55 protein-coding genes and 1 pseudogene (2 of these 56 cut by a window edge) are annotated in these 57,379 nt (G+C 64.7%); 24 read left to right on the top strand and 32 right to left on the bottom strand.

Annotated elements, in window-relative coordinates; all coding sequences use genetic code 11:
* Positions 1–342, top strand: partial view of a magnesium/cobalt transporter CorA gene (gene corA, locus J1M87_RS04725; RefSeq protein ID WP_206488259.1) — the end only. Its footprint begins 675 nt before the window's first position; only the last 342 of its 1,017 coding nucleotides appear in the window; its start codon lies off the left edge, out of view; its stop codon occupies positions 340–342.
* Positions 343–354: 12 nt separating this feature from the next.
* Here the strand turns inward: corA and J1M87_RS04720 are convergent, their stop codons facing one another.
* From J1M87_RS04720 to J1M87_RS29235, 3 genes are all read right to left on the bottom strand, one after another.
* A complete protein-coding gene (locus J1M87_RS04720; RefSeq protein ID WP_206488257.1) occupies positions 355–2,073 on the bottom strand; it encodes a metallophosphoesterase in 1,719 nt (572 codons plus the stop codon).
* A gap of 108 nt (positions 2,074–2,181) precedes the next feature.
* On the bottom strand, positions 2,182–2,826 hold the full coding sequence (locus J1M87_RS04715) for a response regulator transcription factor (protein ID WP_206488255.1): 645 nt from the start codon (positions 2,824–2,826) through the stop codon (positions 2,182–2,184).
* Positions 2,827–3,966 carry a sensor histidine kinase gene (locus tag J1M87_RS29235; protein WP_206488253.1) on the bottom strand — a complete coding sequence of 380 codons (1,140 nt, stop codon included), beginning with the start codon at positions 3,964–3,966 and terminating at the stop codon, positions 2,827–2,829.
* A 133-nt stretch (positions 3,967–4,099) separates the two neighbouring features.
* Between J1M87_RS29235 and J1M87_RS04705 the strand changes: the two genes are divergently transcribed.
* Both J1M87_RS04705 and J1M87_RS04700 read left to right on the top strand, forming a co-directional pair.
* Positions 4,100–4,774, top strand: coding sequence for a class I SAM-dependent methyltransferase (locus J1M87_RS04705; protein ID WP_206488252.1), 675 nt, complete (start codon positions 4,100–4,102; stop codon positions 4,772–4,774).
* The gene (locus J1M87_RS04700) at positions 4,771–5,391 is read left to right on the top strand and encodes a DedA family protein (protein WP_206488250.1); all 621 of its coding nucleotides are present in this window, start codon (positions 4,771–4,773) and stop codon (positions 5,389–5,391) included. The genes J1M87_RS04705 and J1M87_RS04700 overlap by 4 nt, the downstream gene beginning before the upstream one ends.
* Positions 5,392–5,421: 30 nt before the next feature.
* On the opposite strand, the gene J1M87_RS04695 is transcribed toward J1M87_RS04700, so the two are convergent.
* The 5 genes and pseudogenes from J1M87_RS04695 to mrf all read right to left on the bottom strand — a co-directional run bounded on the left by J1M87_RS04695 (position 5,422) and on the right by mrf (position 9,723).
* Entirely contained in the window at positions 5,422–6,603 is a 1,182-nt protein-coding gene (locus J1M87_RS04695; protein ID WP_206488248.1) for an RtcB family protein, read from the bottom strand.
* 320 nt (positions 6,604–6,923) lie between these two features.
* A complete protein-coding gene (locus J1M87_RS04690; protein WP_206488246.1) occupies positions 6,924–7,988 on the bottom strand; it encodes a VIT1/CCC1 family protein in 1,065 nt (354 codons plus the stop codon).
* A 75-nt stretch (positions 7,989–8,063) separates the two neighbouring features.
* Complete coding sequence (gene rpmF / locus J1M87_RS04685) at positions 8,064–8,231, bottom strand: 50S ribosomal protein L32 (protein WP_206488244.1); 168 nt, start codon at positions 8,229–8,231, stop codon at positions 8,064–8,066.
* Positions 8,232–8,234: 3 nt separating this feature from the next.
* Positions 8,235–8,495 carry a type B 50S ribosomal protein L31 gene (locus J1M87_RS04680; protein WP_121870664.1) on the bottom strand — a complete coding sequence of 87 codons (261 nt, stop codon included), beginning with the start codon at positions 8,493–8,495 and terminating at the stop codon, positions 8,235–8,237.
* Positions 8,492–9,723 (bottom strand): annotated as a pseudogene (gene mrf / locus J1M87_RS04675) (ribosome hibernation factor-recruiting GTPase MRF). Before mrf ends, J1M87_RS04680 begins: the two are co-directional and overlap by 4 nt.
* A 137-nt stretch (positions 9,724–9,860) precedes the next feature.
* Here mrf and rpmB point away from each other — a divergent pair.
* From rpmB to J1M87_RS04640, 7 genes are all read left to right on the top strand, one after another.
* Positions 9,861–10,097: a 50S ribosomal protein L28 gene (gene rpmB, locus J1M87_RS04670; RefSeq protein WP_206488242.1), complete on the top strand. Its 237-nt coding sequence runs from the start codon at positions 9,861–9,863 to the stop codon at positions 10,095–10,097.
* Positions 10,094–10,264 carry a 50S ribosomal protein L33 gene (rpmG, locus tag J1M87_RS04665; RefSeq protein WP_206488769.1) on the top strand — a complete coding sequence of 57 codons (171 nt, stop codon included), beginning with the start codon at positions 10,094–10,096 and terminating at the stop codon, positions 10,262–10,264. Before rpmB ends, rpmG begins: the two co-directional genes overlap by 4 nt.
* A gap of 3 nt (positions 10,265–10,267) precedes the next feature.
* Entirely contained in the window at positions 10,268–10,573 is a 306-nt protein-coding gene (rpsN, locus tag J1M87_RS04660; protein ID WP_206488240.1) for a 30S ribosomal protein S14, read from the top strand.
* A gap of 16 nt (positions 10,574–10,589) precedes the next feature.
* On the top strand, positions 10,590–10,844 hold the full coding sequence (gene rpsR / locus J1M87_RS04655) for a 30S ribosomal protein S18 (RefSeq protein WP_008719028.1): 255 nt from the start codon (positions 10,590–10,592) through the stop codon (positions 10,842–10,844).
* 80 nt (positions 10,845–10,924) lie between these two features.
* On the top strand, positions 10,925–11,851 hold the full coding sequence (locus J1M87_RS04650) for an AEC family transporter (protein ID WP_206488238.1): 927 nt from the start codon (positions 10,925–10,927) through the stop codon (positions 11,849–11,851).
* Positions 11,852–11,897: 46 nt separating this feature from the next.
* The gene (locus tag J1M87_RS04645) at positions 11,898–12,362 is read left to right on the top strand and encodes a hypothetical protein (RefSeq protein ID WP_206488236.1); all 465 of its coding nucleotides are present in this window, start codon (positions 11,898–11,900) and stop codon (positions 12,360–12,362) included.
* Positions 12,363–12,387: 25 nt separating this feature from the next.
* A complete protein-coding gene (locus J1M87_RS04640; RefSeq protein ID WP_307830730.1) occupies positions 12,388–12,960 on the top strand; it encodes a DUF1707 domain-containing protein in 573 nt (190 codons plus the stop codon).
* Here the strand turns inward: J1M87_RS04640 and J1M87_RS04635 are convergent, their stop codons facing one another.
* Positions 12,961–14,907: a VWA domain-containing protein gene (locus J1M87_RS04635; RefSeq protein WP_206488232.1), complete on the bottom strand. Its 1,947-nt coding sequence runs from the start codon at positions 14,905–14,907 to the stop codon at positions 12,961–12,963.
* A complete protein-coding gene (locus J1M87_RS04630) occupies positions 14,907–16,292 on the bottom strand; it encodes a sigma 54-interacting transcriptional regulator (protein ID WP_206488230.1) in 1,386 nt (461 codons plus the stop codon). Before J1M87_RS04630 ends, J1M87_RS04635 begins: the two co-directional genes overlap by 1 nt.
* A 226-nt stretch (positions 16,293–16,518) precedes the next feature.
* Here J1M87_RS04630 and J1M87_RS04625 point away from each other — a divergent pair, with 226 nt between their 5' ends.
* Positions 16,519–17,382, top strand: coding sequence for an endonuclease domain-containing protein (locus tag J1M87_RS04625; RefSeq protein ID WP_206488228.1), 864 nt, complete (start codon positions 16,519–16,521; stop codon positions 17,380–17,382).
* Positions 17,383–17,449: 67 nt separating this feature from the next.
* On the opposite strand, the gene purH is transcribed toward J1M87_RS04625, so the two are convergent.
* From purH to J1M87_RS04580, 9 genes are all read right to left on the bottom strand, one after another.
* Positions 17,450–19,000, bottom strand: coding sequence for a bifunctional phosphoribosylaminoimidazolecarboxamide formyltransferase/IMP cyclohydrolase (gene purH / locus J1M87_RS04620; RefSeq protein ID WP_206488227.1), 1,551 nt, complete (start codon positions 18,998–19,000; stop codon positions 17,450–17,452).
* Positions 18,997–19,611 (bottom strand): phosphoribosylglycinamide formyltransferase, encoded by a 615-nt coding sequence (gene purN, locus J1M87_RS04615; RefSeq protein WP_206488225.1) that lies wholly within the window; start codon positions 19,609–19,611, stop codon positions 18,997–18,999. Before purN ends, purH begins: the two co-directional genes overlap by 4 nt.
* An 80-nt stretch (positions 19,612–19,691) precedes the next feature.
* A complete protein-coding gene (locus J1M87_RS04610) occupies positions 19,692–21,215 on the bottom strand; it encodes a DUF6350 family protein (RefSeq protein WP_206488223.1) in 1,524 nt (507 codons plus the stop codon).
* A 71-nt stretch (positions 21,216–21,286) separates the two neighbouring features.
* On the bottom strand, positions 21,287–22,306 hold the full coding sequence (locus J1M87_RS04605) for a DUF5336 domain-containing protein (RefSeq protein ID WP_206488221.1): 1,020 nt from the start codon (positions 22,304–22,306) through the stop codon (positions 21,287–21,289).
* A 338-nt stretch (positions 22,307–22,644) separates the two neighbouring features.
* The gene (sfnG, locus tag J1M87_RS04600; protein ID WP_206488219.1) at positions 22,645–23,769 is read right to left on the bottom strand and encodes a dimethylsulfone monooxygenase SfnG; all 1,125 of its coding nucleotides are present in this window, start codon (positions 23,767–23,769) and stop codon (positions 22,645–22,647) included.
* A 599-nt stretch (positions 23,770–24,368) separates the two neighbouring features.
* Positions 24,369–24,710 carry a DUF2200 domain-containing protein gene (locus tag J1M87_RS04595; RefSeq protein ID WP_206488217.1) on the bottom strand — a complete coding sequence of 114 codons (342 nt, stop codon included), beginning with the start codon at positions 24,708–24,710 and terminating at the stop codon, positions 24,369–24,371.
* A 169-nt stretch (positions 24,711–24,879) separates the two neighbouring features.
* Positions 24,880–25,791 (bottom strand): succinate--CoA ligase subunit alpha, encoded by a 912-nt coding sequence (gene sucD / locus J1M87_RS04590; protein WP_206488215.1) that lies wholly within the window; start codon positions 25,789–25,791, stop codon positions 24,880–24,882.
* Positions 25,792–25,799: 8 nt separating this feature from the next.
* Positions 25,800–26,963, bottom strand: a complete 1,164-nt coding sequence (gene sucC, locus J1M87_RS04585; protein WP_206488213.1) for an ADP-forming succinate--CoA ligase subunit beta — start codon at positions 26,961–26,963, stop codon at positions 25,800–25,802.
* Positions 26,964–27,109: 146 nt separating this feature from the next.
* Positions 27,110–28,975 (bottom strand): hypothetical protein, encoded by a 1,866-nt coding sequence (locus J1M87_RS04580; RefSeq protein WP_206488211.1) that lies wholly within the window; start codon positions 28,973–28,975, stop codon positions 27,110–27,112.
* Between the two features lie 267 nt (positions 28,976–29,242).
* Between J1M87_RS04580 and J1M87_RS04575 the strand changes: the two genes are divergently transcribed.
* Positions 29,243–30,394, top strand: a complete 1,152-nt coding sequence (locus tag J1M87_RS04575; protein WP_206488209.1) for a M23 family metallopeptidase — start codon at positions 29,243–29,245, stop codon at positions 30,392–30,394.
* A 79-nt stretch (positions 30,395–30,473) separates the two neighbouring features.
* Here the strand turns inward: J1M87_RS04575 and pcrA are convergent, their stop codons facing one another.
* Entirely contained in the window at positions 30,474–32,951 is a 2,478-nt protein-coding gene (gene pcrA, locus J1M87_RS04570) for a DNA helicase PcrA (protein WP_206488207.1), read from the bottom strand.
* Between the two features lie 332 nt (positions 32,952–33,283).
* Here pcrA and J1M87_RS04565 point away from each other — a divergent pair, with 332 nt between their 5' ends.
* Complete coding sequence (locus J1M87_RS04565; protein ID WP_206488205.1) at positions 33,284–33,574, top strand: chorismate mutase; 291 nt, start codon at positions 33,284–33,286, stop codon at positions 33,572–33,574.
* Between the two features lie 48 nt (positions 33,575–33,622).
* On the opposite strand, the gene J1M87_RS04560 is transcribed toward J1M87_RS04565, so the two are convergent.
* Positions 33,623–35,074 (bottom strand): NAD-dependent succinate-semialdehyde dehydrogenase, encoded by a 1,452-nt coding sequence (locus tag J1M87_RS04560; protein WP_206488203.1) that lies wholly within the window; start codon positions 35,072–35,074, stop codon positions 33,623–33,625.
* 82 nt (positions 35,075–35,156) lie between these two features.
* Here J1M87_RS04560 and pgi point away from each other — a divergent pair, with 82 nt between their 5' ends.
* Entirely contained in the window at positions 35,157–36,806 is a 1,650-nt protein-coding gene (gene pgi / locus J1M87_RS04555; RefSeq protein WP_206488201.1) for a glucose-6-phosphate isomerase, read from the top strand.
* 26 nt (positions 36,807–36,832) lie between these two features.
* On the opposite strand, the gene J1M87_RS04550 is transcribed toward pgi, so the two are convergent.
* Both J1M87_RS04550 and J1M87_RS04545 read right to left on the bottom strand, forming a co-directional pair.
* A complete protein-coding gene (locus tag J1M87_RS04550) occupies positions 36,833–38,449 on the bottom strand; it encodes an acyl-CoA dehydrogenase family protein (RefSeq protein ID WP_206488199.1) in 1,617 nt (538 codons plus the stop codon).
* Positions 38,436–39,038, bottom strand: coding sequence for a TetR/AcrR family transcriptional regulator (locus J1M87_RS04545; protein WP_206488197.1), 603 nt, complete (start codon positions 39,036–39,038; stop codon positions 38,436–38,438). The genes J1M87_RS04550 and J1M87_RS04545 overlap by 14 nt, the downstream gene beginning before the upstream one ends.
* Positions 39,039–39,097: 59 nt before the next feature.
* Here J1M87_RS04545 and J1M87_RS04540 point away from each other — a divergent pair, with 59 nt between their 5' ends.
* Both J1M87_RS04540 and J1M87_RS04535 read left to right on the top strand, forming a co-directional pair.
* Positions 39,098–39,862 carry a crotonase/enoyl-CoA hydratase family protein gene (locus J1M87_RS04540; protein ID WP_206488195.1) on the top strand — a complete coding sequence of 255 codons (765 nt, stop codon included), beginning with the start codon at positions 39,098–39,100 and terminating at the stop codon, positions 39,860–39,862.
* Positions 39,859–41,109: a hypothetical protein gene (locus J1M87_RS04535; RefSeq protein ID WP_206488193.1), complete on the top strand. Its 1,251-nt coding sequence runs from the start codon at positions 39,859–39,861 to the stop codon at positions 41,107–41,109. Before J1M87_RS04540 ends, J1M87_RS04535 begins: the two co-directional genes overlap by 4 nt.
* Positions 41,110–41,124: 15 nt before the next feature.
* Here the strand turns inward: J1M87_RS04535 and J1M87_RS04530 are convergent, their stop codons facing one another.
* The gene (locus J1M87_RS04530; protein WP_206488192.1) at positions 41,125–41,883 is read right to left on the bottom strand and encodes an SDR family oxidoreductase; all 759 of its coding nucleotides are present in this window, start codon (positions 41,881–41,883) and stop codon (positions 41,125–41,127) included.
* Between the two features lie 29 nt (positions 41,884–41,912).
* Between J1M87_RS04530 and J1M87_RS04525 the strand changes: the two genes are divergently transcribed.
* Complete coding sequence (locus tag J1M87_RS04525; RefSeq protein WP_206488190.1) at positions 41,913–43,355, top strand: NAD(P)/FAD-dependent oxidoreductase; 1,443 nt, start codon at positions 41,913–41,915, stop codon at positions 43,353–43,355.
* Here J1M87_RS04525 and J1M87_RS04520 read toward each other — a convergent pair.
* Positions 43,349–44,755, bottom strand: a complete 1,407-nt coding sequence (locus J1M87_RS04520) for an APC family permease (protein ID WP_206488188.1) — start codon at positions 44,753–44,755, stop codon at positions 43,349–43,351. The two genes, J1M87_RS04525 and J1M87_RS04520, sit on opposite strands and share 7 nt — an antisense overlap.
* 38 nt (positions 44,756–44,793) lie before the next feature.
* Between J1M87_RS04520 and J1M87_RS04515 the strand changes: the two genes are divergently transcribed.
* Positions 44,794–45,387, top strand: a complete 594-nt coding sequence (locus J1M87_RS04515; protein WP_206488186.1) for a TMEM175 family protein — start codon at positions 44,794–44,796, stop codon at positions 45,385–45,387.
* Positions 45,388–45,399: 12 nt separating this feature from the next.
* On the opposite strand, the gene J1M87_RS04510 is transcribed toward J1M87_RS04515, so the two are convergent.
* The 4 genes from J1M87_RS04510 to J1M87_RS04495 form a co-directional block, all read right to left on the bottom strand.
* Positions 45,400–46,398, bottom strand: a complete 999-nt coding sequence (locus J1M87_RS04510) for a D-glycerate dehydrogenase (protein ID WP_206488184.1) — start codon at positions 46,396–46,398, stop codon at positions 45,400–45,402.
* A complete protein-coding gene (locus tag J1M87_RS04505; RefSeq protein ID WP_206488182.1) occupies positions 46,395–47,318 on the bottom strand; it encodes a hydroxymethylglutaryl-CoA lyase in 924 nt (307 codons plus the stop codon). Before J1M87_RS04505 ends, J1M87_RS04510 begins: the two co-directional genes overlap by 4 nt.
* A gap of 4 nt (positions 47,319–47,322) precedes the next feature.
* On the bottom strand, positions 47,323–48,540 hold the full coding sequence (locus J1M87_RS04500; RefSeq protein ID WP_206488180.1) for a CaiB/BaiF CoA-transferase family protein: 1,218 nt from the start codon (positions 48,538–48,540) through the stop codon (positions 47,323–47,325).
* A 97-nt stretch (positions 48,541–48,637) separates the two neighbouring features.
* Positions 48,638–49,198 carry an MOSC domain-containing protein gene (locus J1M87_RS04495; protein ID WP_206488178.1) on the bottom strand — a complete coding sequence of 187 codons (561 nt, stop codon included), beginning with the start codon at positions 49,196–49,198 and terminating at the stop codon, positions 48,638–48,640.
* A 75-nt stretch (positions 49,199–49,273) separates the two neighbouring features.
* Here J1M87_RS04495 and J1M87_RS04490 point away from each other — a divergent pair, with 75 nt between their 5' ends.
* On the top strand, positions 49,274–50,818 hold the full coding sequence (locus J1M87_RS04490; RefSeq protein ID WP_206488176.1) for a carboxylesterase/lipase family protein: 1,545 nt from the start codon (positions 49,274–49,276) through the stop codon (positions 50,816–50,818).
* Here J1M87_RS04490 and J1M87_RS04485 read toward each other — a convergent pair.
* On the bottom strand, positions 50,811–51,677 hold the full coding sequence (locus J1M87_RS04485; protein ID WP_206488174.1) for an Fpg/Nei family DNA glycosylase: 867 nt from the start codon (positions 51,675–51,677) through the stop codon (positions 50,811–50,813). The two genes, J1M87_RS04490 and J1M87_RS04485, sit on opposite strands and share 8 nt — an antisense overlap.
* Before the next feature lie 29 nt (positions 51,678–51,706).
* Between J1M87_RS04485 and J1M87_RS04480 the strand changes: the two genes are divergently transcribed.
* The 3 genes from J1M87_RS04480 to J1M87_RS04470 are packed head-to-tail and all read left to right on the top strand — an operon-like array spanning position 51,707 to position 53,390.
* Positions 51,707–52,507, top strand: a complete 801-nt coding sequence (locus tag J1M87_RS04480; RefSeq protein WP_307830729.1) for a thymidylate synthase — start codon at positions 51,707–51,709, stop codon at positions 52,505–52,507.
* Positions 52,504–53,010 (top strand): dihydrofolate reductase, encoded by a 507-nt coding sequence (locus J1M87_RS04475; protein ID WP_206488170.1) that lies wholly within the window; start codon positions 52,504–52,506, stop codon positions 53,008–53,010. The genes J1M87_RS04480 and J1M87_RS04475 overlap by 4 nt, the downstream gene beginning before the upstream one ends.
* 53 nt (positions 53,011–53,063) lie before the next feature.
* Positions 53,064–53,390 carry a cupin domain-containing protein gene (locus J1M87_RS04470; RefSeq protein WP_206488168.1) on the top strand — a complete coding sequence of 109 codons (327 nt, stop codon included), beginning with the start codon at positions 53,064–53,066 and terminating at the stop codon, positions 53,388–53,390.
* On the opposite strand, the gene J1M87_RS04465 is transcribed toward J1M87_RS04470, so the two are convergent.
* Together J1M87_RS04465 and J1M87_RS04460 are read right to left on the bottom strand one after the other, a co-directional pair.
* Positions 53,383–54,243, bottom strand: a complete 861-nt coding sequence (locus tag J1M87_RS04465; protein WP_206488166.1) for a universal stress protein — start codon at positions 54,241–54,243, stop codon at positions 53,383–53,385. The genes J1M87_RS04470 and J1M87_RS04465 overlap by 8 nt on opposite strands.
* Positions 54,244–54,338: 95 nt before the next feature.
* Complete coding sequence (locus J1M87_RS04460) at positions 54,339–55,244, bottom strand: acyl-ACP desaturase (protein WP_206488164.1); 906 nt, start codon at positions 55,242–55,244, stop codon at positions 54,339–54,341.
* 364 nt (positions 55,245–55,608) lie between these two features.
* Between J1M87_RS04460 and J1M87_RS04455 the strand changes: the two genes are divergently transcribed.
* A complete protein-coding gene (locus J1M87_RS04455; protein WP_241256318.1) occupies positions 55,609–56,808 on the top strand; it encodes a CdaR family transcriptional regulator in 1,200 nt (399 codons plus the stop codon).
* A gap of 85 nt (positions 56,809–56,893) precedes the next feature.
* Positions 56,894–57,379, top strand: partial view of an ABC transporter ATP-binding protein gene (locus J1M87_RS04450; RefSeq protein WP_241256423.1) — the 5' portion only. The gene runs 216 nt beyond the window's last position; only the first 486 of its 702 coding nucleotides appear in the window; it begins with the start codon at positions 56,894–56,896; the stop codon falls past the right edge of the window.

The raw sequence follows: 57,379 nt of genomic DNA, 5'->3' as shown, positions 1-57,379 counted from the left end.
GACGTGCTCGATCATGCGATCCGCGTCGCCGATCGCATCGAAGCGTTTCGGTCCAATCTCCAGAACGCGATGACCGTGCACTCCACCATCGTGGCGCAGCAGCAGAACGAGGAAATGCGCAACATGACACAGGTCAGCCTCGAACAGAACGAGCAGGTCAAACGCATCTCATCTTGGGGCGCAATCCTTTTCGCACCGTCGCTGATCGCCGCCATCTACGGAATGAACTTCCACGACATGCCCGAGTTGACGTGGCATCTAGGCTATCCACTCGCACTGATCGCCATGGTGATCTGCTCGAGTGTGCTGTACGTGGTGTTCAAACGTCAGAAGTGGTTGTAGTGCCTACGGCAGTCAGGACGAACCGAACCTCGGGCCGATCGGAATGTCCCGCTGGAAGGTCAGCCGATCGAATTCGTTGCCGTATTCGTCGATGGCCCCGATGATCATCCTGCTGGGCGTGATCCCCGGAATACCCGGTACCACATCGACTCTGACGAACGAGTAGTTCAAGAATCGCACTCGCGACCACGTGATGGACTCGGCCGACTTGGTGCCGTCGGGTGCCCAGACGTAGCTGTTCGGCACTGCGGTGTCGGGCAGTTCGTTGCCGCGGTAGCTCACACCCTCTCCGTCCTGGAACGTGTACCGGGGACGACCACCTCCGCCGACGGTGTAATACACGGTGCCGTCGGACTTTCCGTTGACCGTGGCATTGTCTCCGGCGACGCGGGTCGCGCGGTTCCCGCGGAGCGGGTCGGTGCGCTCGAAGACGTGATTGTGGGCCTGGAGCACCACATCCACCTCGTACCTGTCGAACAGCGCGACCCAGGCGTCGCGGACGCCACCGTCGCTGGCGTGCGTCGATGTGGTCGAGTAGGCGCAGTGATGGAAGAAGCAGACGATGAAGTCGATGTTCGGATCGGCGCGGTACTTCGCCAGGGTCTGCTCCACCCAGGTGTTCTGGGCTCCCCCGCTGTAGCCGGTGTTGGCCTTGATCTCGTAGCTGACGTCGTTCGCGTCGAGCGAGAGAATCGCAGTGTTGCCGTAGACGAACGAGTACACCGACGGGCATCCCGCGGGACCGTTGGTCGGCTGGTCGAGGCGGGCCGCGTGTCCGCCGTAACCGTTGGGACTGTACAGCGCTTCCATGTCGTGATTGCCGGTGGCGAACAACCACGGTGCAGTGGAGGCACTGGCTTCGATCGCCTGGAAGTAGCCGTCCCAGACGAAGGGGTTGAACTTGTCGAATCCCTTCGGCGGTGTCTGACCGTGCTTGGCGAACCGAGGCGGAAGGCCTGCACCGGACGGGTCGGCGTAGGCGATATCTCCTGCGAGGATGTGAAAGTCCGGGTGGGACGCCTCGATCTGCCGATTGATGTTGCGAGCGTGCTTGACCGAGGGTTCGTTGTCCGCCTTGTAGTACTGGTCGTCGTAGTCGCCGGCGTGCAGACCCGCAGGCTGCGAGGGTGTTTCGTCGACACCCTGATCGCCCATCATGGTGAACCTGAACGGTGCGATCCGGCCGGCTGGCAGAGCAGGCGAGGCACAGCGAACGTCGCTGACGAAGCCGTCTGCGGTGCGCCAGCGGTAGTAGTGCGGCAGCTTCGGTGTGAGATTGTCGACGGGGACGTGCACGTAGAACTGCTCGGCCGAGAGGATTCCGCCATCGATCTGCGGCACCTGGCTGATCAGATTGCGCACCTCCGCGGAGGTCGTCGCACCCAACGCAGGTGTGGGGCCGTGATCGAGAAACACGCCGGTGATCCCGGGATTGCGTGAGAGTTGCGCCGAGAACCGGAGCTGAGTCGCGGCATCGTTTCCGAATCCCATGTGCCGACCGGCCACCGCCAGCGGAGCGTCCTGGGCGTAGGCGGTGCGCGCGAACACCGAATTCCCGACGCCTACCGCGGCGGCAGTCGCAGCTGCTCCCACCAGGAAATTACGACGACTGACCGGGTGGCGACGAAGGAACGATCGGTGCCAGTCGTGCTGCTCGGCCATGGTCATGTTCTCGGCGAGCGTGCCCGGGATTCCGGTCGCGACGGTCTCGCCTGTGGGATTGAGCGTCATGAAACCTGATGCTGCCCCGGATGGGGATTTAGTTGATTGCAGCAACGAAACACGGAGGTGAACAACTGGCGAACCCCACCACACAACGGGACGAATCGGCCTGAACGATCAGTCTCGAGCATCCCGCGCAATGAGCGCGGCCTGAACGCGATTGGCCGCGTCCAACGCCGCCAAGATTCTGCTGACATGCGATTTGACCGTGCTCTCACGCATGCTCAATGCAGTAGCAATGTCAGCATTTGTGTCTCCTTCCGCCAAGAGAGCCAACACATCTCGTTCTCGTGGCGTCAATGCCTCTATCCGAGCGCGAGCAGCGGTGGCCGCCGAGCGGTCGGTGTGGTGGTAGCGATCGATCAGCGCCCGCGCCGCACTGGGATGCAACATCGCCGAACCCGACGCGACGACGTGCACCGCTCGAACGATCTCGCGCGGGGCGGTGTCCTTGAGGAGGAACCCGTCTGCACCCGCGGCGATGGCCTCGTAGACGTACTCCCCGAGATCGAACGTGGTCAGCGTGATCACCTTCGGCGGATGGGGCAGCTTCAGCAACTCTGCAATGGCGGCGATACCGTCCATTCGAGGCATCCGAATGTCGACCAGTGCAACATCGACCCGATGTGCTCTCGCTTGCTCGATCGCGTCGATACCGTCACCCGCCTGCGCGACGACCTCCATGCCCGGCTCGTCCGCGAGCAGGTCCGCCAGTCCCAACCTGACCAACGCATCGTCGTCGACGATCATCACCCGAATCATCTACTCGATGTCCTGTCGCTCGTGATGCTCTCGCTCCACTGCAGGGAAGACCGCCTCGACGCACCATCCACCCGATGCGTTCGCGCCGGCCTCGAAGGTTCCCCCGAGTGCCCGCACCCGTTCTCGCAAACCCACCAACCCGAAACCGGACTCGGTCCTACGCCCCAACGACTCTCCCGCTGAGTTCTCCACCGTGACCTTCGTGGTCGGTCTGCAATATTCGATCCGCACGGTCGTCGACGCTCCACCGGCATGCTTGCGCACATTCGTCAGGCCTTCCTGCACCACTCGTTGCACCGCCAACCCTTGAGCCGTCGGAACGTCGACGGCAGATCCGTCCACAGCGAATTCGACGTGCTGTCCCGACGCTCTGGCGTCGCCTATCAGCTCGGCGATGTCGATCACGACGGGGCGATGCGGGTCGTCGTCGGCAGTGTCGTGGAGCACGCCCAGCACATCACGCAAGTCGGTCAACGCGTCGGTAGACGCAGTTCGCAGCAGCCGGAGTCGATCTCCGATTGCATCGGGCAACCCATCGACCTTCGACTCCAGCACGCCGGTGTGCAGCGCTATCATGCTCAACCGATGCGCGAGCACGTCGTGCATCTCGGTTGCTATTCGCGCACGTTCACTCGCACGCGCACGTTCCTCGCCCACTCTGCGCTCGAGACGCAACCGCTCGACCTCTGCGTTCAACGACGCGATCCCCTCCCGCCGGCTCGCGATCAACATCCCGGCCGCGGTGACGAGCGCCAACGCGAACACCGAGCCGAATACCGACTGCGGCCCGAGCGGCGCAGGCGAGGGGATCACCGCCAATGCCGCGAACACCAGACCCGCAGAGAGAACGGCAATCATGGCGCGTTGACGAACCGCCAAGTCGAACAGGCACAGAGCGAACAGCGGCATCAGCAACGGTCCGAACACCACCGTGCACACCGCCACAACAGCGGGACCGACGAACCATGGAAGCCTGCGGATCGCCAGGACGACTCCGCATCCGAGCGCAACCACGATCGCGGGAGTTCCGAATCCGTCGGCCGCGAAAATTATGCTGTTCTGCACGGTCACTGCCGTCAGCACGACGACCGCCAGCAGCCAGGCCAGTGCTCTTGCTCGCTCCCGCGTCCACCACCTCACCTGATCGAGCGTAGTCGCCCTGACACCGACGACGCCTCGTACCAAAGGCACGGCACACCCCCAACTTTCGTAGGTGGTCACCGTCGCCGAACGGCCGATTCATACGGTTCGCATCGTCCATAGCTTTAAAGACATGGACACAGTCGGACCGAGTTTCACCCACCCACCACGACAGCACCACTCCCCGTCAGCATTCTTTCTGCGCGAGGCTCTGGGCAATTTTCGTGAGGTCGGAGCCGTCGCCCCCAGCAGTGCTGCTCTGGCGCGCGCACTGAGTGCACCCGTGGAACTGCATCGCACTCCACGCACCGTGCTCGAAGTGGGCGCGGGAACAGGCGCGGTGACCGCGGCACTGGTCGACCGCCTGGGCGCTGCTGATCGACTCGATATCGTGGAGTCCAATCCACGCTTTGCGGCAGAACTGCAGGCTGTCTACGCTCGTACGCACCTCGAGGGCGGGCCGCGCATCCGAGTGCGCTGTGCTCGAATCGAATTGCTGCACAGCACCTTCGCCTACGATCTGATCGTTTCCGGTCTCCCGTTCGCGAACTTCGAGCCGAATCTCGTCGAGACGATAGTCGACCGCTACCAGGATCTACTCACACCCGAGGGTTCGCTCACGTACTTCTCGTACCTCGGTACCCGCCGAATTCGCTCGCTCACGGCCTCCAGATCGGACGCTCTCAGGCACCGAGCCGTGGAAGAGGCGTTGGCCCGATACCGCCAAGGATTCGAAGCAACAAGGCGCACGGTCTGGGCGAACATGCCTGCCGCACACGTATGGCACCTGAGGGGCATCGAGTCATGATCGACATCGTGGGAATGCTCTCCCAAGTTCCTCCCGTCGGGGCCTATGCCTTGATCGCACTGCTGGTGTTGGCGGAATCAGTACTTCTGATCGGCGCATTCGTGCCCACCTTCACCGTGCTCGTCACTGCGGGCGCAATGGGTAGTGCCGGACTCGTGAATCCGGTGGTTGTCGTGATTGTCGCAGCGGCAGCCGTCGTCATCGGAGATTTCCTCGGGCACCGCACCGGCCACACCATCGGCGGACAACCACGGGTGCAGAAGCTGATGGGCAGAATCCCCGATGCCGTCAGACGGCGCGCAGAGAACGCAATTGCACAACACGGCGGTCGCGCCGTCTTTTTCGGTCGATTCATCCCGGTCGTACGGACCGTGACGCCCCACCTCACCGCCGTGGTGGGCGTCCCCTACGTGGGCATTGCACTGTACAGCGCAGCCGCCGCATTCGTCTGGGCGACAGCAGAAGTCACGCTCGGATACCTGGCGGCAGCATCTCTGCCCTACCTCATCAGCTACGGTGCTCTCGCGGTGGCAACGATCGTCGCCGCAATAGGTGCCCTTCTCCTCGGCAGCAAGCATGTGGCTCGCCGCACGGTCTATGTGCGTGGAACTTCGTGAGCTACGAAGTTCCACGCACGACGCGAGAGCTCAGGTTCCCTTGACGTTGAGGATCTGCCGCAGCTCGTGCTCGATGCTCACCAGGTCGCGGGCGTCCTCCATCACGACATCGATGGACTTGTAGGCATCGGGAATCTCGTCGATGAAGTCTGCACTGTCCCGGAACTCGATCCCCTTCATGCGCTCCTGCAGGTTCTCGTGGGTGAACCGCTTCCTGGCCTCGGTCCTCGAGAACTGCCGACCGGCACCGTGAGGAGCCGAGCACAGGCCGGCCTTGGAACCCTTGCCGACCACCACGTACGAGCGCGTTCCCATTGATCCGGGAATGATCGCCCTGACACCCTCATGTGCGTCCACTGCACCTTTACGGGTGAGCCACACGTCCTTGTGCGCGTGCGTTTCCTTCACCGTGTAATTGTGATGGCAATTGATCCGCTCGACCTCGCGATGGTCGTCGGATCCCATCCATCCGGCAAATACCGCGCCGAACCGGTCCATCATCTCGGCCCGGTTCAGGTAAGCGAAACGTTGGGCCCACTTCAGATCTCGGATGTATCGTCCGAATTCCGGTGCACTCTCGGGCAAGTAGGCCAAGTCCTTGTTCGGCAACGAGATCCACCACTGCGCACACAAACGCTGCGCAATTGCGATGTGTTTCTTGGCAATCTTGTTGCCCACGCCTCTCGACCCGCTGTGCAGAAACAGCCACACACGATCGGTCTCGTCCAGGCACAACTCGATAAAATGATTGCCGCCGCCTAATGAACCGAGCTGCTCGCGCCATTGCGGCGAATGCTTCAGATCGACGCCGTCCTTCGCCGCCAACTCCTCGAGTTCGACCAGCTTGGGCGTGGTGAACTGCCATCGATCGACACCTACGTTGTAGTTGCCGGGCGAGAGCGGGATACTGGCCTCGACTGCGACTCGAAGATCCTTCAGGTTCCGTCCGTCGATGTCGCCGAAAGTGAATTCCGTTCGGACGCCGATCATTCCGCAGCCGATATCGACACCGACGGCCGCCGGAATAACAGCGCCCAGCGTAGGAATCACTGTTCCTACGGCGCTTCCCATACCGCTGTGAGCGTCGGGCATCAGGGCGACGTGCGGATGCACGAACGGCATCGACGCTGTTTCGCGAGCCTGCTCGAGCGTCTTGTCCTCGAGCTGAGAAGCCCAATTGAGCAAATGCAAGCCCACCCTGTTCGGGGGCATGATGTTCCTTCCTGCCCCCTTACACAAGAGGGCGCTATTCGATGGGTCGATTCACGAGCGGAGCTTGTTTGCCGCAGAGAGGGGCACATCGCTCCGGTGAATACGCGCGCAGCACAAGGCTCATACCGGCTCTCGTGTCGAGAGCGGAACCAGACAGAACGGTTGCGTGCATGACGACGACCCTATCGATCGATGCATCGTCCACGCGAGCGAATTACTCGGAAAGCCGGGGATGGGACTGAATGCACATAGGTGGGCTGTGAGGACAAGATTCCGTCGATGAGGCCCGATAGTGCGCAATCTCGCCCATCAGCCGGGACCTACACTCCCCCACCGAATGCCATACCCAGCAGGTACGTCGCCCCCGCCGCGCCGTAACCGATGGCGAGTTGTCGCAGTGCGCGCTTGATCGGTGGTCCTCCACTGAGCAGGCCGACGATCAGACCCGTGCAGATCAGCGCCAGTCCGACGAGTACTGCGGCAACGGCAAGGGCCACATAGCCTTCGAGACCGAACAGGTACGGCAACACCGGGATGACTGCACCGGAGGCGAAGAAGCAGAAACTCGCTGCGGCGGCACCGAGTCCGGTTCCGATGGATTCGTGCTCGTCGATGTCGGTGTCCGGTTCCTCGACGGCGGGCAGGAGTCGAATGACGTCCGCGGCTTTGGCGTCGGCTTCCTCGTGGGTCATTCCGCGAGCACGGTAGACGAGGGCGAGTTCGTTGGCGTCGACATCGAGGTGTTGAACGGCCTCATTGGCGGCACTGTCGGGCGAGGAGGCCTCGAGCAGTTCGCGTTGCGAACGCACCGAGACGTATTCGCCTGCTCCCATCGACAGCGCACCCGCGAGCAGACCTGCGAGTCCGGTGACCAACACGATCTGGTTGGACACTCCGGATCCGCTGATGCCGAGCACCAGGGCGAGGTTGCTCACCAATCCGTCGTTGGCACCGAATACCGCGGCGCGGAACGTGCCCGAGAGTCGATTACGTCCACGGGCAGCCAGTGCCCGGATCACCTCGGCGTGAATCTGCTCGTCGGCCGTCATCGCGTCGGTGGCATCGGCGTCGGTCGCGTAGGGCGAGCGGGTCTCGGCGCGTTGCGCGAGGGCAAGCACGAACACCGATCCGAAGCGTCGCGCCAGTACGCCGAGGATCCGGGTGCGAATGTCGCCTTTGAGTGGCATGCCGACGCGATCGCCGAGTAGATTTCGCCAATGCTGTTCGTGGCGGCCTTCCGCGTCGGCGAGCGCGAGCAGAATCTCGCGTTCCTCGCCGCTACGCCGACCTGCCAGATCGCGATAGACGGCGGCCTCCGCCCGCTCGTCGGCGAGGTACTGCCGCCATCGCTTGACGTCCTTCGACGAGGGTTCCGTTCCGTCCATCGAGCAAACGTACCGGGCGCCAGCCGTCGTGCGCCTTTTGCGCACCTCCAGGTACGCAAAAGGCGCACGACGGGGTCAGGTGGGGTCGTACACCCCGGCCTGGACCGCTTTGACCAATCGGCGCGGCACTCGGAACTCTCGACCCTGAACACGCACCGTCACCAGATCGGGGGCGACTGCCTTCCACTGCGCCCGCCTGCTTCGGGTGTTCGAGCGCGACATCTTTCTCTTCGGAACAGCCATGATTCAGGCGTCCTTTCGGCTTCGGCGGCCGTATCGCTTCTCGAACTTCTCGACGCGGCCCTGCGTGTCCATCACGCGTGCGGCTCCGGTCCAGAACGGGTGCGATTCGGAGGAGACATCGACGACGATCAGGGGGTAGGTGTTGCCGTCTTCCCACTCGGTCTCGCGTGCGGACGTGACGGTGGACCTGGTGAGGAATTTGTTGCCGGTGCTCGAGTCCTGGAACACGACCGGGTGGTAGTCGGGATGGATGCCTGGTTTCATTCTGTTGCCTCTCGAGATTGTTCTGCGTACGGGGATTCGCTGCTCTCGCAGGGGTCTTCGTGCCACTGGCCGAACGGGTCGGTCCAGGAGGACCAGGCCGACGGGTCGATCATGTCGTCGTCGGATACCAACGCCCACTGCAGGGTTCGGTCGATCTCGCTGGGGTCGGCGGCATGCACCAGGATCACCAGGGAGGTGTCTCGATCGCCGAACTGCTCGTCCCACCGCAGCGCGGCCATCGCTCGCCTGGTGGTATCGACGCGGTCCTGTTCCACCGGAGTCATTGCGGCAAGCCACCTTCCGGCGCTCGCCACTCGTAGTCCGCCACCGGCAGATTCGATCCAGAGCGCCTCATCGGGCTGGGTGGCAACCCACGCCCTGCCCCGCGCCGCGACGACGCCGTCGAGCAACACGTCGATGGCCTCGTGCAGGCGCTCCGGGTGGAACGGCCGAGTGGCGGTGAACTCGACGAGCGCGACCCCGCAGTCGACGGTCAGCGGCGGCTCACCGCGCAACAGCGGTGAGTGGGCGTCGGTGATCTCACCTCGCCGGGCGTCGAAAGGAATGGACGCGAGCAGCGCGGGCGCGTCGACCATCGAGTCCTGCGAGACCCAGACGACGGGTGCGTTGGGTGCCAACCGCGCGAGGACGGCCGCGAGCCGGGCACGCTCCCACGCGTCGACATCGGGTCCTGCGGTGACGACACCGCGGTCGCGTAGTCGACCTGCCCGACGACGAGCTGCGCGACGGTTCGATCGTCGTCACCGCTGGCGACGACACCGCGGTCGGCCAGCGCATCGTCTCCGGTGGCGTCGGCCAACCAGGTCGCGGCATCGAGACAGCCGATCACGGCCTCGATGCGAACGTCTCGGGCGGCCGGCCCGTCGATCTGCCCGACGACGCCCGCCACGACGACGTTCTCGACGGCCCAGCACAGTGCCTCGGGTTCGAGTGCGGGGTCCATCGCGAGCACGATGCGATGGACGTTGCTGCGCATGGACAGTGCGCGCAGCAGCGGCAGCAGGTCCTCTCTGAGCGTGCACGAGACACAGCCGTGTGCCAGTTCCAGGATGGTCTCGCGCGGGCTTTCACCCGACACGGACAGTGTGCGGCGCACGACGCCCTCGGTGACGCGGCTCAGGTCGTGGCGGACTGCGACGGTCCCGGGCGTCAGTAGCGAGGACACGACCGCGTCCATGGCTCCGGTCCACCCGGAGACGAGGACCATCGGCGTTCGATCGTCCGGTGAGTTGTTCACGAGCACCCTTCTTTTCGACAACGATTGTCATTCCCTGTGAATGCACGCTACATTCGTCGTAGCACTTTGTCGAAAACGATTGTCATAACGGCAAGATAGGAACGCTCGTGTCAGCGCACTGCCAAGTCACCGGACGCAGCCCCGGATTCGGAAAATCGGTCTCGCACTCCCATGTGCGCACCAGCCGCCGATGGGACCCGAACATCCAGCGCAAGACCTACTACGCGCCGAGCCTCGGCCGCCGCGTCACCCTCACTCTCTCGGCCAAGGGCATCAAGACCATCGATCGCGACGGCATCGACGCCGTGGTGGCGAAACTGCGCGCACGTGGGGAGAAGATCTGATGAGCAAGAGCACAGACGTCCGCCCGATCGTCAAACTCAAATCGACCGCCGGCACCGGCTACACCTACGTCACCCGCAAGAACCGCCGCAACGACCCCGACCGACTTGTCATGAAGAAGTACGACCCGGTGGTGCGCAAACACGTGGATTTCAGAGAGGAGCGCTGAGCTGTGGCGAAGAAGTCGAAGATCGAGAAGAACGAGCAGCGCAAGGTCCTCGTCGCCCGTTGGGCAACGCGTCGGGCAGAGCTCAAGGAAACCATCCGCAAGCCCTCGAGCAGCGAGTCCGAGCGCGCGCACGCCCAAGCCGTACTGCAGCGTCTGCCGCGTGACTCGAGTCCGGTACGATTGCGCAATCGTGACGCTGCGGATGGACGTCCGCGCGGTTACCTACGGAAATTCGGACTGTCCCGCGTGAAAATGCGCGAGATGGCCCACCGCGGGGAGCTGCCAGGCGTCCACAAGTCGAGCTGGTAAAGGGAAAAGGTTTCAGATGGCAGTCAAGAGAGCACCGTCGAAGAAGGTCCGCGCAGAGGCAGGCCGTCGACCCAAGAAGAACCCGTTGAACGCCGCCAAGGTCACCACGGTGGACTACAAGGACATCAACCTTCTTCGTCAGTTCATTTCCGACCGCGGCAAGATCCGTAGCCGCCGCGTCACCGGGCTCACCCCGCAGCAGCAGCGCCAGGTCGCTGTCGCAGTGAAGAATGCTCGTGAAATGGCACTGCTGCCGTTCACCAGCCGCTGAATCAGTTTTCGCGAAAGGCCACGTAGCCGTCCGGCTGCGTGGCCTTTCTGTCGTTCCCAGCAAGAAATGAGCATTCGACGATGTCCGGCGTACTCGAGGGCTTCACCGTCATCTTCGTCGTCATCGCTCTGGGATACCTGCTCGCGCATCTACGAGTGCTCGGCGAACACGGCCAGTTCGTCCTGAGCCGACTCGTCTTCTTCGTCGCGACGCCCGCGCTGCTGTTCGTCACCCTCGCCGGCTCCGATGTGTCGGTCATTCTCTCGCCCACGCTGGCCGTCGCAGGCACCACTGCATTGCTCGTCGGTGCCATCTATTTCGTCGTAGCGAAGCTGGTGCTCACCCGAGCCGTGCCCGACGCGACCATCGGCGCACTGGCGAGCTCGTACGTCAATGCCGCGAACCTGGGCATCCCCATCGCTGTCTTCGTACTCGGCGACGCCAACTTCGTCGCTCCCCTGCTGCTGTTCCAAATCATGATCTACACCCCGATTGCGGTGACGATTCTCGACATCTCGACCAAGATCGACAAGGTCTCGCTGTTCAAAACCGTCACGACGCCGTTCCGGAATCCGATCGTGCTGGCGGGCGCAGCAGGGCTCTTGCTGTCCGTTACCGGATTCGAGTTGCCCGAGGCATTGATGCAACCGTTCCGCCTCCTCGGAAATGCATCCGTCCCCGGTGCGCTGCTGGCTTTCGGACTGTCGCTCTACGGCGCGCGAGTACTGCAGAAGGGCATCAGTCCGCGGCGGGACGTGGCCCTCGCGACGGTGTTCAAGATGGCGTTGCAGCCGGTACTCGGCTACCTCATGGCGCGGTTCGTCTTCGTCCTGGAAGACCATGAGCTCTTCGCCATCGTCGTCATCTCGGCACTGCCCACCGCGCAGAACGTGTTCGTGTTCGCCAGCCGCTACCAGCGCGGTGTGGTGCTCGCCCGAGACACTGCGTTCGTGACCACGCTCGTCTCGATCCCCGTCATCGCGCTCGTGACGGTCTTCCTCGCCTGAGCCGAACGCAAAGGTTCTCCTCAGCTCCCAGCGCTACTTTGAATGCATGAGGTTTCTCGCTGCAGGTGTCATGTTGTGCCTGCTGCTGGTCGGCTGTAGCAGCGCCACCGGTAGCGACGAGGAGACAACGCCGACGCGCAGTGCCACCAATCCTGTCGGCCTCGTCCAGCCGCCCAGCGCCCCTCCGGTTCCGCACGAAGTACCCGTCGGCGACGTCGGCACCATGTTCGAGCCGACGCCGGATCTGCTTCGCGCCACCACCACTCCGTTCGAATCGTGGAGCCGGGTCTCCCCCAATACGATCGCAGTGCATTTCGTGACCGGCACCCCCGAGTGCTACGGCGCCGACGCCACGGTCGACGAGACCGACACCACCGTCACCATCGAACTGCGCACCGGCACCCGGCCCGATGCCGCCGACAAATCCTGCATCATGGTTGCGGTCTACGCCACGATGCAGGTGACCCTGGCATCGCCTCTCGGCAACCGCACCATCCTGAATGCGGCCTGAACCCCACGACGGTAAGGTCCTGGCGGTGAGCGATCATCTCCCCGACCGAGATCGAAGCCGAGTGCGCGCCGCCGACGCCGACAGGACCCTCGTCGCCCAGCTGCTCAGCGATGCTTTCGCACACGGCCAGCTCACCGTGAGCGAGTACGACGAACGCACCGCGGCTGCGTACCGGGCCACAACCTACGGCGAGCTCGATCTGCTGACCAGCGACCTGGTGCTGTCGGAGCCACCGACGACAACACCATCCGGTGGCTCCTCGAACGACCGCGTGATCGCGATCATGAGCGGTGCCGTGCGCAAAGGCGAGTGGACCGCAGCCGCACGCATCGATGCCATCGCGTTCTGGGGAGGTATCGAACTCGACCTACGCCGAGCGTCGTTCACCACCGAGGAAACCACCATCAACTGCGTCGCCATCATGGGCGGCATCGAGGTCACCGTGCCGCCCGGAGTGAGCGTCGAGGTCCGCGGCATGGGCATCATGGGCGGTTTCGAGCACGTCAGCGCAACACATCCCGGTGCACCGCGCGTTGTCATCACCGGATTCGCGTTCTGGGGCGGCGTGTCGGTGGACATCAAGGCAGCGGAGAAATAACTACGATCGCCGACGCTTGAGGTAGTCGGTCACCACCGCAGCACCGAGGCCGTCCAGATCGGGCGCGATGACCCGTCCACCCACTCGCTCGGCCATCTTGTCGACGACACGCGCCAATCCGGGATCGTCGCCGAGCCGGAAGATCGTCACCTGCGCACCGAGTTTGGCGACGGTATCGAGCTCCCGCACGGTCAGTCCCAACGTCCTCGGCGACGGCGGGTAATCGAAGTACGCGTGACCGTCCGGTTCCAGGTGCGCCGTCGGCTCACCGTCGGTGACGATCAACACCACCGGCTGTGCATTGGGATGCCTGCGCAGATGACGCACCGCGAGCATCAGCGCGTGGTGCAGATTGGTGCCCTGGTCGTAGGCACCGTCCAATCCGGCCAGCTCCGATGCCGTCAACGTCTGTGCGTGCCTGCCGAATCCGATGAGTTGCAGATCGTCGCCGCGGAACCGGGTACTCACCAGGTGATTGAGCGCCAAGGCGGTGCGCTTCATCGGCACCCAACGGCCGTCCATCACCATCGAGAACGAGGTATCGACCAACAGTGCCACAGCGGCCTGTGTTCGGGTTTCGGTCTCGCTGATTTCCACGTCGCTCACCTGCAGCTGCACCGGAAATCCGGAACCCTCGGCCGCTGTACGCACTATTGCGTTGGTGACGGTACGCGTGACGTCCCACGGTTCGGTGTCGCCGAACTCCCAGACCCTCGACGCTCCCGTCGGCTCCCCCATCGCACCTGCCTTGCGGGTGTCCCGCTCGCCTCCTCGACGAGAGATGGTGCCCGCCACATCTTTCAAGGCCGATTGGCCCAGCTGACGCATCGCCTTCGGCGACAAGCGCCACTGCCCGTCGGCACCCTTGTCCATGAAACCCTGCTGCCGCAAAGCCTTGTCGATCTCGGCGAGCATCCTGGCGTCGGCCGCCGCCTCGGGGCCGAGCTGCTTGCGCAGCGCGTCGGCGTCGATATCGTCCAACGCGGCACCGTTGTACTGCTGCGACAGCTGATTTCCCAGATTCTCGAGATCGGCGATGTCCTGCAGCGCCCCGGTACCGTCGCCCAGACCCATACCGTTCTCGCCGCGGAAGTTCTGCGAACCGTCCCAGTCCTCACCGGGCCTGGCCTGCTGCAGATTCTGATCGAGCCGATCGAGCTGGTTCAGCAGGTTCGAGTCGCCGAAGGCCTGCTGCGCCAAAGCATCGAGCTCCGCGCGCTGCTCGGGAGTCAGCGAGTTGCGCAATCGTTGCGCTGCGGCTGCCCGCTGAGCCAGGGAGTCCAGCAGCTCGTCGACATTCTTAGGATTCTCCGGAAAATGCCGGCCGTGCTTGTTCATGAACTCGTCGAACTGCTCGTCGGTGTCCTCGCCCTTGTTGTGGGCATCGAGCAGCTCGTTGAGGTCTTTCAACATCTCGCTGATGGCCTGGCGGTCTTCGTCCGTGGCACCTTCGAGGGCTTGCTTCATGCCCGCGAAGCGCTGGTCGAGCATTTCGCGTCCGAGCAGGTCCTTGATCTTCTCGTAGTTCTCCCGCCCTTCGGAGGAGCGCCAGTCGTAGTCCGACAGCTCCTGCACCGCCTGGGCAGTGGACGGCGAGAGATCACCGATCTGCATCTCCTGGAACCGCGCATCGTCGTCGAGGGCACGCGCCAATGCCTTGCGCTCCTCGAGCACCGCCTTGTCGAGAAGCTCACGCACCTCCTGCAACGTGCCGTCCAGATTGTTCTTCTTCAACAGATCTCGCCGACGCTTGGCCGCCTGCGCGGCCAGGTCGTCGAGGCCGCGCATGTTCTTCGTCCCGCGCCGCAACATCTCCTGCAATGCGCGCCGCGGCGACGCACCCTCGAGCACCTCCTCCCCGATGGCGTCGAGTGCCTCGCGTAAATCCACCGGCGGCGCAAGGGGATCCGGCCCGTCGTGGTATCGCCCGTATCTGGAGCGACGCATCAGCTGTACACCGTCTGGCCGTCGTCGTCGGGGTCCTTGGAGATCCGCCGCGCGAGGTAGAGGCCTTCGAGAGCGAGTTCGACGGCGGCGGCCTTCTCACCGTCCGAGGTCGCGTTCAGCCGCTCGTGGATATCGCCGATGACCTCCACGTCGGGCAGCTCGTCCAGCAGCGCTTTGGCGGTGATCCGGTCTCCGGTGACGATAGGCTCGCCCGTCTCGACGGCTGTCACCAGCGCTGCGAGATTGATGCCTCCCAGATGTGCCCGCACGGTATCGGCCGTCGCGCGGCGAAGCATGTGTTCGAGGACCTCGACTTCCCGTCCCTCTTCACCCGATTCGAATTCCACCTTGCCGCGCAGTACCTCGATGATGGTGCCGAGATCGACCGGACGAGCCACAGGCTCCGCCTCACCCAGTATCGCGGCCCGATGCACGGCCGCGGCAGCGATGGTTTCGGCGGCCGCGATCGCGAATCGAGCGGAGACGCCCGAGCGCTGATCGACCGAGGGCGATTCCCGCAGCAGCCTGGTGAATCGAGCCAGCACCTCGAGCAGATACGTCGGGACGACGGCCTGCAGATCCGCTTCCTGGTCGATGACGGCTACCTCGTCGTCGAGCTCGAGGGGGTAATGCGTCCTGATCTCGGCACCGAAGCGGTCCTTGAGCGGGGTGATGATGCGTCCGCGATTGGTGTAGTCCTCGGGGTTGGCGCTCGCCACCAACATGACATCGAGCGGCAACCGCAGCGTGTAACCGCGGACCTGAATGTCGCGTTCCTCCATCACGTTGAGCAACGACACCTGGATGCGCTCGGCGAGATCCGGCAGTTCGTTGATCGCCACGATGCCGCGGTGGCTGCGAGGGACCAGTCCGAAGTGAATGGTTTCCGGGTCGCCGAGGCTGCGGCCCTCGGCCACCTTCACCGGGTCGACGTCACCGACGAGGTCGGCCACCGAGGTATCGGGGGTCGCGAGCTTCTCGGCGTAGCGCTCACTGCGGTGTCGCCACTCGATGGGCAGGTCGTCGCCGAGTTCCGCGGCTCTACGGATGCTCGCGGGCGTGATCGGCTCGTAGGGATGCTCACCGAGCTCGGCCCCGGCGATGACCGGCACCCACTCGTCGAGCAGCAGATTCAGAGTGCGCAGCAGACGTGTCTTGCCCTGCCCTCGCTCGCCGAGCAGCACCACGTCATGACCGGCCAGAATTGCTCGCTCGAACTGCGGCAATACCGTCGAGCCGAATCCGAGAATCCCCGGCCACGGATCTTCGCCGTCACGCAGGGCCTTCAGAAGGTTCTCCCGCAGCTCTTCCTTGATCGACCGCTGCCGATGGCCGGATGCCGTGAGTTCACCGAGAGTGGAGATGCCAGGTTTGGTAGAGGTCACTTCTCCACGCTACGAGCGTTTGGCACTTGCTGCCATCCAGTACTCCGCCGAACTCGAAGTTATGGACGAAATTCGCGCAAATTCCGTCCATAACTTCGAGTTCGGCGGTCGATGCACACCGGGGCCCGAGATCAATTACAGGCACATAACTGTGGACAACGATTTTGTCCATCCACAACCGGCGCTCGGCCCACTTTTCGCCTGAATCCGATGCCACTGTGCGTGGATGGACAGCGCACCGTTCGTCGGATCCGAGGCAATCGCCAATGGACTCGTCACCCGTCAGCAACTTCGAGCCCAGTTTCGACGAATCTATCGTGACGTCTACATCGACCCGGGTAGCGAACTGGACGCGCCCACCAAAGCAAGGGCAGCGTGGTTGTACTCCCGAGGTAAGGCGGTGGTCGCAGGCGTCAGTGCCGCGGCAATCCACGGATCGCACTGGATCTCGGCAGACCAGGATGCCGAGCTCATCTGGGCCGAACACAGACGGATGTTCGATGGGCTCCGGATCGGCTTCGACAAGCTGGCACCGAACGAAATCGAGACAGTGGATGGAGTGGTCGTCACCACCGCCGCCCGAACTGCCTACGATCTGGGCCGTCGCGCACCCTTCGGCACCGCCGTGGCACGTCTGGATGCATTGTGTCGTGCGACCGGGGTTGGCATCTCGGACATCACCCGGCTTGCCGAACGTCATGGTGGGGCGCGCGGGATCGTCCAGTTGAGAGCCGTACTCGACGTGGTCGACGCAGGTGCGGAATCACCGCAGGAGACGCGTACCCGACTGGCACTCATGGCCGCCGGCCTGCCTCGACCGCAAACACAGATCGAAGTGGTGGGGTCGGACGGCAGAGTGTTCGCGCGCATCGACATCGGATGGGCACGCTGGAAGGTGGCGGTGGAGTACGACGGCGAGCAGCACTGGTCCGACGAAAGGCAGCGAGCCTGGGACATCGAGCGTCAACAATTACTCGAAGCACTCGGCTGGACCGTGATCAGGGTGAGCGCACTGCAACTGCGCACCGATCCATGGGGCATTGCGGCGCGGGTTCGCGACAAGTTGCGCGCAGCGGGGGCAAAGGTCTAGCCGAGCTCGAAGTTAGGGACGGATTTCCCCGGAAATCCATCCCTAACTTCGAGCTCGGCGGGGACGCTCAGTGCGCGAAGTGCCGGGAACCCGTCAGATACAGCGTCACTCCGGCATCCTGCGCCGCGGCGATCACCTCGTTGTCTCGAACCGAACCACCGGGCTGCACAACGGCTTTGACGCCCGCATTCATCAGCACCTGGAGGCCGTCGGGGAACGGGAAGAACGCATCCGAGGATGCCACGGATCCCGCTACCCGATCCCCTGCCCGCTGCACTGCGAGATGGGCGGCATCGACGCGATTGACCTGCCCCATTCCGACGCCGACCGAAGCACCGTCGTGGGCCAGCAGAATCGCGTTGGACTTGACGGCTCGTCCTGCCCGCCAAGCGAATTCGAGATCCTTCAGGGTCTGCTCGTCGGCAGGCTCGCCGGCCGCAAGGGTCCACTGGGCAGGATCGTCGCCCTCGGCGTCGAGTACATCGCGCTGCTGCAGCAAGGTCCCGCCCGAGATCGGCTTGAGTTCGACGCCTGCCTTCGGCGGTGCCTGCGCCAGCAGCACGCGAATGTTCTTCTTGCGCTTGAGAACTCCGAGGGCACCATCGGCGTAGGACGGCGCGATGATGACCTCTGTGAATATCTCGGCTACCTGTTCGGCCATCTCGACGGTGATCTCGCGGTTGGCCGCGATGACGCCGCCGTAGGCACTCACGGGGTCGCAGGCATGAGCCTTACGATGCGCCTCGGCGATGTCCTCGCCGACGGCAATGCCACACGGGTTCGCATGCTTGATGATGGCGACGGTGGGCCCGGAATGATCGAACGCCGCGCGCCAGGCCGCGTCGGAGTCGGTGAAGTTGTTGTACGACATCTCTTTACCGTGCAACTGCTCCGCCTGCGCGATGCCCGAGCCGGCAGGATCGACGTACAGCGCTGCCTTCTGGTGCGGGTTCTCTCCGTAACGCAGCACGGCCGAGCGGTCCCAGGTTCCGCCGATCCACTCCGGGAACGAGGACTCGGACTCGACCAGCACGTTGCTCATCCACGACGCCACCGCAACGTCGTAGGCCGCGGTGTGTTGAAATGCCTGCGCCGCAAGCGAAGTGCGCTCCGCGAGGGTGAACCCACCACCGGTGACGGCCGTGAGCACGTCCTCGTATCGCGATGGATCGACCACCACGGCAACCGAGGGATGGTTCTTGGCGGCGGCGCGCACCATCGAGGGTCCGCCGATGTCGATCTGCTCGACGCATTCGTCCGGGGTTGCGCCGCTGCTCACGGTCTCGGTGAACGGATACAGGTTCACCACGACCAGTTCGAAGGCCTCGATGCCCAGGTCTTCGAGCTGCGAAAGATGTTCGGGCTTACGGGTATCGGCGAGGACGCCAGCGTGGACACGGGGATGCAGCGTCTTGACGCGACCTTCGAGGGTCTCGGGGAATCCGGTCAGATCCTCGACCTTGGTGACGGGGATTCCCGCGTCGGCGATCTTCGCGGCGGTCGATCCGGTGGACACCAGAGCGACGCCCGCACCGTGCAGGCCGGTCGCAAGTTCGATCAGTCCGGTCTTGTCGTAGACGCTGACCAGCGCGCGGCGCACTGCTTTACGTTCACTCATCGGATTATCTGAGCCTTTCGTCCATCGGAGGTGATACCTGTGGCGGCCACGGCTGCGATCACGTCGACCAGCAACCGTCGCTCGACAGTCTTGATGCGTTCGTGCAACGCCGGTTCGTCGTCGTCATCGAGAACGGGAACGGCTTCCTGAGCCAGGATCGGGCCGGTATCGACACCGGAATCGACCAGATGAACCGTCGAACCGGTTATTTTGACCCCGTGATCGAGGGCGTCCCGAACGGCGTGTGCGCCCGGGAACGACGGCAGAAGTGCAGGGTGAGTGTTGATGATGAGTCCGGCAAAGGCGTCGAGAAATCGTCCACCGAGGATTTTCATGAAGCCGGCGGTGACGATCAGATCGGGCTCGTGGCGCAGGACGGCATCGGTGAGCGCGATGTCCCAGTGGGCCCGATCGGCATAGTCCTTCAGCCCGATCCGAAAGTGCGGTATCCGTGCCTCGTCCGCACGGCGGACGGCATCGCAGTCTCGATCGACGCCGACGGCGACGATGCGGGCCGGGTAGTCCTGTGCTTCGGTGGCGTCGATCAGCGACTGCAGCAGCGAGCCCGTCCCCGATGCGAGGACGACGACCCGCGCGGGTGTCTCACGCAAGGCAGTCAGCGCACTACTCCTGAAATATCGAGGCGGATCGATCGAACCAGCGGAAAGCCTAGTCGCTGCGCCCCGCGCACCTACCGGGCAGGTCCGTCCTGTGGGCTGCTCGACGCCTCGTCCCCGTCGACGGGTGGGGCGACGATCTCGGCTTCCAGAGGCTCGTCGGTGCCCGACTTGGCAGATGATTCGGTCGCCTCTGCGGTGTGTGACTCGACCGGTTCGCCCGGAACTTCGTCCACGACCTCCGCTTCGACGACATCCTCTGATTCGGCGACGACCTCGGACGATTCGGTGTCGGACGGTTCGGTGTCGGACGGTTCGGTGTCGGAGGCTTCGGTGGGAGCCGCTTCGATGGCCACAGCGGCGGTGGGCTCGACCGGCTCCTCGGTCGCGTGCTCGGCGGAGTCCTCGGTGGCGGGCTCTGGTTCTGCTCGACGCCACACGACGACAGCTGCGGAGACCGAGCCGATCACGCCCAGCCACGCGAATGTCAGCAGCCCGAAGCTCCACACCGTCACCTCGACGGTCCCGAAGGTTCCGAGGTTCCCGCCCGCGGCGTAGCCGAACAGTGCTGCCAGCACTCCGGTTGCAGCTGCCACCACCCAGACCGAGGACAGGGCAACCTGCACGTCGACGCTGCGGATTGCGCAGTCACGGCCGAGCAACAGCCCAGCACCGATCGGAACGACGAGCATCACGGCCCAGATCGCCTGGGCCGGGCCGTCGGGGAAGACGGCCAGGATCGGCAACGGCGGAAGCGGGCCGCCCGTCGTGGAGAACAGGCTCACCGCTGCATCGCCGAACCCGGCTGTCGATCCGGTCGCGACGGCGAGGGCACCCACCAGGACATTGGGCAGGTACAGGATCGACAGAACTGTGAGCCCGAGCATGCCGACGACATCGTGTCCGCGTTCGAGCAGCGATCCGGCGGTCTGCCACGAAGCGAGCAGGGCGAACAGCACGACCGTGCCGCCGCCCGCCGCAAGCAGTGACAGCACCCGCACCGAGGGCGCGACGAGCGCACGAACCCAGTCCGGGAGTCCGCGGCGGACCACCAGCGAGTCCCAGCGCGCCGACAACAATCCCATTCCGGAAGCAGCCGCATGTACGCCCGCGACCCAGGCGAAAGCGACGAGCGCGTTGGGGCTCGACAGCCCGATGACCGCCGACGCATCCTTGGCGACGGCCAGAGCGACGGCCGTCACGGCGAGCGGACCAGCGATCGACGCCGCCACCACCCACCGAACCATCCGGCTGTCGGTCGCAGTGTGCACCGCGTGGTGGACCGTGCGGGCCACGGACCAGCCGATGATCACCGTCGGCAGCAGGGGCGCGACGCCGAGGGAGGTGCCACCGATGCTCAGAGGCACCAGGTGCACGGCGAACCACGACGCTGCGATCGCTCCGAGAGTTCCGGTCAGATCACTGTTGACCGAGACGAGGGTGATCAGAACGAGCGTCGTTGCGATCACCACGACCAGTCCTGAGGTCTTGAACGCCACCGCGGCGAGCATCCGCGACTGATCTGGGCTCGGCCCGGGGCCGACGCGGGCCGTCGGGCCGGCGGCGCGTCGAGTGTCTCGGTTCAATAGATCGCTCATCACCACGAGAGTTGCATCAACTTCGCCGCGCACCTGTCAGGCGCGCCGCGAAGCCCGTCGTGATGGCCGAATCAGTCCCGTTTGCCCTCTTCGTCCGCGGCGGGAGTGGCACCGAAGGCCTGGGTGGGTGCGCCGTAGGGCGTCGACTGTTCACCCGTTGCGGGCTCAGCGGGAGTTGCGGGCGGCTGGCCGTACCCCGGGGGCTGACCGTACTGATACGGATTCGGCGGATATGCCTGGCCCGCGGCGGGACCGCTCGGGCCGGTGTACGGCGGCGGCGAGTAGCCGCCCTGTGGCGGGGTGTAGCTGCCCTGTGGCGGGGTGTTCGAGCCGGACGGGCCACCGTACTGCGGCTGACCACCCGGGTAGGACTGCTGACCCGTCGACGGTCCGCTCGATGCCTGGCCGAAGTTCGACGCAGAACCCTGGGCCTGTCCGTACGACGGCGGATTGCTGTAGTTCTGCGGCTGCGACGGCCCACCGAACGAGGTCGTCGGTGCGTTGTACGGGTTCTGCTGACCGTATCCCTGCGGCTGGTTCTGGTTGCCGAAGCCCGCGGCCTTGGGAGCCGGAGCCTTGAGGATGCCTGCGTCGAGCAGCAGTGCCACTATTGCGGCCGCCGCCTGGACGAATCCCAGCACGAGCACGAGAATTGCGCCGATGCCGAGTGCGGTGGTGGTGCTGGCGAATTCGTTGCCGTCGGCGCTCGGCAGACTGAACGACTGGAAGGCCAACACCAGGAAGCCGGTGACAGCAAGGGCAGCAACCACGGCCTGGTTCTTGGTGTCCTTCTGCACGAGCGATGCGCCCGCGATCAGACCCGAAACGAGCAGCAGCGCCACCGATACCGCGCTGCCACCGGATGCGAAGAACGTGGTGCTGAACGAGGTCTGAATGCTGCTCGGCAGTTCCTGAGCCGAACTGACCTCGGCGGTGACGAGATCGAGCAACCCGAGTAGGAAATTGACCACGCCGAGGCCGAGGACCGCGAACGCGAGAATTCTCGCCAGGTTCGGCGAACCACCACGGGACTTCGACTGCAATCCCTGGCTTCCGGGTGCTGGGTTCGAGGGTGCTGAGGTGCCCGGCACTGGAGGTCCGAACGGGTTCGACACGGACGGCTGATGAAACTGCTGTCCCTGCCCTGACTGGCCCTGCCCTGGCTGACCTTGCCCTGGCTGGCTGTGACCCTGCGCGGGCGACGGGCCCTGATTCGGCGTCGATGGGCCGTAAGACGGTCCGCTTCCGCCGTACCCGCCAGAGTTGGAGCCGCCAGAGTTGGAGCCGCCAGAGTTGGAGCCCCCAGTTTCAGGGCTGCCGGGCGAGTAGGTCATCGCGTCTCCTCATCCTGTTTCTCATGTACCCCAGGTCGGTCGGGTCATTGGTTCTCACGCTACTGCACGGGTCCGACCGAGCTCGGCACTCCAGGTCAACGGGCTGGAACCAGCTCCTGCGCCTCGGCTTCGGCCGCCTCGAGTTCGCGAACCAGCGGCAGCACCCTGGCACCGAAGTACTCGATCTCCTCCTGGAAGTGCAGGAAGCCCCCGAGAATCAGGTCGACGCCGCGGCGACGGTAGGCGACGATGCGTTCGGCCACCTGCTCCGGGGTGCCGATCAACTGGGTCTTGAAGCCGTCGTTGTACTGAACGAGGTCCTCGAACGTCGAGTCCGCCCACATACCCTTCTTGTCACCCGTCGAATTGCCGGCCTGCTGCACCGCTCCTTTGAAGCCTTCGACGGCAGGCTTGTTCGCCTTCTCGATGATCTCGCACAGCGTGTCTCGCGCTTCCTTCTCGGTGTCACGGGCAATGATGAAGCCGTTGAGGCCGAACTTGACCTCGCGCTGATGATCACGCGCGACACGACGGAGATTGTCGAGCTGCTCGGTGACGCCGTCGAAACCCTTGCCGTTGCTGAAGTACCAATCCGAGTACCGACCGGCATTCTCCTGCGCTGCAGAAGAATTGCCGCCCTGGAACAATTCCGGGTTGGGCCGGTCTGGAGTGTTGAGCGGCTTGGGCCTGAGGGTGAAGTCGTGGATCCGGTAGAAGTCGCCCCGAAAATCGACGTCGTCCTCGGTCCAGATCTTGCGCAGCACCTGAAGGAATTCAGCACTGCGACGGTACCTTTCGTCGTGTTCGAGCCACGGTTCGCCGAGATGGGTGAACTCGTCCTTGAACCAACCGCTGACGACGTTCACCGCGAACCGGCCGTTGGACAGGTGATCCGCGGTCGCGCCGAGCTTGGCCAATACCGCTGGCTGCCACAGCCCGGGGTGCACTGCCGCAATGACTTTCAGCCGCTCCGTCGCCAGCAGGAGCGCGAGCGAGAAACTGGTGGATTCGTGCTGGAACTCGGCCCCGTAACTCGCCTCGTACCGCACCTGACTGAGCGCGTACTCGAACCCGTTGTTCTCGGCGGTCTGCGCCAGCTTCTTGTTGTACTCGTAATCCCAGCTGGTGCGTTGCTCGATGGTGCTGGTGACCAGACCACCCGAGACGTTGGGCACCCAGTACGCGAACTTGATTGCGGCGGCGATTTTTTCGGTGCTCATGTTGTTCTCTTTCGATCCGTGGGGAGGCAGGACACAGGCGGGCCTACGACCACACCCTGGGCTCGGGTGGGACGTTTCGCCGATCTCGGGGGGAGCGCGATCTGCGGTGTTTGTGATGAGCTCAGTCAATCCCCGCTCCCGGTCGGTGACCACACTTCGAATCAGCGTGATCCTGAGAAGCGGGCTGCCGACTCTCTCGGCCGATTACTCACCACGAGACGGAAAGACAACGTTGCTCAGACCCGCGCATCGGGAACGGCACACCTGACCTGACATGCGGTCGGCTCGTTTTCGGGGGCCAAAAAGTACTTCGTGACAGATTCGCTAGATTTGTACCGTGTCACGACATCTGGCGATTATTGTTATGCACATCACAAAATCGGCGGGTCCGAAGACTCGCCCTCCCCTAAGACGCCCCCTATGCACAAGTCACTCTTCGCCACCGTCGCCGCTGCCGGTGCAATCGCCGTCGCCGTCATCTCGCCTGCCGTCTCCAACGCCGCCCCCACCGACGTGACGTTCACGGTTTTGGGTGGGGCGCTCACCATCACGGCCGACACCTACACCGCCACACTCACTATTCGATTTTCTGAGGCAGCTCAGCTGCGCAGAATCTTCTCCATTTTCTTGCCCTTGGCGAGCTCGTCGATCAGCTTGTCCAGCAGCCTGATCTTTTTCATCAGCGGGTCCTCGACATTCTCGACGCGAATGCCGCAGACCACTCCGGTGATCAGGGTCGCGTTCGGGTTCAGATCGGCCGCCGCGAAGAAGTCCTCGAACGTCGTCTCGGCTTCGAGATGTTTCTCGAGGGTGGCTTGGTCGAATCCGGTGAGCCACCGGATGATCTCGTCGACCTCCGCTTCGGTGCGGCCCTTTCGCTCGACCTTCTTGATGTAGAGCCGGTGGACCGTCACGAAGGCGGTGGTGAAGATGTTGTGCACGCAGGTCAATCTAGTTCATCCGTGCGCCCGGTCCGCGTGAATGTCACATTGCCGCGCTCAGACGTATGCAGTGGTCCATTCACGCGGCCGGACCGCGGCCGAACCACCGAGCGAGCGCACGAAAAAGCCCGCCACCGAATCGGTGGCGGGCTGTTTCACGAAACGAGTCCTACTTGACGGACAGCGATTCCAGGATTTCGCGCGCGAGAGCAGCGGTCTCGGACGGCGTCTTGCCGACCTTCACACCTGCGGCCTCGAGCGCGTCCTTCTTCGCCTGTGCCGTTCCCGAGGAGCCGGAGACGATGGCACCTGCGTGGCCCATGGTCTTGCCCTCGGGAGCGGTGAAGCCTGCGACGTAGCCGACGACCGGCTTGGTGACGTTGGCCTTGATGTAGTCGGCTGCACGCTCTTCGGCGTCGCCGCCGATCTCACCGATCATGACGATGACCTTGGTCTCGGGGTCCGCCTCGAACGCCTCGATGGCGTCGATGTGGGTGGTTCCGATGACCGGGTCGCCGCCGATGCCGATGGCGGTCGAGAAGCCGAAATCGCGCAGCTCGAACATCATCTGGTAGGTCAGCGTGCCACTCTTGGAGACCAGGCCGATGGGGCCGGTTCCCGAGATGTTGGCGGGCGTGATGCCGACCAGTGCCTCACCGGGGGTGATGATTCCGGGGCAGTTCGGTCCGATGATGCGGGTCTTCTTGCCCTTCTCCACGTTGTAGGCCCACGCGTACGCGGAGTCCTGCACGGGGATGCCCTCGGTGATGACGACGAGCAGCGGGATCTCGGCGTCGATCGCTTCGACGATGGCGTCCTTGGAGAATGCCGGCGGCACGAACGCGATGGACACGTCGGCTCCGGTCTTTTCCATGGCCTCGGAAACCGAAGCGAAGACCGGCAATTCGATGTCGTTGCCCTGAGCATCGACGTGCTTGACCGTGGTTCCGGCCTTGCGTGCGTTGACGCCACCGACGACCTGGGTGCCGGCCTTGAGCATCAGGGCGGTGTGCTTGGTGCCTTCGCCGCCGGTGATGCCCTGGACGATGACCTTGTTGTCCTTGTTCAGAAAGATTGACATGGTTTCCTCTACTTCGCTGCCAGCTCGGCGGCCTTGTCGGCGCCCTCGTCCATGGTTCCGGCGAGCGTCACCAGCGGGTGCGCGGCGTCGGCGAGAATCTTGCGGCCCTCTTCGACCTTGTTGCCGTCGAGGCGGACGACCAGCGGCTTGTTGGCATCGTCGCCCAGCTTCTTCAGTGCGCCGACGATTCCGTTGGCAACCGCGTCACAGGAGGTGATGCCGCCGAACACGTTGACGAACACGCTCTTGACCTGTTCGTCGCCGAGGATGACGTCGAGTCCAGCGGCCATGACCTCTGCCGAAGCGCCGCCGCCGATGTCGAGGAAGTTGGCCGGCTTGACGCCACCGTGTGCCTCGCCTGCGTAGGCGACGACGTCGAGGGTCGACATGACCAGTCCGGCACCGTTTCCGATGATGCCGACCTGTCCGTCGAGCTTGACGTAGTTGAGGTCGTGCGCCTTGGCCTTGGCCTCGAGGGGATCGGCTGCGTCCTTGTCCTCGAACTCGGCGTGGCCGGACTGGCGGAAGTCTGCGTTGGCGTCGAGCGTCACCTTGCCGTCGAGGGCGAGGATCTGATCGTCGGGGGTGCGAACCAGCGGGTTGACCTCGACCAGGAGGGCGTCTTCGTTGATGAAGACCTCCCACAGCTTCTGGATGGTCACCGCAGCGGCGTCGAGCACCTCGGCAGGCAGCTTGCCCTTCTCGGCGATCTCGCGTGCGAAGGCGAGGTCGACACCCTTGACGGCGTCGACGGGGATACGTGCGAGTGCGTCGGGGTTCTCCTCCGCCGTCACCTCGATCTCGACGCCACCCTCGACCGAGCACATCGCGAGGTACGTGCGGTTGGTGCGATCGAGCAGGAAGGAGATGTAGTACTCCTCGGCGATGTCGGAGGCCTCTGCAACGAGAAGCTTCTTCACGACGTGGCCCTTGATGTCGAGTCCGAGAATCGACTCTGCGTTCTCGGTGGCTGCTGCGACGTCCTTGGAGTACTTGACGCCTCCGGCCTTACCGCGACCGCCGACCTTGACCTGTGCTTTGACCATTACTGGCTTGCCGATTTCTTCGGCAATCTCTGTTGCTCCGGCGACCGTGTCGGTGACACGACCGGCGGAGGTTGGTACGCCATGCTTGGCGAACAATTCCTTCGCCTGGTATTCGAAGAGATCCATCAGCTCACCGTCTCGTCTACGTTGACGCCCGCTCCAGGGGTGTGAGCGGGTCTGAGCATGGACTTTATCCAGGTGCCCCGACGGCGCATCGGGCGCATGCATGCTATGTGGCCTATCTCACCGCCCTGCTGTCGATGCAACGACCGTCACCGATCGGCGCGGCGGGCCGAAAGTGCCGCAGCGACACCGAGAACGACGATTCCCACCACCAACGGCAGGACTGCAGATCCCATCTGCGGATCGGTGGCACGCGCAGATGTCAGCGGCCACGAGGAGAGATGAACGAGACCCGCGACCACTGCGGCGGCAAGCAGAACACTGCCGCGCGCAGCCCGGGCGCGCGCGGCGACGACGGCACCGACGAGCACCCCGACGGCGAGCGTCATCTGCCCCCAGGTGTCCCAGCCCCACGGAACCTCGGTGACGGTTGCGGCCGTGACATCGCTGCCCCGATACAGCGGCAGCGCCAGGCCGACGGCGAGGAGCGCCGCGCCCAGCAACCCGGTACCCAGTACGACGGCGTCGGTACGTGCATCGGTGGAGGTGTCGACATCATCGCGTTCGGCCGACCCGGCGAACAGCGCCAGCAGCCCGGTGACCGTCGCGGCCACGACGCCCGCGATGATCGCGAATGCGCCGGTTCCGGCGCTGACTCCGTCCACGTCCTCGGCCAGAACCACCGATTGCAACACCGAGGCCGCCGCCGACACCGAACCGAGCCAGAACAGCGCCACGAACGGGCGTGCTGCCGCAGCGAACTCCGAGAACAGCAGCGGCACCGAGCCCAGAATCAGCACGAACCCGGCGACCAACACCACCCTGGTGGCCAAGATCTGAGGCACGGCGGTTCCCGAGTCGGTCTCGAGAATCGGCAGCAGTGATCCGACAACGAACAACGCACCCGCGAGAACACCCGCACCACCCGTGGCGGTATGCCATCGGAGCACCCCTGGCCCGGCCACGCTGCGGGCACTGCGAACCCCGTTGTCGCGCTGCTGTGCCCTCTCCAACGCCCGTCCGTCACGGATCGCAGCGACGGGTACGAGTAGCGCGCCGCAGATCAGCAGTCCGAGTCCCGCGGCGGTGCCCAGATACGCGCCGGGCCCGGCACCGATCCGGTCACCGCCGCTCAGTCCGGCCAGCAGACCCACTCCCGCGAACCCGAGCATTCCGAGCCCGGCGCCGGCGGACGCGCCTGCCGCCACCGGCGGAGACAACGACGCCAGAGCGGACGCAGCCACCACCAACACCGAGATGCCGACTACCGCGGAGCCCACCGCGACGAAGACCGGCGACTCCACCACGGCCGTCACGATCACCACCGGATCGTCCGAGCGGTACAGCGAAGAAAACGCGGCGACGGCCGCCAGCACTCCGAATGCGCCGAGCAGGATCCCGAGCAGCGGACCCACCCGGCCCGCCACCGCGCGCCCCACGTGTTCGGAGTACACCGAATGGCCGTACCCGTCACCGAGCCCGGCGCGGTGCACCGCAGACCACCCCGCAACACCGGCCAGAACCGACGCAGCATGACCGACGAGCAGAACCTGGGCACCGACGGTGGCGTCGAGGGTGGCGGCGCTCAGTGGACGGAAGAGCTCGAGCCTGTTCGCGTCGATCGGATCCGACAACAGCGCGAGGTCGAGCAGGGTCAGGCCGAGTGCCACCGCTCCGTATCCGGCCAGGAGTGCGGCTGCGAATTCGATGCGCCCGGTGGCGGCCCCTGCCGCCGCGAGAACGGCGACCAGGACCGAAAGCGTGATCGCGACGATCGCTGCGGAGGCGGCACCACTTCCCACCGGCGAGCCGTCGGCGCTGTCGACCACACCGATCAGCTGGGCCGTGACCGCAGCGCCCGCGGCGAGCAGAGCGAGTACGACGCCGACAACGATCCTCGAGGTCGGGGACGGATCGTCCGCTCTGCCGTAGGGCTGATCCTGCGGCTCGATTCGTTGCGGTTCGGCACGCTCGGCGCGGTCGGCGGACGAGTCGTCGAAGGTCGGAGTCGGCATTCGGATCACGGTATCGGCTCGATCGGCCCGTGAACCGCTACTGTGACAGCGTGCCTCGGATTCGATGCTCGCCGATCACGATCCGATGACAACGCGTGGCCGACCTACTGATGTGGCGCGTCACGACGGAACCGCTGGTCGCCCTGTGAGCCATCTCACATATGAACGCAGTTTGGTCCGTTAACTTGCGCGTCTCGCAATCATTTCGTTACCGTCTGCCGAGTCTTTCAGTAACAGCCGGATCACGGATAATGGAGGTTGTAGGTCTTGCAGCATCACCGCGCGTCCTTCACCTCCAGCCGTTTTTCTCGAACTTCGGCTGACGAAGCGACCACGGTCTACAGCTACGAGCCCGCACACGAGGCCCCGTTCGATCCGGCAGGGTTCGAACCGGCGCTGTTCCACGCTGCACCGTACGACGAAATTCCGTACGACGAAATTCCGTACGACGAGGCTCCATCCGAGCCCACGTACGCCAGCACTGCCTACTCCTACACCTCGTACCGGCCCGTCGAGACCGAGTACGTCGACACCGAGTACATCGAGACCGAGCGCGTCGAGACACCGCGAGATATCGCAGCAGCCGACGAGTCACCGACCGTCGTCACCGCGCTCGCAACCACTGGCGACGTAGCCCCGGTGGCCCGTCGCGGCGGCGCACACCGGATCCCGCTTCCCCCCACTGCACTCAAGGGCCGAGCTGCCGTTCTCGCAGTGGCCGCAGGCGCTGTCGTAGCGGCGGGTCAGGCCGTGGTCAACCATGACTCGCACGCCGACGTGTCCACCTCCGAGTACGCACTCGCCGCAGGCGAAGCGCCGGCCGCAGCTGCAGTCGCTGCCACCACCGCCCCGCAGAGTGTCGAGCTGGCAGACGACTCCTCGAGCGCGACGCCTTCGCAGGCACCGCAGATCCTCAGCGTCGCTGCACCGGCCGATTTGAGCCAGTTCAACGACTTGCTCGCCAAGGGCCAGCGCTTCAGCGACGAACGAGCTGCCCGTGAGGCCGCTGCCCGTCGGCCGCTGTTCGCTCTCCCCGCGCAGGGCACCTACACCTCCAACTTCGGCACCCGGTGGGGCGTACTTCACGCCGGTGTCGACATCGCCAACTCGATCGGAACACCGATCTACGCCGTCGCCGACGGCAAGGTCATCGACTCGGGTCCGGCGGCAGGTTTCGGTATGTGGGTACGCCTGCTGCACGCCAACGGCACTATCACCGTCTACGGCCACATCGACAGTTCGCTGGTCACCGTCGGGCAAGAGGTCATGGCAGGCGATCAGATCGCGCGCATGGGCAATCGCGGCTTCTCCACCGGCCCGCATCTGCACTTCGAGGTCCATCTCCCGGGCGAGGTCAAGATCGATCCGCTCCCCTGGCTGGCATCCCGCGGAATCTCTCTCGGCCCCGAGATGGACTGAATTTCTCCAGCAACATCACCCACGGCACGATCGAACCGGACCCGCTTTCACAGGGCCGGTTTTTTGGTTTCCGGATCTTCTACAGCTTGGTCATCGGAACGCCGCCGATGAGCATCATCTTGACCCGTCCCGCCGAGCCGAAATCGATCAACACCATCGCCTTGACTCCGGCCCCTGTCGATTCCAGCACCGTACCGAGCCCGTACTTGTCGTGACTGACCCGATCCCCTACCGCCAGAACGAGATTCGAGTTCCGTCCCTTGGCCGCACCGAAGCTGGGTGACGAGCTCTGGCCACGCGACGAGGATCCGCCGTAACCGTTGGAGCCGTAGCTGTTCGAGCCGTAACCGCTACCCGATCCGTAGCTGCCGGACCTGCCGCCACCGATTGCGCGGCCACCCCCGGTACCTGGATCCTCACGTCGCCAATCGATCAGGTGCTGCGGAACTTCCTGCAAGAAGCGTGATTCCGGGTTGGCAATGGGCTGCCCCCAGGCCGATCGCATGATGGCCCGCGTCAGATATAGCCGCTGCCTGGCCCGAGTGATTCCCACGTAGGCCAGCCGTCGTTCCTCGGACAGTTCGTTCGGATCGCCCAGTGCCCGCATATGGGGGAATTGGCCGTCCTCCCAACCGGTGACGAAGACGACCGGAAATTCCAGACCCTTTGCGGTGTGCAGAGTCATCAGGGTGACGACGCCGGTGCCCGAGTCGGGGATCTGATCGGTATCGGCCACCAGAGACACTCGTTCGAGGAACGCCGCGAGCGAACCCGGCTCCGCCAGGCCGTCGACGCCGCCCTGCTCATCACCAGCGTCGTCGTCACCGGTTTCCAGGGCTTCTGCCGCCACCGCCGCTTGATTTCGCGCCTCGGACGTGAATTCCCTGGCCACGCTGACGAGTTCGTTGAGGTTGTCCAAGCGCGCACCGTCCTGCGGGTCACTGCTCGCTTCGAGCTCGGCACGGTATCCGGTGCGATCGAGAACTGCTTCGACGACGTCACCGATGTCTGCGATGTCGTTTCCGTCGCCGTCGGTCGCGGTGAGCACGGCGCGCAGTTCTTCGAGCAATTCCACGAACTGTGCGATCAGCTTCTGCTGGCGCGAGTTGAGCAACGCCACTTTCCCGGCGGCCGCGTCGTGCAGGGCACGGGAGAAGCTGATCTCTCGTTGCTCGGCGTGGACGGCGACGCACGCCTCGGCACGGTCACCGATACCTCGGCGCGGAGTGTTGAGGATGCGTCTCATGCTGACGGTGTCGTCCTCGTTGGACAGCACCCGCAGATACGCGACCAGGTCTCGGACTTCCTTGCGCTCGTAGAATCGGACGCCGCCGACCACCTTGTAGGGCAACCCCAGTCGAATGAAGATCTCCTCGAGCGCACGCGAGGAGTTGTTGGTGCGGTAGAACACCGCGACCTCGTCGAAGCGCACATCCCCGCGGTCGACGAGTCGATCGATCTCCGACGCCACGAACGACGCCTCGTCGTGCTCGTTGTCGGCAACATATCCGACGATCAACTCGCCTTCGCCGGTGTCGGTCCACAGCTTCTTCTCGCGGCGACCGATATTGCGGGAAATGACGGCGTTGGCGGCCGAGAGAATGTTCTGGGTCGACCGGTAGTTCTGCTCGAGCAGAATGGTGCGAGCGTCGGGGTAGTCGCGCTCGAACTCCTCGATATTGCGGATGGTGGCACCGCGGAAGGCGTAGATGGACTGATCGGCATCGCCCACCACACACAGTTCCCCCGGCGCGACGGTGCCCTCGAGTGCGCCGTCGGCGTCGGCAGTGCCGACCAACTCCCGAACCAGCATGTACTGGGCGTGGTTGGTGTCCTGGTACTCGTCGACAAGAACGTGCCGGAAACGGCGCCGGTAGTACTGCGCGACCTGCGGGAAGGCTTGGAGGACTCCGACCGTTTCGCCGATCAGATCGTCGAAGTCCATTGCATTGGCGGCACGTAGCCGCTGTTGGTAGATGCCGTACACCTTGGCGACGAGCCGGGGCAACTCTGCGGGATCGCCGTCGGCGTCCTGCGCTGCCTTGTCCGGGGCGATCAGTTCGTTCTTCAGATTGGAGATCGCAGTCGAGAGCAGCCGCGCCGAGAACTTCTTGGTGTCGATCTGCAGATCCTTGGAGATCATCGTCAGCAACCGCCGCGAGTCGTCCGCGTCGTAGATCGAGAAGTTCGAGTTCAGGCCGGGCAGCAGCGCTGCCTGTGCACGCAGAATGCGCACGCAACTCGAGTGAAAGGTCGATACCCACATCGAGTTGGCCCGCGGCCCCACCAATCCCGCGACTCGCTCACGCATCTCGGCGGCGGCCTTGTTGGTGAACGTGATGGCCAGCACCTGGCCGGGCGACACTCCCCGCTCGGCGAGCAGATAGGCGATGCGACGCGTGAGCACCGCCGTCTTCCCGGAACCGGCTCCGGCCACGATGAGCAGCGGGGACCCCGTGTGCACAACGGCCTCACGCTGCTGGGGATTGAGCCCTTCCAGCAGCGCATCGGACGCGGTGTTCTTACGGGACTCGAGGCCGTGGAGGAATGTGTTCATCGTCTTGTCACGTTACCGGCGCACACCGACAATCCCATATCTCGCGGTTCCCAGCTGTTCGGACGACTTTTCAGGACGGTCGGCCCATGGCACACTGGATCGGTGATCGAAAAAACCGTACGGCATTGCCTACGTCGGGTCAGCCGCTGTTCGGCCGCACCTACAGGAACCTGTCGGTAGATGTGACGCCCCTGGTTCCAGGCGGGGTGCTCGATGAACCTCGCCGGATATCGGAGCTGGGAACCGAGCCCATTGGCGATGCAGTTCCGAATACGAGAGGTGTAACGGTGCCGGACGACGCAACGATCCAAGATGTGACCCGAGGAGAGACGATGGCCATGACGACGAAGATCGATTCAAACATTGCAGTGCCGTCCAGCGAGGCCGAGATCAACGATCTGCGCCAGGAAATCGACCGTCTCGATGCCGAGATCTTGGCAGCCATCAAGCGCCGCTCCGAGGTTTCCCAGATGATCGGACGCACTCGCATGGCCTCCGGTGGACCGCGCCTGGTGCACAGCCGCGAGATGAAGGTCCTCGAGCGTTTCAGCAGCCTCGGTCAGGAAGGCCACACGCTGGCCATGCTCCTGCTCCGTCTCGGGCGCGGACGTCTCGGCCACTGATCCACCCTCCGGTTGGGCGCGAGCGCTGCACGCCCAACCGTCGGTAACTCACTTCAGCGCGATGTACTTGGTCTCGAGGTATTCCTCGATTCCTTCGGATCCACCCTCACGTCCGAATCCGGATTCCTTCACACCACCGAACGGCGCGGCCGCGTCCGAGATGACTCCGCGGTTGACGCCCACCATGCCACTGTCGATGGCCTCCGCCACCCGCAGTGCCCGGTCGAGATTCTCGGTGTAGATGTACGAGGCCAGGCCGTACTCGGTGTCGTTCGCCGCATCGATACCCTCCTGCTCGGTGTCGAAGCCGACGATCGGCGCGACCGGCCCGAACACCTCTTCCTTCAGAATGCGGGCATCGGCCGGGACGTCGGTGAGCACGGTCGCCGGATAGAAGTATCCGTCCCCGCCCGGTGCACTACCGCCGAGAGCCACCGTCGCCCCCTTCTGCACCGCGTCGTCGACCAGTTCCTGCACGGTCTCGAGTTGATCGGCGTTGATCAGTGGTCCGAGCTTGGTGTCCGGATCGACCCCTGCCCCCAGCTTCATCTCGGACATCCTCGCCACCAGCTTGGTGGTGAACTCCTCCCGCACGCTGTTGTGCACGTGCAGGCGATTGGCCGCGGTGCAGGCCTCGCCGCCATTACGCATCTTGGCGAGCATCGCGCCGTCCACGGCATCGTCGACATCGGCGTCGTCGAACACCACCAGTGGTGCGTTGCCGCCCAACTCCATCGAGGTCCGCAGCAGCCGGGTCGCGGACTTCTCGACCAGGGATTTGCCGACGCCCGTCGAGCCGGTGAACGTCAGCTTCCGCAACCGCGGGTCTTCGAGCAGGGGGCCGGTGACAGCGCCGGACTTCGAGGTCGTGAGCACCGACAGCACGCCCGGCGGCAGCCCGACCTCGTCGAAGATCTGCGCGAGCAGCAGCATTGTCAGCGGGGTCTCGCTCGCCGGCTTCACCACGATGGTGCAACCGGCGGCCAGGGCGGGCCCGATCTTGCGGGTGCCCATCGCCAACGGGAAGTTCCACGGGGTGATCGCCAGCACCGGGCCGACCGCAGCTTTGGTGACCAGTATTCGACCGTTGCCCGCCGGGGCCGGGGTGTAGCGCCCGCCGATGCGCACAGCTTCTTCGGCGAACCACCGGAAGAACTCGGCACCGTACTTCACTTCTGCCTTGGATTCGGCGAGAGCCTTGCCCATTTCCAGTGTCATCAGGAGCGCGATGTCGTCGGCGCGTTCGGTGACCTTCTCGAATGCCGCGCGCAGAATCTCACTGCGTTCGCGAGCCGGTGTGCTCGCCCAACTCTTCTGCGCCGCAGCGGCGGCGTCGAGTGCGGTCATCGCGTCCGCCGGTGACGCATCGGCCACCTCGGTCAACGGCCTGCCGGTGGCCGGATCGTTGACCGCGAAGGTCTTGCCTCCCTCGGCGTCGACGGCCCTCCCGCCGATCCACAGTTTTGCCGGAATCGATTCGATCAATGCACGTTGGTCCATACCCCCATGATGCCTCCGCAGCGTCGGATGCAAACGAGGAACGACGAGCGCGCGACTGTGCCCGGCACTACTGTTGATCGATATGAGCGTCGATATCACCGGCACGGATGCCTGGCAGAAGCTGACCGATCACCACTCCGCGATCGCCGATACTCATCTTCGGTCGCTGTTCGCCGACGACGCGGACCGAGGCCGCAGCTTCACCGTCGACGCTGCGGATCTGCATATCGACTACAGCAAGCACCGAATCACTCGCGAGACCATCGAACTGCTCCTCGAGCTTGCACGTACCGCCGATGTCGAAGGCAAGCGCGACGCCATGTTCGCGGGCGAGCACATCAACACCTCGGAAGACCGCGCCGTTCTGCACACCGCGCTGCGTCTTCCTGCCGATGCATCGTTGACCGTCGACGGTCAGAACGTCGTCTCCGACGTGCACGAAGTGCTCACGGCCATGGGCGAATTCACCGACAGAGTGCGATCGGGTGAATGGGTCGGCGCTACCGGCGAAAAGATATCCACCGTCGTCAACATCGGAATCGGTGGATCAGACCTCGGACCGGTCATGGTCTACAACGCACTCCGCCACTACGCCGACGCCGGTATCTCGGCGAAGTTCGTCTCGAACGTCGACCCTGCCGATCTCGTCGCGGCGCTCGACGGACTCGATCCGGCGTCGACCCTGTTCATCATCGCTTCGAAGACGTTCTCCACACTCGAAACACTGACGAATGCGACCGGAGCTCGACGCTGGCTGGTCGATGCTCTCGGTGAGGACGCCGTCGCCAAGCACTTCGTCGCGGTATCGACCAACGCCGAACGCGTGGCGGACTTCGGCATCGACACCGCCAACATGTTCGGCTTCTGGGACTGGGTCGGCGGACGCTACTCCGTCGATTCCGCCATCGGCCTGTCGGTCATGGCCGTCGTCGGCAAGGAGGCATTCGGCGAATTCCTCGACGGTTTCTATTCGATCGACGAACACTTCCGCACCACACCGCTGGCCGAGAACGCGCCGGTTCTACTGGGCTTGATCGGCCTGTGGTACAGCTCCTTCTTCGGCGCGGAGACCCGGGCGGTACTGCCGTATTCCAATGACCTGTCCCGCTTCGCGGCCTACCTGCAGCAGCTGACCATGGAGTCGAACGGAAAGTCCGTCAAAGCCGACGGCTCCCCTGTCACCACGGCCACCGGCGAGATATTCTGGGGCGAACCGGGCACCAACGGCCAGCACGCGTTCTACCAATTGCTGCACCAGGGAACACGTTTGGTGCCGACCGACTTCATCGGATTCGCTGAGCCCACCGACGATCTGCCCACTCGTGACGGCAGCGGCTCGATGCACGATCTGCTGATGAGCAACTTCTTCGCACAGACCAAGGTATTGGCCTTCGGCAAGACCGCCGAGGAGATCGCCGCCGAGGGCACACCGGCAGATGTGGTGCCGCACAAGGTAATGCCCGGCAATCGCCCTTCCACCTCGATCCTCGCTCCGAGGCTCACGCCCTCGGTGGTCGGCCAACTGATCGCACTGTACGAGCATCAGGTCTTCGTGGAGGGCGTGATCTGGGGCATCGACTCCTACGATCAGTGGGGTGTCGAACTGGGGAAGACTCAGGCCCTCGAACTGACCCCGGTTCTCACCGACGCCGAAGCGCCCTCTGCGCAATCGGATTCGTCCACCGATTCCCTGGTGCGCTGGTACCGGGCACAGCGGGGCCGAGCGGTCTGAGCCTTTTCACCCGGCGATTCGCGCACTCACACCCGCGACAACACCGCCGCAGTGTCGACTCCGACAGGTAGCGTGCCGAAGGCGATGCCCCAGTCACGGTCGAGCCGGCTGGCGCAGAAGGCATCGGCGACAGCAGGATCGCCGTGCATCACCAGTTGGGCACCTTGGAAGGTCAGGGCCATCAGTTCGACGACTCGCCTCGCTCGGTATTCCATGTCGGAAGTGTCGGACAGCTCTTTGCCGACGTGGGCGATGGCGTCGTCCAACCGAGAATCCGCCCCCGCGGCCTGACCGATTTCACCGAAGAATGCCTCGACGCTGTCTGGTTGACGGGCCAGCGCGCGGAGGGAGTCGAGCGCGGCGACGTTGCCCGAGCCTTCCCAGATGGACATCAACGGTGATTCGCGGAACAACCTCGGCATCCCCGATTCCTCGACGAAGCCGTTGCCGCCGAGGCATTCGAGCGCCTCGGCAGCGTGGGCCGGTGCCCGCTTGCACACCCAGTACTTGGTGACTGCCAACGCGATTCGGCGCAGCGCGCTCTCCTGCTCGTCGCCGCGGGCCGAGCCGTCGGTGGCCTGCGCCAGGCGCATCATCGCGGCGGTGGCGGCCTCGGATTCGATGGTCAGGTCCGCCAGCACGTTTCGCATCAACGGCTGATCGATCAGCTGCGCGCCGAAGGCCGCGCGGTGCCGCGCGTGATGGACCGCGCGGACGGTGGCGTTCCGAATGCCCGCCGCCGACCCGATGACGCAGTCCAATCTGGTCATGTTGACCATCTCGATGATGGTGGGGACGCCGCGGCCCTCTTCGCCGACGAGCCATCCCGTCGCCCCGTGGTACTCGAGCTCACCGGACGCGTTCGACTTGTTGCCCAGCTTGTCCTTCAACCGCTGCAGGTGCATTCGGTTGCGAGTGCCGTCGGGCAGCACGCGCGGCAACATGAAGCACGACAGCCCACCCGGGGCCTGCGCGAGTGTGAGGAACATGTCCGACATCGGCGCGGACGTGAACCACTTGTGGCCGACGATGGAGTACGTGCCATCGGACGACGGGGTGGCGGTGGTGGTGTTGCTGCGGACGTCGGATCCACCCTGCTTCTCGGTCATCGACATACCGGCGATCAATCCGCGCTTCTCGGACGGTACGCGCAACCCGAAGTCGTACTCTCGCGCCGCGAGCAACGGCTCGTATTGCGCTGCCAGGGAGGGGTTGTGCCGCAGGGCCGGAACGACGGCGTAGGTCATCGAAATGGGGCACATGTGCCCGGCCTCGGTCTGGCCCCAGACATAGAATTTCGCGGCGCGAGCGACGTGTGTGCCCACCCGATCATCGGTCCACGGGCTGGCGTGCAGTCCGTGCTCGACGGCGACGGTCATCAGATCGTGCCAGTGCGGATGGAACTCGACCTCGTCGATCCGATGCCCGTAGCGATCGTGAGTCTTCAGCACCGGCGGATTCTCGTTGGCGAGCCGGCCCCAGTCCTGGGCCTTCGCACCACCGGCGAGTACCCCCAGTCGACGAACCTCGTCGAGCGCCCAAGCGCCGCCGCCGCGCTCGAGTCCATCGAGCATCGACGCGTCCTCGGACACGTCGTACGGAATCAGGTCGATCGCCTGGTTGAAAACCTCATGTGTGTCCATCTCGAACTCCTAACGCGCGCAGCGACAGTGCAACCAGACCCGGAACCGGATCCATGGATTGGGGGGAGGACAACGGCCCGACCAGCACCTCGCCGACGGCACCGACGAGACCTGCAGCGGAGATCGACGCGTCCTGGTCGGGAATCTCTCCGGCTGCGATACCGGATGCGATCGCGTCGGCGAAGGCATCGGTGAATTTCCGGCGGAAGACCAGGCGTTCGGCGTCGACGATCGGGTCCACCGGCTCGGCGAGCAGGGCGTACGCCATCGTCCGATTCTTCATGGCGCGTCCGGCGAACGTCTGCACCACTGCCGTCACTCGCTCGGCGGTGCTGCCGTGCCCGGCAACGGCGACCACTGCGTCGACCTCTCGGCTGCAGACCTCACGAAAGATGGCGACCACCAAGTCCGCCTTGTCTTCGAAGTGGGTGTACACGCTGCCTGCGGACACCCCTGCTGCCGCCGCGACCGATGCAACCGACAGGCCCGCGTACCCCTTGGTCGAGAGCACCTCGATGGCGGCCGCGAACAGTTTCCCGCGACCGGCGTCGAGGCGGGCTTGCACCGCGGGGGTTCGTCTGTAGGGCACTCAAGGATTGAAGCACTGATTCATTGCTTCACGCAAGGGTACTCGAGTAGGGTTCACACATGCCGGTACGGATCGAACGATCAGGCCCCGTCACCACGATCGTCCTCTCGCGCCCGGAAGTGCGGAACGCGGTCGACGGCCCCACCGCCCAGGAACTGATCCAGGCATTCGAGCAGTTCGATGCCGACGAATCGGCCGCGGTGGCCGTCCTGTGGGGCGAGGGCGGCACGTTCTGCTCGGGAGCCGATCTCGCGGCGCTGGGTACATCCCGCTCGAACCATGCGACCGAACACGGCGACGGCCCGATGGGACCGACGCGAATGCGGTTGTCCAAGCCGGTCATCGCCGCCGTCTCCGGATATGCCGTTGCAGGCGGACTCGAACTCGCCCTGTGGTGCGATCTACGCATCGCCGAGGACGACGCGACGTTCGGCGTGTTCTGCCGCCGCTGGGGTGTACCTCTGATCGACGGCGGCACAGTGAGATTGCCGCGCATCATCGGCACCGGCCGCGCGATGGACATGATCCTCACCGGACGCGCCGTCGATGCGCACGAGGCCGCGAACATCGGACTGGTCACCCGCGTGGTTCCGGTGGGGCGGGCGCGCTCCGAGGCCGAGGCCCTCGCCGCCGAACTCGCCCTGCTGCCGCAGACCTGTATGCGCGAGGATCGACTGTCCGTACTGGAGCAGGACGGCCTGGACGAGGAGTCCGCCCTGAAGAACGAGTTCCGGCACGGCGCCATCTCGATCACCGCCGACGCGCTCGCAGGCGCGAGCAAGTTCGTATCGGGCGCGGGACGACACGGCAACCCGAGCACGTGAGATCGACGCGTCTGTCGGTGATCGACGAGATCTTCCTCCGGACGCACCGCGGCTACGGTTTCCCCATTGCGCTGCAGGGAATCTGGCGCACCCCCGACACCCTGAGCCGGCACGAACTCGACGGAGTGCACGCAAGACTGGCCCGCGGGCAGCTGGGCCGCCGAGTCGGAAAGCCCCGCATTCCCGGCGCTCGTCTTCGATGGGAGGCGTCCTCGCAGACGCTGCCACTCGAGTACGCCGCCGACGCGGTCGAGGACATCATCGGGTGGGCCGATGTGCAGGCCGATCTCGAACTCGACCCTCAGTTCGGGCCCGGTTGGCGATTGACGGCCGCTGGAGTTTCGGGCGGCGGGACCGTGGTGTCTCTGGTCTGCTCACACGCACTCGCTGATGCTCGCGAACTCATAGATGCCGCGGCGCAAGCTTTCTCGGATACATCGGTACACGTCCCCCTCGCTCGGCCCGGCTCGGATGTCAAAGACGCGCTCTCGATGCTTGTGACCGTCCTCGGAAAGTCCATCGCCGCGACAGCGAGGTTGTGGGTCAGCACGAAGGCCCGAGGCGAACTACGTGCATTCCTCGCCGCCGACACCGGCGGCACTCGCCCGCACCAAGCGCGCCGTGCGCACTCCGTGATACTCGACATCGCTGCCGCAGAATGGGATTCGGCTGCCGCGCACGCCGGAGGCTCGGCCAACTCGCTGTTCGTCTCGATCGTCGCCGCCACGATGAGCGAACTCGGATCACCTGCGGTGACCGTCGACATCCCCTTCCGGACGGCAACCGGCGACGCCAACTCGATCGGCATGGCCACCGTCGCCGTCCGGGGTGACGATTCACCGGTAACCATCAGGGCCGCATGCAAGGCCGCCTTCAGAGCCCCCGTCGGGGCACCGGCCGGGTATCCACCCGAGATCGTTCAGCTGCTTCCCCTTCGCCTGGCCGCGAAGCTGACCTCGACCCCGGGACGCGGAGAAGTGTTGTGCTCCAACATCGGCGATATTCCCGACGCAGTCTCCACCCTCGGCCCGCACCGATCCAGCGGCCTGGCCACTCGGGCCATCCACCCCAACCCCTCGGGTGCATCGACGACGACGAGGATGTCGACCTACATCTGCCGAATGAACGGCAACTACACCCTCTCACTGGTGTGCACCGACGACACCGTGGCCGGGTCGAGCGTCGAGCTCGCCTCGGCCGTACAGCGAGCTCTCGCGACGAGAGACCTGGCCGGTACACCCTGGTAGGGCTACCTGCAATAACTACACCAGTCGATCGGTCAGCGCATTCGGCAGGAACCGTAGCGCCGCGTCGATGCCCCGCCACTTCAGACCGGGTAGCGCGGCGCGTCGAGTCTCGCTCTCGATCGCGTCGACCATCGCGGAGACCCCCGCGTCCAAAGTAGCTGTGAGGGCGGCGTTGTCGCCCGCTTTGGCAGACATCTCGGTGGCAATGAAACCCGGCAGCAACGTGGTGACGGCGATGTCGGTTCGAGCCAGTTCGGTGGCCAGCGATTCTCCCAGCGAGGCGACCGCGGCCTTGCTCGCCGAATAGGTGGCCTTCGCGCCCGGCAGACCTCTGTCCGCGCTGATCGACGAGACCAGGACCAGATGCCCGTGCTTCTGCTCGCGGAACATCGCGAGTGCGGCCTCGGACTGCGACAGGGCACCGATGAAGTTGGTGCGCGCGGTCTGCAGGTTGGCCTCGGCGCGCCCGGTACCGATTTTCGCGCCCTTGCCGAGCCCGGCATTGACGATGACCCGGTCGAGGCCACCGAGCTCGTCTCGGAGCGTGCCGAAGACCTCGATCACGGCGTCGTGGTCGGTGACGTCGAGTGCCCGAACCGACACGGTGATGTTCGGGTTCTGGTGCATCAACTCGACGCGAAGCTCGTCGAGTCGCTCCACCCGCCGGGCACAGAGCGCAAGGTCTCGGCCCATCGCGGCAAACCGTCTGGCCATTTCCTCACCCAGCCCCGAACTCGCGCCGCTGATCAGAATCTTGTTCCGAGTGGTCGCCATAAACGGCGAGCCTATGTCACTGTGGAGCTATGTCCACAGAGAGTTCGGAATTCGATGTCATCGTCATCGGCGGTGGCCCGGTCGGTGAGAACGCCGCCCAGTACGCCATTCAGGGCAGTGACCGCACCGCTGTGATCATCGAACACGAACTCCTCGGCGGCGAATGTTCCTACTGGGCGTGCATGCCCAGCAAGGCGCTGTTGCGTCCCAGCGAGGTCCTCGACACCGCACGGAACATGCCCGGCGTCAAGGAACTGGTGGGTGAGAGCCCCCTCGATGCCGACGCCGTTCTGGCCAGGCGCGAGTCCTATACCCACGGCCTCGACGATTCCTCACAGGTGGCGTGGGCCGAGTCGGTGGGCATCTCGGTCATCCGCGGCCACGGACGTATCACCGGGACCAAGACCGTCGAGGTCGACGGACGCACCCTGACCGCTCGACACGCCGTCATTCTGGCCACCGGGACCACCGCGTCGATCCCCGAGGTTCCTGGTCTGCGGGACGCTCTGCCGTGGATCTCCCGCGACGCCACCAATATTCACGAGACCCCGGCTCACATCGCGATCATCGGCGGTGGCGTCGTCGCCTCGGAGGCGGCCACCTGGTTGCTCTCACTCGGGGCGAAAGTGACGATGATCGTGCGCGGCTCGTCCCTGCTTGCAGGTTCGGAGCCGTTCGCCAGCGAACTCGTCGCGGATGCATTGACCCAGCGCGGCGCGTCGATCATGTTCGACGCCTCCCTCGAGTCGGTATCCCGAGAGAATCCTGCTGCCACCGGCTTCGGTCGCATCCACGGTGGCCCGGTGACCCTGACTGTCGACGGGAAGGACATCACGGCCGATGAGGTTCTCGTTGCAGCGGGGCGTCGTCCGGCGAGTTCGGACCTCGGCTTGTCGAGGCTCGGGCTCGAGGACGGACACTCCATCGAAGTCGATGATCATCTGAGCGTTCCCGGCCACGAGTGGCTCTACGCCGTGGGCGACGTCAACGGCCGCGCCCCGCTCACGCACATGGGGAAGTACCAGGGCCGGGTGGCCGGGGATGTCATTGCGGCCCGGGCCGAGGGAAAGCCACTCGATCACAAGAGGTTTCGCGCATCGGCAGATCACAGGCAGGTTCCCCAGGTGGTGTTCACGCCTCTGGAACTGGCCTCGGTCGGGCTCACCGAAGCCGATGCGCGTGAGGCAGGCATCGATGTCGAGACAGTGGCACGTGATATCGCCGTCGCGGGTTCGTCTCTCCAACAGGACGATTACACAGGCCATGCGCAACTGGTGATAGACCGCGCTACCGACACGATCGTGGGCGCGACCTTCGTCGGGCCAGGTGTGGCGGAGTTGGTCCATGCGGCCACGGTCGCCATCGTGGGCAAGGTTTCCCTCGACGACCTGTGGCATGCGGTGCCGTCGTACCCGACGGTGTCCGAGATCTGGCTCAGGCTGCTCGAAGCCCGAAGAGACGCCGATCACTGACGCATGTAGGCCGCGGCAATCCCCTCGTAGGTCTTCGGGTCGGTGCGCCGGATGCGCAGTGCCACCAGCACTCCGAGAATCGCGGCGAGGATCAACACCACCGGTATCGCATTGACGATCGCGGAATCCGAACCGGTCAGGGTGCTGTAATTCGTTCCGGCGAGCACCAATCCGGTCATGAATCCGGCGAAGCCGATGCCGGGAGCAATCGCGGTGCGCCACAGCGAGAAGTCGGGATGCCCGATGAAGAACACCACCACCGACAACGCGGCCGCGGCCTGCAGCGCAATCACCCCCAATGTGCCGAGGCCGATGGCACCGGCTGCGTAGATCAAGTACGGGTCGGCACCGGTCACCGCGAACGCCGTCAACGCCACCGTGGCAACGACCGAGGCAGTAATACTGCCGACGTGTGGACTCGAATGCTTGGGGTGAATTCCGCCGAGACGCACCGGAAGTACGCGCTCACGTCCGAGAGCGAAAAGGTAACGACTGGCAGCGTTGTGCACGGCCAGATACGAGGCGAGCACACTGGTGCACAGCAGCACCGCGGTACCGTCGTACAGCACCGTTCCGCCGTACTGCTGCGCCAGAGTGAACAACAGGTTCCCCAGTTCGGTCTCGGCCAATATCGGGGCATCGACGCCACCCGAGGCACCGACGATGATCCAACTCGTCAGCACGTAGAAGACTGCGATGAGCGAGACAGCGATGAATGTCGCGCGCGGGATGCTGCGCCGGGGATCCTTGGTTTCCTCGCCGTACAACGCGGCGGACTCGAACCCGATGAAGCTCGAGAACGCGAACATCATGGCGATTCCGACAGATCCCGAGAAGACCTGTGTGGGGGTGAAGGACTCGAGGGGCAGTGCCGCGGTTCCCTTCTCGCTCACCACCAGGACGTTGAAGACGGTGAGGAAGGCGAATTCGAGCGCCATCAGGGTGCCCAGCACCTTCGCCGAGAGGTCGGCATTTCGGAAACCCAGGAACGCGACGATCGCCACGGCCGCTGCCGTGAAGACCCACCACGGAATGTCGATGCCGGAATCTGCGAAAACCAGGTGGGTGAAATACCCGAATGCTCCCGAAAGTCCGCATGCCAGCGAGGTATACGCGACAACTGCGACATATGCGGCAGCGACCCCTGGCGGCTTCCCCAGCGCGAGACCGATGTACGTGTAGAAGGCCCCGGTGCTGTAGACCTGCTGGCTGATGGCCGCAAACCCCACCGAGAAGCACAGCAGCACAACAGCGCTGACAGCGTAGGCCGCCGGCAAACCGGCTCCGTTGCCGCGGATCAGCGCCAGCGGCACGTTGCCGATCATGGCCGCCATCGGTGCCGCCGCAGCAACAACGAGGAACACCACTCGGCCGGTGGTCAGAGTGCGTCGGTCGGACATCCTCCGGACGGTACTCCCGCGAGAGGCACAATGCTGACATGGAATACGAACGCGGATTCGACAGATTGGTCAACTTCAGTGACGCTGTGGTCGCGATCGCCGCGACACTGCTGATCCTCCCGTTGGTGGAACTGGCAGACCCCGACGAGAGTGCGCAGTTCATCGACATTCTGCGCAGCCACGGGGTGGAGCTGTTCGCGTTCGTGCTCAGCTTCCTGATCATCTTCTCGCAATGGCTGAGCCATCATCGTGTCTTCCGCGATCTGATCGGATACACGCGGTCTCTGATGTGGGTGAACTTCGTCTGGTTGTTGTCGATCGTCTTTCTGCCGTTCCCCACCAAGTTGATCGCCGAGAAGAGTGGATACGACGCGAGCGCGTCTCCGCTGTACGTCGCGACGATCGCGGTGTCGGTCATCTCGATGTGCGCGGCCGATGTCATCGTCTCTCGGCATCCCGGCATCGTCGCGAAGGACACCCCGACGCGCAGCAACCTCCGCAACGGTGTTGTCACCTCGGTGCTGATGGTGGTCGCTCTCGGGCTCTCGTTCACACCACTCGGGCTGTGGTCACTGCTCGTTCTGCTGCTGACCAAGCCGCTCGCGCGCCTCCGAACTCGGGTGCGCGCGTAGATTCCAGCGCGCCTACCCAGGTGGTGCAGCGCGCCCCCAGGCGTCGGGGTTCACCGGATGCGGTGGCAGGGAGCCGCCGAACATCGCAGCCGCATTGTTGGCGCACAGTCGCGCCATCTCCGACCGCACCGACACCGTCGCGCTTCCCACATGCGGCAACAACACGGTGTTCGGGAGCTCCGCGAGGCCCGGTTCCAGGCTCGGTTCCCGCTCGTAGACGTCCAGTCCAGCTGCCGCAATGGTGCCCTCGCCGAGCGCAGCCACCAGAGCGGCTTCGTCGATCACCGGCCCGCGCGCGGTGTTGATCACGATCGCCGACGGTTGCATCGCCCGCAGCACTGCTGCGTCGACCAGATGGTGGGTGGACTCGTTCAGGGGAACATGTAGGGACAGGAAGTCGCTGGTCGTGACGATCTCGTCCCATGATGCGTGCTCGACCCGACCCGCGAACTCACCGAGCTCCTCCTCGGAGACCGGGCGATCCCCGGGTGGGCGAGGGCAGAACTTGACCGTCATACCGAAACCCAGTGCCCGTCTGGCAGTGGCCCGGGCGATGCGGCCGAACCCGGCCAGACCCAGTACTCGGCCCGAGACGTCGCTGCCGAGAAGCAGTTCCGGCTCCCATCCGGTGAACGAACCGGAGCGGACGAACGCATCCGCCTCCAGCGCGCGTCTGGCCGTGGACAAGATGAGCAGCATCGCGATGTCGGCGGTCGAGTCGGTCAGCACCCCGGGAGTATTGGCGACGGTGATGCCGCGCTCGGTCGCAGCTGCGATATCGATGTTGTCGAATCCGACTGCGTAGTTGGATATCCCGACAAGTGACGCCGACTCGAGCAGCTCGGCGTCGAACCGGTCCCGCAGCTGAGAGACCACGACGAGATAGTCGCCGGAGGAGCATGCGTCGATCAGCTGCTCGTGATCGAGAGCTCGCAGGTCCACCTCACCTGCGGCGCGCAGGATATCCATTCCCGGCGAGGGGATCTCGGTGGTGACGAGAATGCGGCTCACAGGACCCACTCGAAGGCACCGGCGTTCGATCGTGCGCCCTGGACGGTGTTCGATCGCATGGGCTCGTCCAGTTCGGCGAGCAGACCCTCCGACACCGTCACCAGTGCCGCGAGGGTCTCCGGCTCGAACCAGTCCGGCCGGGTCGCGAACAGGATGTCCTCGGAGGAGGTGTTGCCGCTGGCTCCCGGCGCGAAGGGGCAACCGCCGAGACCGCCGAGGGAGCCGTCGACCATCGTGGCTCCTGCCGAGATCGCCGCGAGGGTGTTCGCGACACCCATACCCCAGGTGTCATGACCGTGGAAGACCACTCGGCGGTCGGGGGTTTCGGCTCGCACCCGCTCGATGAGGGAGGAGACCTGCAGTGGTACCGCCTGCCCGAGGGTGTCGCAGATGACGATATCGGTTGCCCCGGTGGCACGTTCGTCGTTGGCGATCTCGATGACCCGGTCCGCGGGCACGTGGCCCTCGAACGGGCAGGTGAAGGAGGTCGCGATGCACAGTTCGACAGCACCGCCCACCGATCGCGCTATGTCGATCGCATCGGGCATGGCGGCAAGCGAGACCTCGGTGGATCGACCGATGTTGGCCTCGTTGTGCGAGTTCGATGCGGAGAAGCAGTACTGGAAGTTGCGCGCCCCGGCGGCAGCGGCCTTCTCGACATACCGTGGAGTGGCGACCCACACCCAGCATCGCGCGAGTTCGGCGGCGGTGAGTTCACCGATCACCTCGAGCGTGTTGGCCATCGCGGGCACCTTGTCTGCTCGCGCCATCGACCCGATCTCGAGCGCAGGCACACCGAGATCGACAAGAGTCCTGATGATCTCGAGCTTGCGCTCGGTGGCGAGTATCTTGCCGGTCAATTGCAGGCCGTCGCGCATCGTGACATCGCGGAGCTCGGCTGCGGGAGCGAATCGATACATCTGCTCAACCCATCTCGTCGTCGGTACGGCCGAGCAGAGTCGACAGTACTTCTCTGGTGTGTTCGCCCAGATCCGGTCCGACCGATCGAATGGGCAGGGACACATCGCCGATCACCGGCACCACGCCGACGAATCCGACCTCGGTGGGTTCCTCACCGCCGGTGTCGACCGGGAAGTGCTGAATCATGTTGCGGGCGGCATATTGCTCGTCGGCGACGATATCGGCCGCCGTGTAGATCGGACCCGACGGCACCCCGGCCGCATCGAGGATCGTCAATGCCTGCTCGCGCGAATGCAATCCGGTCCAGGCCGAGATAGCCGCGTCCAGCTCCTCCCGTCGTCGCCACCGGCCTGCGTTGGACGCCAGGTCCGGATCGGCTCCCAGGTCGGCACGATCGATGGTGTCCATGTAGCGCTGGAAAATGGCATCGCCGTTGCCTGCGATGATGATCGAATGACCGTCGTTGCACAGATATGCGTTCGACGGCGCGATCCCTTCCATCCGGCCGCCCGTCCGCTCGCGTTCGACGCCGTAGGCGAGGTAGTCGGGAATCAGCGATTCCATCATCGACAGAATCGACTCGTTCAGGGCCACATCGATCGAACGCTGCGCGAGCGGCAGCGGGGACTGCTCCTCCGGTGCCTGCGCCGCACGCCGGGTCTGCCGTTGAAACAGTGCCATCACGGATCCGAAGGCCGCGTACAGTCCCGCGATCGAATCACCGATGGAGACCCCCACCCGAACGGGCGGCCGATCCGGGTCGCCCACGAGATTGCGAAATCCGCCGTACGCCTCGGCGACGGCAGCAAACCCCGGTCGCTGCGACATGGGTCCGGTCTGTCCGAAGGCCGAGATGCGGGTGATGATCAACTCGGGATTGGCGGCACTGAGCACCTCGGGCGAGATGCCCCACTTCTCGAGGGTGCCGGGCCGGAAGTTCTCGAGCACGATGTCGCATTCGGCGGCCAAATCGATGACGTCCTGACGCCCCTGTTCGGTGCGCAGATCGAGCACGATCGACTTCTTGTTCCGGTTGATCGTGCGATAGAGCATCGACGTCGTGCCGGAGTACAGTCGCCAGTTGCGTAGTTCGTCACCGGTTTCGGGACGTTCGACCTTGATCACCTCGGCACCGAAGTCGGCGAGCATGCGCGCGGCAGTAGGGGCGGCAATGTAGTTGCCGAGCTCGAGAACTCGAACTCCGCTGAGCGGCAAGGCCATCGTGTTCCTTTCGATACTCACAGCGAAAAAGCGCACCGACTTGTGCCTCGAGTGTGCCCCTGGTCGACCGGTCCGATCAACAACGACGGCAACGATGTCAGATCGGCTGGGCGCGTCGGATCGACAGCGCAGCGCGCGAGGCATCGAGTTCGACCGGCGAGCGCACCGCCACTTCCCCGACGCGCAGAACTCCGTCGGAGAGCGGTTCGACACGCAGGCCGCCTCGCCCGATCAGCGCCTTGCGCGCGCCGTCGGCCACCATCCGATCCATCCACGCGCACGGGTGTGCCGGTCTTCCGCCGCGGAACGCGATCCAGCCGTCGCCGGAGTTCAGCTCGAATTCGAGACCGCGCAGCGGGTCCAGCTCCAGTCCGCGCACGACGATGTTGCGCCTGGCCACCGCGGGATCGGGTACCTCGATGCCGAGCACCTCCCCCACCGCGTCCCAGGCCTCGACCGACAACATGCTCACGGCCGCCTCGGTGTGTGCCTTCACGCCGAAGAATCGATCACCGCGGATGCCCTTGTGCGCCACGATCTCGACGCTGGACGGCAGCTCGGTCGGCACCTCGGCCGGGCCGTCCTTGGATCTACCGAAGTAGGCGTGTGAGGGCGCAGTCAGGAGCTGCACTATGTGGGCGCGATACTCGAAGGGCACGCAGCCCAGTCTGCCCCGCACCCGCATCGGGCCGTTTCTTACCCCGGAGTAAGAACTGGTCAGTACACTCGCGGCATGGCTGGAACCACGCGTGTGACCACCTCCGAGGGCATCATCGAAGGCAAGCCGGTCGGCGAACTCATCACCTGGCGAGGCATTCCGTACGCCGCGCCGCCCGTCGGTCCACTTCGATTTCGAGCGCCGCAACCCGCCGAGCCGTGGGCAGGAGTGCGCGACGCCACCGAGTGGGGCAATGCCTCGATCCAGCACAAACGCGGCACGATGCTCGCGATCGGCAAGTACCAACCCTCCAGCGAGGACTGCTTGACGCTCAACGTGCTGGCGCCGAGCGCTCCGAGCGCCGCACCGCGCCCGGTCATGGTGTTCATCCACGGCGGGGCGTACACGCTCGGCACCTCGGCCACGCCCCTGTACGGCGGTGGCTCGCTGGTGCGGCGCTCACTGCAGAACGGTGACGGCATCGTCTACGTCTCGATCAACTACCGTCTCGGCGCGCTCGGTTACCTCGATATGTCCCAGTTCTCCACCCCGGAGCGACCCTTCGACTCCAATCTGGGCCTGCGCGACCAGGTTGCGGCGCTCGAGTGGGTACAACGCAATATCGAGAACTTCGGCGGCGATCCGAACAACGTGACGATCTTCGGCGAATCCGCGGGCGGCAATGCCATCACCACTCTCCTGACCGTCCCCTCCGCGAAAGGCTTGTTCGCACAGGCTATTGCCGAGAGCTCCGCTCCCGGCATGACCACCACCAAGGAACGCGCCGATCAATGGGCACGCGAATTCGTCGGGTACCTCGGCGGCACCGTCGACAACGCTGCCGAGATACTCGACAGCGCCGAGGTCCTCCGCCTCGGACGTGCCGGCACCAAACTCGGCCTCACCACCTTGCACCGCACCCCCGGCCTGCTTCCCTTCGGTCCGGTGATCGACGGTGACTTCCTGCCGGTCAGTCCGGTACGGGCCTACGCGTCGGGCACTGCTCACCGAGTTCCGCTGATCATCGGCACCAATGCCCGTGAGGGAACGCTGTTTCCGAAGTTCCTCGACGCCCTGCCCACCAATCCCGAGCGCATCACCAAGCTGTTCGCGCTCACCGATCCCGAAGCCCAGGCGGTCGTCACCTCAGGCTACCGGGGCTACCCGAGCGAACGGGCGGCTATCGATTTCGGTGGCGATTTCACGTTCTGGAAGCCGTCTCTGGAAGTGGCCGAGGGGCATTCGCGGTACGCGCCGACGTACTTCTACCGTTTCGACTTCGCACCGAGGTCGATGAAGTTGCTCGGCTTCGACGCCACCCACGGTTTCGAGTTGTTCGCCGTGTTCGGCATCAGCGACACGCTGTTCGGCAAGGCACTCACCCTCGCCGGCGGACGGAAGGCCTTCGCCGAGGTCACCGATCAGGTGCAATCACAGTGGATCGCGTTCGCCACCAACGGAAAACCGCTCGATTCGTGGCCACGGTACGACGAAGCCGACCGCAAGACATTGATCTTCGACACCCGCACCCGGGTCCAGAAAGATCCGCGAAGCGACCGACGCAGAGCCTGGGAAGGCTATCGGGGCTACGACAGCCAGAAGCTCGAACCCGCTACTTGAGCAGGCGAGACATACGACGGTCGGCGAGAATCTTGCCGGCCGTCTGGCAGGTGGCGCAGTACTGGAAGGACCGGTCGACGTAGGCGACCTCGCGTACCGGGTCGCCGCACACCGGGCAGGGCAGCCCGGTCCGGGCATGGACCCGCATGCCCGATCTCTTCTCGCCTTTCAGACGCGCCGCGTCCTGCCCGGCCGAGCGCGAGACCGCGTCGGACAACACCGAGCGCATCGCCGCGTAGAGCGTCGCGACCGCGTCTGGTTCCAGCTTGCTCGACGATGCGAACGGCGAGAGCTTCGCGACGTGCAAGATCTCGTCCGAGTAGGCGTTGCCGATGCCTGCCAGAAGCGACTGGTCGACCAGCGAGGTTTTCAGTCGTGCGGTGGTACCGCCGAGAATCTCCGCGAATTCGAGCTCGGTGACCGTCAGCGCGTCGGGTCCGAGCCTGGCGATGCTCGCCACCTGCGCAGGATCACGCACCACCCACACCGCCAGCCGCTTCTTGGTACCCGCTTCGGTCACGTCGACAGCGGGCGTCGCACCCTCGGGGGTGAAGAAGTGAATGCGAAGCGCGAGCGGTCCTTTGCCGGGTTTCGGCGGCGCGGCGCTGGGATTGTCGACCCACCGGAGCCAGCCCCCACGAGAGAGATGCGTGATCAGCCACAGATCGCCTGCCCGAAGTGCGAGGTGCTTGCCGAAGCGGGCGGCATCGGTGACGTCCTTGCCCTGCAACTCGGTGATCGGTGGATCGAATGTCTTGAGAACACTCAGTGCTGCGATGTCGATCCGCCCGATCACGGCACCGACAGCATGCTCGCGCAAAAAGCCGGCCAGGGCTTCCACCTCGGGTAATTCAGGCATGTGTCCAGTATGCAGCTACGATGGCCGTCGTGATGGTTCCGACTCCGTACGAAGATCTGCTGCGCCGCATCCTCACTGCCGGGACGGCGAAGTCCGACCGAACCGGAACCGGTACCACCAGTCTGTTCGGACATCAGATGCGTTTCGACCTGGCGGCCGGCTTCCCGTTGATCACCACCAAGAAGGTCCATCTGAAGTCGATCGTCTACGAGTTGCTGTGGTTCCTGCGCGGAGAATCGAACGCCACGTGGCTGCAGGAACGCGGAGTGAGCATCTGGGACGAGTGGGCCGCCCCGGACGGCGAGCTCGGGCCCGTCTACGGGGTGCAGTGGCGTTCGTGGCCGACCCCCTCGGGTGACCACATCGACCAGATAAGCCAGGTCGTGGAAACCCTGAAGACCGATCCTGATTCTCGTCGGATGATCGTCTCGGCCTGGAATGTCGGCGAGATCCCGCGCATGGCGCTGCCACCCTGCCATGCGTTCTTCCAGTTCTACGTGGCCGAGGGCAAGCTCTCCTGCCAGCTGTACCAGCGCAGCGCAGACATGTTCCTCGGGGTGCCGTTCAATATCGCCAGCTACGCACTGCTCACGCACATGGTGGCGGCACAGACCGGTCTCGAAGTGGGCGAGTTCGTATGGACCGGCGGCGATTGCCATATCTACGACAACCACCGAGACCAGGTCACCGAGCAGCTGTCTCGGGAGGCCTATCCGTACCCCACCCTGAAGTTGGCGCCACGCGATTCGATCTTCGACTACACCTACGAGGACATCGAGATCGTGGGCTACCTGCACCACCCGGCGATCAAGGCTCCGGTAGCGGTGTGAGTGCCGCGTTCGTCGGCTCGATCTGGGCGCAGAGCAGCACCGGAACCATCGGCGACGGGGGCGGCATCCCCTGGCACGTTCCCGAGGACATGGCCCACTTTCGCACCGTGACAGGCGGCCATACGGTCGTCATGGGTCGCAAGACGTGGGACTCCCTGCCGTCGAGATTCCGCCCCCTTCCGGGTCGACGGAACATCGTCGTCACCCGAAATCCCTCGTGGTCCGCTGACGGAGCAGAGGTGGCACACAGCGTCGCCGACGCGATCGCGCTGGCCGACCCCGCCCCGGTCTGGATCATCGGCGGCGGCGAAATCTATCGCAGTGCAATGGAAATCGCGACCCATCTCGAGGTCACCGAGGTCGACCTGGACGTCGAGGGCGATACCGCTGCTCCGGAAATCCCGGAGGGCTGGATCGCGACCGCGGGCGAATGGCAGAGCAGCCGGGTCGACGGGACCCGCTTTCGCTGGGTCGAGTACCGAAAGCCCGCCCACGCGTCCTGAGCGCGTTCAGGATTCCCCGTCGCGACCGCGGGCGGTGCGTCATACTGTCGATCATGGACAAGAAGTCACTCACCGCCCTTGCCCGCCAACAACTCAAGCTCGCGGTCGGCGCGTCGAGTGGCCGCAGTTCGCAGACGGTGTACGGCGGTCATCGTCGCCACCTGCGGCAGACGGTCGTGGCACTGGCCGCCGGAAACAAGCTGGCCGAACACGATCTGTCCGGTGAGTCGACGGTCCTGGTGCTGAGCGGCAAGCTCGAACTGATCAGCGGCGACCGCTCGTGGAAGGGCTCCACCGGTGACCTTCTTGTCGTCCCGGACGCTCGCCACAGCGTCGAGGCGATCGAGGACGTGTCCTTCTTGTTGACCGTCGCTATGTGAGCGAGTTCCGTACGACCAACACCGGACAGTCCGCCGAGTTGACGAGGGCGAAACTGGTGGATCCCAGTAGCATTCCGCCGAATCCACCGCGTCCGCGGTTGCCCACCACGATCAGTGCAGCGGTCTCCGATCGACCACTGAGAACCCGAACCGGTCGGTCCTGTGCGACGATGCGCTGCACCTCGACATCGGGGAACTGCTCCTGCCAGCCGGCGAGGCTCTCGGCCAACACCGCTTCCTCGTTGTCGGCAATGGCCTGCCAATCCACGGGCGCGCGCCCGAACGACTGGGTCAGATCGACATCGGACCACACGTGCACCGCGATCAGTACGGCACCGCGTGCCGACGCTTCGACGAATGCCCACTCGATCGCTGCCTGGTTGACTTCGGACCCGTCGATGCCGATGACGACCGGTCCCTCTGCGACCGGACGGCCGTCGATGTCTCGGCCCCGCACCACTGCCACCGGTGAGACGCTGTGCGCGGCCAACGACACTGTGACAGCGCCTGTTTCACTGGCACCGATCACCAGCATCTCGGCCTGCGCCGAGACCCCGATCAGGACATCCATGACGCCGCCCTCGATGGCACTCGACGTCACCTCGAAAGCGGGATCGTCGACGACCGATGCGGCCAAAGTCGCTGCGGCCACCAACCTGGACTTTGCGGTGGCGACGAATTCGGTTGCTTCTCCTGCGAATTCACTCAGATCGACGACCCCGGGCATGTCGACGGCGGTCACGATGTGCAATCGGAGATCACGCCGGTACGCGCAGAGCGCCGCCCAGATCACCGCCTTGTCCGCTGCAGCGGATCCGTCGATGCCGACGATGATCGGTCGAGAGCCTGTCACGTTTCGGGCCTCCGGTCGTTGCCACGAGAACGCGGTCTCGAAGCGTATGACGAATAGGAGTCCAGATTAGTCGATGAGACCCGAAGTATGTCGCGTCAGCTGGCTCGCAGTGCGTTCGCGTGCTCCCGCACATGCGCGTGACTGCGTGCGGTAGCGGCCGTCTGAGAGTCGAGATGGTCGAGGTAGTCGGCCAGCTGATCTCGTCTGCGCGCCCCGCCGCCGAGATCGGTGCGTTCGAAAACGCGCCACTGGGCCAGCATGGGTCGCAGGACCTCGTCGAGGTGACGGGCGAGGTCGTAGATCCCGTCGCGCTCGATGAGCATCGCGCTGCGGGCGAACCCGGGCAGGTTGGTCCCCGGTAGTTGGAAGTTCATGACGACCTCGGTGATCGCGGTGACCGTCAGGCCGGGTGCCACGTCGAGCGCCGCCGAGATCAGGTTCTCGAAGAACGTGATGTGCAGTTCTTGATCGGCGACGATGCATCCGAGCAGCCGATCGCCCACCGGGTCATGGCACTGGTCTGCGGTGTTGCGAAGACAGATGCTCGAGACCGACACCTCGATGGCCACCTGGACCAAGGATCGCAGCAGGTGCGCGCCGTTCATCGGGGAGTCGAAGCCCACGGTCATGCACTGCGCGCGGGCTCGTCCGAGTGCTGTCGGATCGACGCTGCGGGTGGCGACGAGGTAGTCGGTGACGGCCTCGGCGTGCCGGGTTCGCTCGCTGCTCCACTCGGCGATCCAGGACGCCCACGCACCGCCCTCCCCGGACGAGGTGTCCCGGCGGTACAGCGGAATATTCTGCTCGACAAGAAGATTGGTGACCAGCGCGGCTTTGGCGGCTTCGGTCAGAGTCGACGCGCTCGCCCCCCAGTACATCTCGGCGCGAACGATATCGGCCGGCCGCCACTGCACGGACTCGGCGCGGTGACGGGCAAGGTTGCTCTCGATGGTCGGCCGCAGCTCCCGCAGAACAGTGAACTGGCCGATGTCGTTGTTCATCCTGCTCCTCACTCTCCGCATACCTGTCCGGACGACCTAAAAGTAGGCGCGGCACCAACCGGCGGCGAGCACCTTCCACATTGTTTAGGGCAAATCGCAAGGGCCACGGAGGCCCGCTGAGATAAATCACAACGAGTTTGGCTGAAACCCTGGATCACATGTAGATAACAACCTATGATCGATCCTGTTAGAGGCCAGGAAACAAACTCGAGGTACGAAAACACCGCGGTTTTGCCCGCATTTACATAGATTGAGCCGCGGAGCCGCGTTGATACGTGCACGAAAGTTTGCTCTCCGATGACCTGAAGAACCCAACACGAAGGGTTGACCTGTGACCGTTCACAACTCGACTAGCCTCGGAATCATGGTCGCGGGTCAACCTGCGTCGGCCCCTCTGCGCGATTTCCGTGCCGTCGCACGCCTGCTCGTCGGACACTTCGCTGCCAACACCCCCTGCGGATCGTTGCCCGGCGAACAGCTCCATGGGGACGTCACCGAGTTCACCGTCAAGTGCATCAGCATCGCCGTGCAGATGCTCGACGAGCGACGCGCTCCGGCCGAGTCCGACCTGGCCGAGCTCCGCGCGAAGGCCAGCCAGTGGGCGCGCGAGGGCGTCCCCCTCGAATCAGTGCTCAGCGTGTACCACGAGGGCATTCAGATCGGCTGGAATCTGGTGTCCAAGAGAGCAGGCGAGGGCGATGCCGCCCAGCTGATCGAGGCCGCGCGCATGTTCGTACTGCTCTCCGAGAAGGTATCCATCGCCGCCAGCAAGAGTTATGTCGAGGAACTTCAGGCGGTGGCCAGCGAACACCACACCGCCGCGCACACCCTGGTGACCTCGCTGCTCAGCGGCCACAACGCCGTCTCGATGGCCCGCCAGTCCGGAATCGAACTGGCCGACAGTTACCTCGTCCTCGCCATCTCGGTGCCGCCGCACCCGGACGAGAACGATCCGAACATCCAGAAGACCGTCGCCGCACGGAGAAAGCTGCGTCGCGTCCAGGCCGAACTGGCCACGATCTGCGGACGCAGCCCACTGTCTCTCCTCAGTACCGAGGGTGGCACCGTCCTGATCCCCGGCGTCCACGACGACGAGTGGGTCGAGGCCCTCGTGCACCGCATCGGCACCGCAGCCGAGGTTCCGGTCACCGTCACCGCCGAGCAGGCTGCCACCGCCGACATCCCCACCGCAGCCGACCAGGTGCACGAACTGCTCTCGTTGACACACCAGCTGCATCGACCGTCCGGCCTCTACCGCATGGACGATCTGGTACTCGAATACCAGCTCACCCGCCCCGGGCCCGGCCGACGGCATCTGACGCAGATCCTCGAACCCCTCGACTCTTCGCCGGAATTGCTCGAGACCCTGGAGATCCATATCTCGCACGATCTGAACCGTCAGCGCTCCGCCCGCCAGCTCCATCTGCACACCAACACCGTCGATTACCGCCTCAAGCGGATCGCGCAGCTCACCGGCTTCGACCCGACCCGACCCTCGGGAATCCGGCACCTGCAGGCGGCACTGGTGGCGCGTCGACTCGAATCCTCGCGCGGCGCAGCCTGACCTGCTGGTTCCCCCGGAGTCGTCGAACCGACAGCAGGTAGCGTCGGAACCATTCGACAAGCAAGGGGAATCGTCGGTGACGAAGTTGATGCTGGAGTTGTCCGCGGTGGTCAAGGAGTACCCCACCGGCGAGCAACCGGTACGAGCGCTGGACGGCATCGATCTCACCATCGAGGGCGGGCAGTTCGTCTCTCTGGTCGCGCCCTCGGGTGCCGGTAAGTCGACGCTGCTGCACATGCTCGGCGCACTCGATACACCCACCTCCGGCTCCATCCGTTTCAACGACGTCGAGGTCACCACCCTCGACGACAACGCCCAATCGGACTTCCGACGGCACCAGGTGGGGTTCGTCTTCCAGTTCTTCAACCTGCTGCCGACGATGTCGGCATGGGAAAACGTCGCCGTCCCCAAGCTTCTCGACGGCACACCCATCAAGAAGGCCAGATCCGACGCGTTGCGACTGCTGGACATGGTGGGGCTCTCGCACCGATCCGAACACCGTCCGGCACAACTGTCCGGCGGACAGATTCAACGCATCGCGATCGCCCGGGCTCTGATGATGGACCCGGCG

The sequence above is a fragment of the Rhodococcus sp. KRD162 genome (genome assembly GCF_017168335.1).
Lineage (GTDB): Bacteria > Actinomycetota > Actinomycetes > Mycobacteriales > Mycobacteriaceae > Rhodococcoides.
This window is presented reverse-complemented; position numbering and strand designations above follow the sequence as displayed.

Excerpts from the sequence above, each read along its gene's own strand:
- J1M87_RS04720 (WP_206488257.1), bottom strand. The coding sequence starts at position 2,073 with ATGACGCTCAATCCCACAGGCGAGACCGTCGCGACCGGAATCCCGGGC.
- J1M87_RS04715 (WP_206488255.1), bottom strand. The coding sequence starts at position 2,826 with ATGATTCGGGTGATGATCGTCGACGACGATGCGTTGGTCAGGTTGGGA.
- J1M87_RS04705 (WP_206488252.1), top strand. The coding sequence starts at position 4,100 with ATGGACACAGTCGGACCGAGTTTCACCCACCCACCACGACAGCACCAC.
- J1M87_RS04700 (WP_206488250.1), top strand. The coding sequence starts at position 4,771 with ATGATCGACATCGTGGGAATGCTCTCCCAAGTTCCTCCCGTCGGGGCC.
- J1M87_RS04695 (WP_206488248.1), bottom strand. The coding sequence starts at position 6,603 with ATGCCCCCGAACAGGGTGGGCTTGCATTTGCTCAATTGGGCTTCTCAG.
- J1M87_RS04690 (WP_206488246.1), bottom strand. The coding sequence starts at position 7,988 with ATGGACGGAACGGAACCCTCGTCGAAGGACGTCAAGCGATGGCGGCAG.
- rpmF (WP_206488244.1), bottom strand. The coding sequence starts at position 8,231 with ATGGCTGTTCCGAAGAGAAAGATGTCGCGCTCGAACACCCGAAGCAGG.
- J1M87_RS04680 (WP_121870664.1), bottom strand. The coding sequence starts at position 8,495 with ATGAAACCAGGCATCCATCCCGACTACCACCCGGTCGTGTTCCAGGAC.
- rpsR (WP_008719028.1), top strand. The coding sequence starts at position 10,590 with ATGGCAGTCAAGAGAGCACCGTCGAAGAAGGTCCGCGCAGAGGCAGGC.
- J1M87_RS04650 (WP_206488238.1), top strand. The coding sequence starts at position 10,925 with ATGTCCGGCGTACTCGAGGGCTTCACCGTCATCTTCGTCGTCATCGCT.
- J1M87_RS04645 (WP_206488236.1), top strand. The coding sequence starts at position 11,898 with ATGAGGTTTCTCGCTGCAGGTGTCATGTTGTGCCTGCTGCTGGTCGGC.
- J1M87_RS04635 (WP_206488232.1), bottom strand. The coding sequence starts at position 14,907 with ATGCGTCGCTCCAGATACGGGCGATACCACGACGGGCCGGATCCCCTT.
- J1M87_RS04625 (WP_206488228.1), top strand. The coding sequence starts at position 16,519 with ATGGACAGCGCACCGTTCGTCGGATCCGAGGCAATCGCCAATGGACTC.
- purH (WP_206488227.1), bottom strand. The coding sequence starts at position 19,000 with ATGAGTGAACGTAAAGCAGTGCGCCGCGCGCTGGTCAGCGTCTACGAC.
- J1M87_RS04610 (WP_206488223.1), bottom strand. The coding sequence starts at position 21,215 with ATGAGCGATCTATTGAACCGAGACACTCGACGCGCCGCCGGCCCGACG.
- sfnG (WP_206488219.1), bottom strand. The coding sequence starts at position 23,769 with ATGAGCACCGAAAAAATCGCCGCCGCAATCAAGTTCGCGTACTGGGTG.
- sucD (WP_206488215.1), bottom strand. The coding sequence starts at position 25,791 with ATGTCAATCTTTCTGAACAAGGACAACAAGGTCATCGTCCAGGGCATC.
- sucC (WP_206488213.1), bottom strand. The coding sequence starts at position 26,963 with ATGGATCTCTTCGAATACCAGGCGAAGGAATTGTTCGCCAAGCATGGC.
- J1M87_RS04580 (WP_206488211.1), bottom strand. The coding sequence starts at position 28,975 with ATGCCGACTCCGACCTTCGACGACTCGTCCGCCGACCGCGCCGAGCGT.
- pcrA (WP_206488207.1), bottom strand. The coding sequence starts at position 32,951 with ATGAACACATTCCTCCACGGCCTCGAGTCCCGTAAGAACACCGCGTCC.
- J1M87_RS04565 (WP_206488205.1), top strand. The coding sequence starts at position 33,284 with ATGGCCATGACGACGAAGATCGATTCAAACATTGCAGTGCCGTCCAGC.
- J1M87_RS04560 (WP_206488203.1), bottom strand. The coding sequence starts at position 35,074 with ATGGACCAACGTGCATTGATCGAATCGATTCCGGCAAAACTGTGGATC.
- pgi (WP_206488201.1), top strand. The coding sequence starts at position 35,157 with ATGAGCGTCGATATCACCGGCACGGATGCCTGGCAGAAGCTGACCGAT.
- J1M87_RS04550 (WP_206488199.1), bottom strand. The coding sequence starts at position 38,449 with ATGGACACACATGAGGTTTTCAACCAGGCGATCGACCTGATTCCGTAC.
- J1M87_RS04540 (WP_206488195.1), top strand. The coding sequence starts at position 39,098 with ATGCCGGTACGGATCGAACGATCAGGCCCCGTCACCACGATCGTCCTC.
- J1M87_RS04530 (WP_206488192.1), bottom strand. The coding sequence starts at position 41,883 with ATGGCGACCACTCGGAACAAGATTCTGATCAGCGGCGCGAGTTCGGGG.
- J1M87_RS04525 (WP_206488190.1), top strand. The coding sequence starts at position 41,913 with ATGTCCACAGAGAGTTCGGAATTCGATGTCATCGTCATCGGCGGTGGC.
- J1M87_RS04520 (WP_206488188.1), bottom strand. The coding sequence starts at position 44,755 with ATGTCCGACCGACGCACTCTGACCACCGGCCGAGTGGTGTTCCTCGTT.
- J1M87_RS04515 (WP_206488186.1), top strand. The coding sequence starts at position 44,794 with ATGGAATACGAACGCGGATTCGACAGATTGGTCAACTTCAGTGACGCT.
- J1M87_RS04505 (WP_206488182.1), bottom strand. The coding sequence starts at position 47,318 with ATGTATCGATTCGCTCCCGCAGCCGAGCTCCGCGATGTCACGATGCGC.
- J1M87_RS04500 (WP_206488180.1), bottom strand. The coding sequence starts at position 48,540 with ATGGCCTTGCCGCTCAGCGGAGTTCGAGTTCTCGAGCTCGGCAACTAC.
- J1M87_RS04490 (WP_206488176.1), top strand. The coding sequence starts at position 49,274 with ATGGCTGGAACCACGCGTGTGACCACCTCCGAGGGCATCATCGAAGGC.
- J1M87_RS04485 (WP_206488174.1), bottom strand. The coding sequence starts at position 51,677 with ATGCCTGAATTACCCGAGGTGGAAGCCCTGGCCGGCTTTTTGCGCGAG.
- J1M87_RS04470 (WP_206488168.1), top strand. The coding sequence starts at position 53,064 with ATGGACAAGAAGTCACTCACCGCCCTTGCCCGCCAACAACTCAAGCTC.
- J1M87_RS04460 (WP_206488164.1), bottom strand. The coding sequence starts at position 55,244 with ATGAACAACGACATCGGCCAGTTCACTGTTCTGCGGGAGCTGCGGCCG.
- J1M87_RS04455 (WP_241256318.1), top strand. The coding sequence starts at position 55,609 with ATGGTCGCGGGTCAACCTGCGTCGGCCCCTCTGCGCGATTTCCGTGCC.